At 71.8% G+C, this 57,252-nt stretch carries 45 protein-coding genes and 1 pseudogene (2 of these 46 only partly in view); 21 read left to right on the top strand and 25 right to left on the bottom strand.

From position 1 onward, the window contains the following. A protein-coding gene (locus tag CP975_RS12225) for an alpha/beta fold hydrolase (protein ID WP_055536444.1) crosses the window boundary here: on the bottom strand, nucleotides 1-22 show its beginning. Its footprint begins 2,636 nt before the window's first position; 22 of the gene's 2,658 nt are visible here — the first part of the coding sequence; it begins with the start codon at nucleotides 20-22; its stop codon lies beyond the left edge, outside the window. A 282-nt stretch (nucleotides 23-304) separates the two neighbouring features. Between CP975_RS12225 and CP975_RS12230 the strand changes: the two genes are divergently transcribed. Then, nucleotides 305-1,516 (top strand): threonine synthase, encoded by a 1,212-nt coding sequence (locus CP975_RS12230; protein ID WP_055536443.1) that lies wholly within the window; start codon nucleotides 305-307, stop codon nucleotides 1,514-1,516. Between the two features lie 5 nt (nucleotides 1,517-1,521). Here CP975_RS12230 and CP975_RS12235 read toward each other — a convergent pair whose 3' ends face one another. The 6 genes from CP975_RS12235 to iolC all read right to left on the bottom strand — a co-directional run bounded on the left by CP975_RS12235 (nucleotide 1,522) and on the right by iolC (nucleotide 9,485). Further along, a complete protein-coding gene (locus CP975_RS12235; protein ID WP_150476862.1) occupies nucleotides 1,522-2,949 on the bottom strand; it encodes an APC family permease in 1,428 nt (475 codons plus the stop codon). Nucleotides 2,950-3,344: 395 nt separating this feature from the next. Continuing rightward, complete coding sequence (gene mmsA / locus CP975_RS12240; protein WP_055535935.1) at nucleotides 3,345-4,847, bottom strand: CoA-acylating methylmalonate-semialdehyde dehydrogenase; 1,503 nt, start codon at nucleotides 4,845-4,847, stop codon at nucleotides 3,345-3,347. A gap of 17 nt (nucleotides 4,848-4,864) precedes the next feature. After that, a complete protein-coding gene (gene iolD, locus CP975_RS12245) occupies nucleotides 4,865-6,754 on the bottom strand; it encodes a 3D-(3,5/4)-trihydroxycyclohexane-1,2-dione acylhydrolase (decyclizing) (protein WP_055535930.1) in 1,890 nt (629 codons plus the stop codon). Further along, nucleotides 6,751-7,563, bottom strand: a complete 813-nt coding sequence (gene iolB, locus CP975_RS12250; RefSeq protein WP_055535934.1) for a 5-deoxy-glucuronate isomerase — start codon at nucleotides 7,561-7,563, stop codon at nucleotides 6,751-6,753. The genes iolD and iolB overlap by 4 nt, the downstream gene beginning before the upstream one ends. Nucleotides 7,564-7,590: 27 nt before the next feature. Continuing rightward, nucleotides 7,591-8,466: a Cgl0159 family (beta/alpha)8-fold protein gene (locus CP975_RS12255; protein WP_055535933.1), complete on the bottom strand. Its 876-nt coding sequence runs from the start codon at nucleotides 8,464-8,466 to the stop codon at nucleotides 7,591-7,593. A gap of 65 nt (nucleotides 8,467-8,531) precedes the next feature. Further along, nucleotides 8,532-9,485, bottom strand: coding sequence for a 5-dehydro-2-deoxygluconokinase (gene iolC / locus CP975_RS12260; RefSeq protein WP_281292882.1), 954 nt, complete (start codon nucleotides 9,483-9,485; stop codon nucleotides 8,532-8,534). A gap of 138 nt (nucleotides 9,486-9,623) precedes the next feature. On the opposite strand from iolC, the gene CP975_RS12265 reads away from it, so the two are divergent. From CP975_RS12265 to CP975_RS12280, 4 genes are all read left to right on the top strand, one after another. Then, entirely contained in the window at nucleotides 9,624-10,523 is a 900-nt protein-coding gene (locus tag CP975_RS12265; protein ID WP_055535929.1) for a sugar phosphate isomerase/epimerase family protein, read from the top strand. A gap of 252 nt (nucleotides 10,524-10,775) precedes the next feature. Further along, nucleotides 10,776-10,973, top strand: a complete 198-nt coding sequence (locus CP975_RS12270) for a MarR family transcriptional regulator (RefSeq protein WP_030790194.1) — start codon at nucleotides 10,776-10,778, stop codon at nucleotides 10,971-10,973. Nucleotides 10,974-11,110: 137 nt separating this feature from the next. After that, on the top strand, nucleotides 11,111-11,434 hold the full coding sequence (locus tag CP975_RS12275; RefSeq protein ID WP_055535931.1) for a heavy-metal-associated domain-containing protein: 324 nt from the start codon (nucleotides 11,111-11,113) through the stop codon (nucleotides 11,432-11,434). A gap of 97 nt (nucleotides 11,435-11,531) precedes the next feature. After that, the gene (locus tag CP975_RS12280) at nucleotides 11,532-13,793 is read left to right on the top strand and encodes a heavy metal translocating P-type ATPase (protein ID WP_055535928.1); all 2,262 of its coding nucleotides are present in this window, start codon (nucleotides 11,532-11,534) and stop codon (nucleotides 13,791-13,793) included. 463 nt (nucleotides 13,794-14,256) lie between these two features. Here CP975_RS12280 and CP975_RS12285 read toward each other — a convergent pair whose 3' ends face one another. Together CP975_RS12285 and recD2 are read right to left on the bottom strand one after the other, a co-directional pair. Further along, nucleotides 14,257-15,546: a citrate synthase gene (locus CP975_RS12285; RefSeq protein ID WP_030790185.1), complete on the bottom strand. Its 1,290-nt coding sequence runs from the start codon at nucleotides 15,544-15,546 to the stop codon at nucleotides 14,257-14,259. A gap of 197 nt (nucleotides 15,547-15,743) precedes the next feature. Next, entirely contained in the window at nucleotides 15,744-17,987 is a 2,244-nt protein-coding gene (gene recD2 / locus CP975_RS12290) for an SF1B family DNA helicase RecD2 (protein ID WP_055535927.1), read from the bottom strand. A 351-nt stretch (nucleotides 17,988-18,338) separates the two neighbouring features. Here recD2 and CP975_RS35025 point away from each other — a divergent pair, with 351 nt between their 5' ends. Further along, entirely contained in the window at nucleotides 18,339-18,497 is a 159-nt protein-coding gene (locus CP975_RS35025) for a hypothetical protein (protein WP_167532688.1), read from the top strand. Between the two features lie 48 nt (nucleotides 18,498-18,545). Here the strand turns inward: CP975_RS35025 and CP975_RS12295 are convergent, their stop codons facing one another. Genes CP975_RS12295 through CP975_RS12305 form a run of 3 tightly spaced genes read right to left on the bottom strand, consistent with a single transcriptional unit; the run spans nucleotide 18,546 to nucleotide 21,744 of the window. Then, nucleotides 18,546-19,421: a sugar phosphate isomerase/epimerase family protein gene (locus tag CP975_RS12295; RefSeq protein ID WP_150476863.1), complete on the bottom strand. Its 876-nt coding sequence runs from the start codon at nucleotides 19,419-19,421 to the stop codon at nucleotides 18,546-18,548. Continuing rightward, the gene (locus tag CP975_RS12300) at nucleotides 19,418-20,596 is read right to left on the bottom strand and encodes a dihydrodipicolinate synthase family protein (protein WP_246201478.1); all 1,179 of its coding nucleotides are present in this window, start codon (nucleotides 20,594-20,596) and stop codon (nucleotides 19,418-19,420) included. Before CP975_RS12300 ends, CP975_RS12295 begins: the two co-directional genes overlap by 4 nt. Then, nucleotides 20,593-21,744: a Gfo/Idh/MocA family protein gene (locus CP975_RS12305; RefSeq protein ID WP_150476864.1), complete on the bottom strand. Its 1,152-nt coding sequence runs from the start codon at nucleotides 21,742-21,744 to the stop codon at nucleotides 20,593-20,595. Before CP975_RS12305 ends, CP975_RS12300 begins: the two co-directional genes overlap by 4 nt. Before the next feature lie 153 nt (nucleotides 21,745-21,897). On the opposite strand from CP975_RS12305, the gene CP975_RS12310 reads away from it, so the two are divergent. Next, nucleotides 21,898-22,941 carry a LacI family DNA-binding transcriptional regulator gene (locus tag CP975_RS12310; protein WP_055536462.1) on the top strand — a complete coding sequence of 348 codons (1,044 nt, stop codon included), beginning with the start codon at nucleotides 21,898-21,900 and terminating at the stop codon, nucleotides 22,939-22,941. A gap of 10 nt (nucleotides 22,942-22,951) precedes the next feature. Here the strand turns inward: CP975_RS12310 and pdxR are convergent, their stop codons facing one another. Further along, on the bottom strand, nucleotides 22,952-24,475 hold the full coding sequence (gene pdxR, locus CP975_RS12315) for a MocR-like pyridoxine biosynthesis transcription factor PdxR (protein ID WP_150476865.1): 1,524 nt from the start codon (nucleotides 24,473-24,475) through the stop codon (nucleotides 22,952-22,954). Nucleotides 24,476-24,503: 28 nt separating this feature from the next. On the opposite strand from pdxR, the gene CP975_RS12320 reads away from it, so the two are divergent. Next, nucleotides 24,504-25,103 (top strand): LysE family translocator, encoded by a 600-nt coding sequence (locus tag CP975_RS12320; RefSeq protein WP_055536284.1) that lies wholly within the window; start codon nucleotides 24,504-24,506, stop codon nucleotides 25,101-25,103. Nucleotides 25,104-25,183: 80 nt separating this feature from the next. Beyond that, a pseudogene (locus tag CP975_RS35725) lies at nucleotides 25,184-25,873 on the top strand (sugar phosphate isomerase/epimerase family protein); the annotation flags it as partial. Here CP975_RS35725 and CP975_RS12330 read toward each other — a convergent pair. Beyond that, on the bottom strand, nucleotides 25,851-26,843 hold the full coding sequence (locus CP975_RS12330) for an EamA family transporter (RefSeq protein ID WP_055536419.1): 993 nt from the start codon (nucleotides 26,841-26,843) through the stop codon (nucleotides 25,851-25,853). The pseudogene CP975_RS35725 and the gene CP975_RS12330 overlap by 23 nt on opposite strands. Before the next feature lie 90 nt (nucleotides 26,844-26,933). On the opposite strand from CP975_RS12330, the gene CP975_RS12335 reads away from it, so the two are divergent. The 3 genes from CP975_RS12335 to CP975_RS12345 all read left to right on the top strand — a co-directional run bounded on the left by CP975_RS12335 (nucleotide 26,934) and on the right by CP975_RS12345 (nucleotide 30,865). After that, the gene (locus CP975_RS12335; RefSeq protein ID WP_150476867.1) at nucleotides 26,934-27,830 is read left to right on the top strand and encodes a LysR family transcriptional regulator; all 897 of its coding nucleotides are present in this window, start codon (nucleotides 26,934-26,936) and stop codon (nucleotides 27,828-27,830) included. Nucleotides 27,831-28,271: 441 nt separating this feature from the next. After that, entirely contained in the window at nucleotides 28,272-30,089 is a 1,818-nt protein-coding gene (locus tag CP975_RS12340; protein WP_150477864.1) for a glycoside hydrolase family 3 protein, read from the top strand. A 113-nt stretch (nucleotides 30,090-30,202) separates the two neighbouring features. Further along, nucleotides 30,203-30,865: a hypothetical protein gene (locus CP975_RS12345; protein ID WP_246201480.1), complete on the top strand. Its 663-nt coding sequence runs from the start codon at nucleotides 30,203-30,205 to the stop codon at nucleotides 30,863-30,865. Between the two features lie 8 nt (nucleotides 30,866-30,873). Here CP975_RS12345 and CP975_RS12350 read toward each other — a convergent pair whose 3' ends face one another. The 7 genes from CP975_RS12350 to CP975_RS12380 form a co-directional block, all read right to left on the bottom strand. Then, nucleotides 30,874-32,289, bottom strand: a complete 1,416-nt coding sequence (locus CP975_RS12350; RefSeq protein ID WP_055532053.1) for an alpha/beta hydrolase family protein — start codon at nucleotides 32,287-32,289, stop codon at nucleotides 30,874-30,876. 89 nt (nucleotides 32,290-32,378) lie between these two features. Beyond that, nucleotides 32,379-32,750, bottom strand: a complete 372-nt coding sequence (locus tag CP975_RS12355) for a hypothetical protein (RefSeq protein WP_055532051.1) — start codon at nucleotides 32,748-32,750, stop codon at nucleotides 32,379-32,381. 188 nt (nucleotides 32,751-32,938) lie between these two features. Next, entirely contained in the window at nucleotides 32,939-36,661 is a 3,723-nt protein-coding gene (locus CP975_RS12360) for an ABC transporter ATP-binding protein (RefSeq protein WP_055532048.1), read from the bottom strand. A gap of 90 nt (nucleotides 36,662-36,751) precedes the next feature. Beyond that, nucleotides 36,752-37,690 carry a serine hydrolase gene (locus CP975_RS12365; protein WP_055532046.1) on the bottom strand — a complete coding sequence of 313 codons (939 nt, stop codon included), beginning with the start codon at nucleotides 37,688-37,690 and terminating at the stop codon, nucleotides 36,752-36,754. Between the two features lie 119 nt (nucleotides 37,691-37,809). After that, nucleotides 37,810-39,498 (bottom strand): thiamine pyrophosphate-binding protein, encoded by a 1,689-nt coding sequence (locus CP975_RS12370; RefSeq protein WP_055532044.1) that lies wholly within the window; start codon nucleotides 39,496-39,498, stop codon nucleotides 37,810-37,812. Between the two features lie 104 nt (nucleotides 39,499-39,602). After that, nucleotides 39,603-40,604 carry an agmatinase gene (gene speB, locus CP975_RS12375; protein WP_055532042.1) on the bottom strand — a complete coding sequence of 334 codons (1,002 nt, stop codon included), beginning with the start codon at nucleotides 40,602-40,604 and terminating at the stop codon, nucleotides 39,603-39,605. 76 nt (nucleotides 40,605-40,680) lie between these two features. Continuing rightward, complete coding sequence (locus CP975_RS12380) at nucleotides 40,681-42,141, bottom strand: sodium:solute symporter family protein (RefSeq protein WP_055532040.1); 1,461 nt, start codon at nucleotides 42,139-42,141, stop codon at nucleotides 40,681-40,683. A 178-nt stretch (nucleotides 42,142-42,319) separates the two neighbouring features. Between CP975_RS12380 and CP975_RS12385 the strand changes: the two genes are divergently transcribed. Both CP975_RS12385 and CP975_RS12390 read left to right on the top strand, forming a co-directional pair. Beyond that, nucleotides 42,320-43,789, top strand: a complete 1,470-nt coding sequence (locus tag CP975_RS12385; RefSeq protein WP_150476868.1) for a PucR family transcriptional regulator — start codon at nucleotides 42,320-42,322, stop codon at nucleotides 43,787-43,789. 98 nt (nucleotides 43,790-43,887) lie between these two features. Then, complete coding sequence (locus tag CP975_RS12390) at nucleotides 43,888-44,676, top strand: phosphatase (RefSeq protein ID WP_055529112.1); 789 nt, start codon at nucleotides 43,888-43,890, stop codon at nucleotides 44,674-44,676. On the opposite strand, the gene CP975_RS12395 is transcribed toward CP975_RS12390, so the two are convergent. From CP975_RS12395 to CP975_RS12410, 4 genes are all read right to left on the bottom strand, one after another. Then, nucleotides 44,637-45,653, bottom strand: a complete 1,017-nt coding sequence (locus tag CP975_RS12395) for a cation diffusion facilitator family transporter (protein ID WP_055529111.1) — start codon at nucleotides 45,651-45,653, stop codon at nucleotides 44,637-44,639. The two genes, CP975_RS12390 and CP975_RS12395, sit on opposite strands and share 40 nt — an antisense overlap. Before the next feature lie 20 nt (nucleotides 45,654-45,673). Beyond that, nucleotides 45,674-46,534, bottom strand: a complete 861-nt coding sequence (locus CP975_RS12400; protein ID WP_055529109.1) for an acyl-CoA thioesterase — start codon at nucleotides 46,532-46,534, stop codon at nucleotides 45,674-45,676. Between the two features lie 36 nt (nucleotides 46,535-46,570). Further along, nucleotides 46,571-47,728 (bottom strand): acyl-CoA dehydrogenase family protein, encoded by a 1,158-nt coding sequence (locus CP975_RS12405; RefSeq protein ID WP_055529107.1) that lies wholly within the window; start codon nucleotides 47,726-47,728, stop codon nucleotides 46,571-46,573. Nucleotides 47,729-47,821: 93 nt separating this feature from the next. Next, on the bottom strand, nucleotides 47,822-48,415 hold the full coding sequence (locus CP975_RS12410; protein WP_055529105.1) for an SACE_7040 family transcriptional regulator: 594 nt from the start codon (nucleotides 48,413-48,415) through the stop codon (nucleotides 47,822-47,824). An 87-nt stretch (nucleotides 48,416-48,502) separates the two neighbouring features. On the opposite strand from CP975_RS12410, the gene CP975_RS12415 reads away from it, so the two are divergent. From CP975_RS12415 to CP975_RS12445, 7 genes are all read left to right on the top strand, one after another. After that, complete coding sequence (locus CP975_RS12415; RefSeq protein ID WP_055529104.1) at nucleotides 48,503-50,134, top strand: carboxyl transferase domain-containing protein; 1,632 nt, start codon at nucleotides 48,503-48,505, stop codon at nucleotides 50,132-50,134. 16 nt (nucleotides 50,135-50,150) lie between these two features. Beyond that, complete coding sequence (locus tag CP975_RS12420) at nucleotides 50,151-52,115, top strand: acetyl-CoA carboxylase biotin carboxylase subunit (protein ID WP_055529103.1); 1,965 nt, start codon at nucleotides 50,151-50,153, stop codon at nucleotides 52,113-52,115. Further along, complete coding sequence (locus tag CP975_RS12425) at nucleotides 52,112-53,056, top strand: hydroxymethylglutaryl-CoA lyase (protein ID WP_055529102.1); 945 nt, start codon at nucleotides 52,112-52,114, stop codon at nucleotides 53,054-53,056. The genes CP975_RS12420 and CP975_RS12425 overlap by 4 nt, the downstream gene beginning before the upstream one ends. Nucleotides 53,057-53,063: 7 nt before the next feature. Further along, complete coding sequence (locus CP975_RS12430) at nucleotides 53,064-54,218, top strand: acyl-CoA dehydrogenase family protein (protein ID WP_055529101.1); 1,155 nt, start codon at nucleotides 53,064-53,066, stop codon at nucleotides 54,216-54,218. Nucleotides 54,219-54,386: 168 nt separating this feature from the next. Then, a complete protein-coding gene (locus CP975_RS12435) occupies nucleotides 54,387-55,448 on the top strand; it encodes an ABC transporter substrate-binding protein (RefSeq protein ID WP_055529100.1) in 1,062 nt (353 codons plus the stop codon). A 188-nt stretch (nucleotides 55,449-55,636) separates the two neighbouring features. Beyond that, the gene (gene desA, locus CP975_RS12440; protein ID WP_055529098.1) at nucleotides 55,637-57,079 is read left to right on the top strand and encodes a lysine decarboxylase DesA; all 1,443 of its coding nucleotides are present in this window, start codon (nucleotides 55,637-55,639) and stop codon (nucleotides 57,077-57,079) included. Next, nucleotides 57,063-57,252: the start of a lysine N(6)-hydroxylase/L-ornithine N(5)-oxygenase family protein gene (locus CP975_RS12445; RefSeq protein ID WP_055529095.1), read on the top strand. Its footprint extends 1,118 nt past the window's final position; only the first 190 of its 1,308 coding nucleotides appear in the window; the start codon lies at nucleotides 57,063-57,065; its stop codon lies off the right edge, out of view. Before desA ends, CP975_RS12445 begins: the two co-directional genes overlap by 17 nt.

Consider the following 57,252-nt stretch of genomic DNA (forward strand, 5'->3'; position numbering starts at 1 on the left):
GCCTGGGCAGTCGTAGATCCATGCGACCACCGTACGGGCGGCGACCGACAACCGGGGCAGCCGCCGGTGTGAACTGTCCTGCCTCCCCGGGGAGTAGACTCCGCGCCCCGCGTACCGCGATCGTGGTACGCGGGGAGACCCGACCCGCCGCTTCCTCAACAGCCCCGGCCACCACCTCCTGCTCGCGTACGAGGATGACAGCGGCGCTCGCGCGGGAGAGGGGCGCTTCGCCTCGGTCGGCTGGGACTTCGGCCCGAAGAGCCGGGAGGACGCACCGCGTCAGGGGTGAATAGAGTCTGCACCTATGACATCCCGGGATTCCCTCGCCACCGGCCAGCGCTCGCTCGGTGACCCGTCCGTCCGTTTCCCGCTGTGGCCGCCGCTCACCGCGGGCTGCCCGGTGACCAGCAACGACAGCGTGTCGTACCCGGTCGAGGTCGACTACGCCTACGACAGGGTCCCCGCCGGTCTCTTCGCCACCGCGCCGGGGCAGCCGCGTGGCCACGAACGCTGGGCGCCGCTCCTGCCGCCGCTGCACGCCCCCGGCCTCGGCGAGGGCGGCACGCCGCTCGTGCCGCTCGGCGAAGGCCTGTGGATCAAGGACGAGTCCCGCAATCCGACCTGGAGCCACAAGGACCGCATCAACCGCGTCACGGTCAGCGCGGCGGTCGGGGCGGGCGCGGAGGGCATCGTCGTCGCCTCGTCCGGCAACCACGGCGCCTCCGCGGCGGCGTACGCGGCGCGGGCGGGCCTGCGGTGCGTGGTGCTCTCGTCGGCGGGGACGCCGCCCGCCGTCGACGCCTTCCTGCGGGCGTACGGGGCCGTCGTGCTGCCGGTGCCCTCCGAGGCGCGATGGCCGCTGCTGCGGCGGATCGCGCAGCGGTTCGGCTACCACCCGGTCAGCAATGTGACGCCCACGCACACCGGGCACGCGTTCGGGCCCGAGGGCTACAAGACCCTCGCCTACGAGATTTACGCCGAACTCGGCGTCCCCGCGGCGGTGTTCCTGCCCACCGGCTACGGCGAGCTGCTCTTCGGCGTGTGGAAGGGCTTCGCGGAACTGGTCGCTCTCGGCGTCACCGACCGGGTGCCGCGTCTGTTCTCCTGCGAGCCCGCCGCCGGGGGCCCGCTGGCCGCGGCGCTGCGGGACGGGCTCCCTGCGACCACGGTCCCGGTCGGCGAGACCGCGGCCTACGCGATCGGCTCCTCGGTCGGCGGCTACCGCGGGACCGTCGCCGTCCGGGAGAGCGGCGGCGCGGCGCTGCTCGTCTCCGACGCGGAGATGTCCGCGGCGCGTGCGGAGCTGGCGGGGGCCGGGCTCTGGGCGGAGTTGTCGGCCGCCGCCGGGCTCGCGGGATACCGGCAGCGGGGCGGCCCGGCGTCCGCCGAGGGACCCGTGGTGTGCGTGTCCACGTCGAGCGGCTTCAAGGACCGTGACCTGCTGGTCGGGGGCGAGTCCGCCGAGGTGGACCCGGAGGACTGGGCGGAGGTGGAGCGGCGGGTGGAGCGGGGCTGAGCAGTTCAGCCCTGCCCGTCCTCCGGAACACTCACCAGCCACCGCGTGTCCCGGCGCGGCCGCAGGTACAGCGCCCAGTACAGGGTGGCCACGAGCACGGTCCCACCGGTCCACACCAGGTACTCCGTCTCCTGCTGGCTCAGCACGTACGCGAGTACGGCGATCAGCACCACCGGCACGGCCGGCCACAGCGGCATCCGCCAGGCCGCGCCGTGCCCGTGCGAGCCCCGCCGGGCGAGCAGCGCGGCGACCGCCACCAGGAGGTACATGCCGGTGACGGAGACGCCGGTCACCCCGTACAGCGTGTCCAGGTTGACGAAGCACAGGAGTGCGCCGGGGACGCCGACCAGCAGCGTGGCCACCCAGGGGGCGCCGGACGCGCCGAGCTTGGAGAGCGCCTTGTTCACGGGCGTGGGCCAGGCCTTGTCCCGCGCGGAGGCGAACAGGACGCGGGAGTTCTGGATGACCATGACGATGCCCGCGTTGACGATCGCGAGGGCCACGCAGAGGCTGACGAACGTACCGACCGCCGAGTTGGACCAGGCGGCGACCATGGCGCCGATGTCGCCCTCGGTCAGGGCGGTGAGGCTCTCGGCGCCCATGGTGATCGCGACGACCGGCACCAGGATGATCACGGCGGAGATGCCGAGGGTGGCGAGGACCGTGCGCGCGACGTTGCGGCGCGGGTTCTCCAGCTCCTCGGAGAGGTAGACGGCCGTGGAGAAGCCCTGCGTGACGAAGAGCGCGATCGCGAGGCCCGAGACGATGAGCATGGCCGTGACGGTGTCGACCCCGCCGGGCCCGGAGCCGGACCCGGAAGCCACCGACAGATCCACCAGGCTGCCCGGTCCGCGCTCGGCGTGGGCGAAGCCGAGGACGGCCACGACGCCCGCCGCGACGACCTCCAGGACGAGGAAGATGCCGGTGATCCACGCGTTGGCGCGCAGGTCGAGCAGGCCCGCGAGGGTGGCGCAGATCATGACGCCCGCGCCCGCGTAGGACGGGTCGAGGTGGACGAGGGGCGCGAGGTAGTCGGCGGTGCCCATGGCGATGACGGGCGGCACGATCATCACGACGAGCAGGGACAGGACGAAGACCAGCCAGCCGGCGAGGCGCCCCGCCATGGTGGAGACCATCGCGTACTCGCCGCCCGCGCTGGGGATGAGGGTGCCCAGCTCCGAGTAGCAGAACGCGACGCCCACGCAGAGCAGGGAGCCGATCGCGATGGTGAGCGCGGTGGCGGTGCCGAGCGAGGAGAAGAGGTCGGGGACGACCACGAAGAGCGTGGAGGCGGGCGTCACGCAGGACAGCGTGAGGAGGGTGCCGCCGACGACGCCGATGGAACGCTTGAGCTTCTGGGGACGGCCCGGATCGGCCAGGGCCGCCGGGGGCGCGGCGGTGGGCGGGGGAAGCGGGCGGAGCGTGTCGGTCATGAAGCGCGATTCCGATCGACTGGTGCGGCAGGAGATGCGGGGGAGCCCTATCGCCTCCGAAGGCTGTCGAGCTGGGTCTTTCTGTGGCTCCCGGCGCGTCATCGAACCCCGGCGATATCCGGAACGTCAACGGTCATTTACCTACGGAATCCGCAGCGGAGCCGCGCCCCAAGTCGCCTCGCATTCCCAAGAGTTTGCCCACCCAGGCCACAATGAGCATGCCGTCACCGGATATGACCTTGATATTGCAGGCACATGAACACGGGCGCTTTAGCTGCCCGAATTGCACCCTGTGCACGGGAACCGCAAGAGCGGCGTCAAAAAAGAATCAGGGCCGTCCGGATACCGGACGGCCCTGCGCTCTGCTGCTCTACGTACCGTCACACGTCGGCGACTCAGTGGTTGCGCGGGAAGCCCAGGTCCACCCCGGCCGGCGCGTCCGACGGGTCGGGCCAGCGCGTGGTGACGACCTTGCCGCGCGTGTAGAAGTGCGTGCCGTCGTTGCCGTAGATGTGGTGGTCGCCGAAGAGCGAGTCCTTCCAGCCACCGAAGGAGTGGTAGCCCACCGGCACCGGGATCGGCACGTTCACGCCGACCATGCCCGCCTCGATCTCCAGCTGGAAGCGGCGGGCCGCACCGCCGTCCCGGGTGAAGATCGCGGTGCCGTTGCCGAACGGCGAGGCGTTCATCAGCGCCACGCCCTCCTCGTACGTGTCCACGCGCAGCACGCACAGGACCGGGCCGAAGATCTCGTCCCGGTAGGCCTTGGCGGTCGTCGGGACGCGGTCGAGCAGCGAGAGGCCGATCCAGTGGCCGTTCTCGTGGCCCTCCACGGTGTAGCCGGTGCCGTCGAGGACGACCTCGCAGCCCTCGGCCGCGGCGCCCGTGACGTAGGAGGCGACCTTGTCGCGGTGGGCGGCGGTGATGAGCGGGCCCATCTCGGACGCCGGGTCGCTGCCCGGGCCGATCTTGATCTTCTCGGCACGCTCCTTGATCTTGCCCACCAGCTCGTCGGCGATGGAGCCGACCGCGACGACGGCCGAGATCGCCATGCAGCGCTCACCCGCCGAGCCGTAGGCCGCGGACACGGCGGCGTCGGCCGCGGCGTCCAGGTCGGCGTCGGGCAGGACCAGCATGTGGTTCTTGGCGCCGCCGAGCGCCTGGACGCGCTTGCCGTGGGCGGAGGCGGTGGTGTGGATGTGGCGGGCGATGGGGGTGGAGCCCACGAAGGAGACGGCCGCCACGTCCGGGTGCTCCAGGAGGCGGTCCACGGCCACCTTGTCGCCGTGCACGACGTTGAAGACGCCGTCGGGCAGACCGGCCTCGGCGAGCAGCTCCGCGATCTTCATCGACGCGGACGGGTCCTTCTCCGACGGCTTCAGTACGAAGGTGTTGCCGCAGGCGATGGCCAGCGGGAACATCCACATCGGCACCATCGCCGGGAAGTTGAACGGCGTGATGCCCGCGACGACGCCGAGCGGCTGGCGGATGGACGACACGTCCACGCGGCTCGCGACCTCCGTCGACAGCTCGCCCTTGAGCTGCACCGTGATGCCGCAGGCCAGGTCGACGATCTCCAGGCCGCGGGCGACCTCGCCGAGCGCGTCGGAGTGCACCTTGCCGTGCTCGGCGACGATCCTCTCGGCGATCGCGTCGCGGTTGGCGTCCAGCAGCGCGCGGAACTTGAAGAGGATCGCGGTGCGCTTGGCCAGCGAGGAGGTGCCCCAGGTCGCGAAGGCCTCGCGGGCGGCGGCGACGGCGGCGTCCACCTCGTCCACGTTCGCGAAGGCGACCTGCGTCGTGACGGCTCCGGTCGCCGGGTCGGTGACCGGGCCGTAGATGCCGGACGCGCCCTCGACGGCCTTCCCGCCGATCCAGTGATGGACGGTCTTCGTCATGACAAGCATCCCTACTCTCACAGGTGGCGGCGTCGGGCAGCGACGTGCCGGTCGTACTCTTCCCTGGCCTTGACCGCGGACACCCGCTCCGCCGTCTCGGCCACGGGCACATCCCACCACGCCTGTGCCGGGGGCGGGCCCGACACTGTGTCTGCCGTTTCCGTCTCCACATAGACACATGTGGGACGGTCCGCGGCGCGCGCCTCCCGCAGCGCCCCGCGCAGGTCACGCACTGTTCTGGCGCGCAGCACCCGCATCCCGAGCGAGGCCGCGTTGGCGGCGAGATCGACCGGCAGCGGACCCTCGGTGTACGTCCCGTCCGGCGCCCGGAAGCGGTAGTCCGTGCCGAACCGCTCGCCGCCCACCGACTCCGAGAGCCCGCCGATCGACGCGTACCCGTGGTTCTGGAGGACGACGATCTTGACCGGGATGTCCTCCTGGACGGCCGTGACCAGCTCGGTGGGGTTCATCAGATACGTCCCGTCGCCGACCAGCGCCCACACCGGCCGGTCCGGTGCGGCGAGCGCGACGCCGATCGACGCCGGGATCTCGTATCCCATGCAGGAGTAGCCGTACTCGACGTGGTACTGCCGCGCCGACCGGGCCCGCCACAGCTTGTGCAGGTCGCCGGGGAGGGAGCCCGCGGCGTTGATGACGATGTCGTCGTCCGTCACCACCTCGTCGAGTACGCCGAGGACCTGGGCCTGCGTCGGGCGGATGTCCGGATCGTCCGCCTGGTACGCGGCGTCGACGCGCTGCTCCCAGCGGGCCTTGTCGCCCGTGTACTCGGCGGTGTAGCCGTCCGCGACGCGGTGGCCGCGCAGTTCTCCCGTGAGCGCGTCGAGTCCGGCGCGGGCGTCGGCGATCAGGGTGGCGCCCGCCATCTTGTGGCCGTCGAAGGGCGTGACGTTGAGGTTGAGGAAGCGCACCCCGGGCCGCTCGAAGAGGGTGCCGGAGGCCGTGGTGAAGTCGCTGTAGCGGGTGCCGACGCCGATCACCAGGTCGGCGGCGCGGGCCAGTTCGTTCGCCGTCGCCGTGCCCGTGTGGCCGATGCCGCCGACGTCCGCAGGGTGGTCGAAGCGCAGGGAGCCCTTGCCGGCCTGGGTGGAGGCGACGGGGATGCCGGTCGCGTCGGCGAACTCCCGCAGGGCGTCCTCGGCGGCGCTGTGGTGGACGCCGCCGCCCGCGACGACCAGGGGCCGCCGCGCCTCGCGCACCGCGCCCGCGGCCACGGCCAGCTCCCGCGGGTCGGGAGCCGCCCTGCGCACGGCCCACACCCGCTCGGCGAAGAACTCCGCGGGCCAGTCGAAGGCTTCCGCCTGTACGTCCTGCGGCAGGGCGAGGGTGACGGCGCCGGTCTCGGCCGGGTCGGTGAGCACCCGCATCGCGGCGAGGGCGGCGGGGATCAGCGCCTCGGGGCGGGTCACGCGGTCGAAGTACTTCGATACGGGCCGCAGACAGTCGTTGACCGACACATCGCCCGCGTACGGCACTTCGAGCTGCTGGAGCACCGGGTCGGCGGGCCGGGTCGCGAAGGTGTCGCCGGGCAGGAGCAGGACGGGCAGGCGGTTGACCGTGGCGAGGGCGGCACCGGTGACGAGGTTGGTGGCGCCCGGCCCGATGGACGTGGTGACGGCGTGGGTGGACAGGCGGCCGCGCTGCCGGGCGTACCCGACGGCGGCGTGCACCATGGCCTGTTCGTTCCGCCCCTGGTGGAAGGGCATCTCGTCGGCGTGCTCCACGAGCGCCTGCCCGATGCCGGCCACGTTGCCGTGCCCGAAGATGCCCCAGGTCGCGCCGATCAGCCGCTGCCGCTCGCCGTCCCGCTCGGTGAACTGCCGGGACAGGAAGCGCACGAGCGCCTGCGCGGTGGTGAGCCGGACGCTCTCACGCGGCCTCTGCGTCATCGGTATCCCTCCGTGTGGTCGGGGTGGAAGCAGATCCGCCACTCCCGTTCCTCGCCGGGGCCCGCCATGACGTTCAGGTAGTACATCGCGTGGCCCGGCTGGGCGACGGACGGGCCGTGCCAGCCGTCGGGCACGAGCACGGCATCACCGGAACGGACCTCGGCAAGGACGTCCGTACCACCCTCGCGGGAGGGGAAAACACGCTGGTACCCAAAGCCTTCCCGGCCCTCGGGCGCCTCGATCTCGAAGTAGTAGATCTCCTCAAGCTCGGCCTCGACGCCCGAGCGGTGCTCGTCGTGCTTGTGCGGCGGGTACGAGGACCAGTTGCCGCCGGGCGTGATCACCTCGACGGCGATGAGGCGGTCGCAGTCGAAGGCGTCCGCGGAGGCGAAATTGCGGACCTCACGGGCGCAGGTGCCGCTGCCGCGGCTCTCGACGGGTACCTCCGGCGCGGAGCCGTAGCGGGCGGGGAGTCGACGCTCGCACTTCGCTCCTGCCAGGGCGAAGCGGCCTCCCGCGCCGGAGGCGATCTGGATCCGGGCGTCGCGGGGGACGTAAGCGAAATCAGAGACTCCGCTGAACACGCTCTCCCTGCCCAGGAGTTCGATGATCCCGGCTTCCGTGTGCACCGTACAGCCGCCGGTCAGCGGGAGCACGATCCATTCACTCTCGCCGGTATCGAAGGAGTGCGTGGCACCCGCCTCGATCTCGACGACGCGCAGTGCGGAGTAGACCCAGCCTGCCTGTTTCGGATCGATGTCAACGGTGTACGGGCCATGGGCCGCACTCCCTTTCGGTACGTACGTCATGTGGGCCTCCTCCATCTGTCCACCCCGCTACAGCAGTCCTACGGCGGTGTCGACCGCCCCCGCCACGTCCCCGTCGGGCGGGTAGAGCAGCGCCCTGCCGACGACGAGCCCCTGCACGGTGGGAAGTTGCAGGGCGCCGCGCCACTTCTCGTACGCGGCGTCCTGATCGTCCCCGATGTCGCCGCCGAGCAGCACGGCGGGCAGCGTCGAGGTCTCCATGACGCGGGCCATGTCGTCGGGGTTCTCGGTGACGGGGACCTTCAGCCAGGTGTACGCGGAGGTGCCGCCGAGACCGGAGGCGATGGCGATGGACCGGGTGACGGCCTCGGCGCTCAGGTCGTTGCGGGGCACCCCCGTGCCGTCCCGGCGCGTGAGGAACGGCTCGACGAAGACCGGCAGCCTGCGCTCGGCCATGGCGTCGACGATCCGCGCCGCCGAGTGCAGCGTGGTCAGCGACCCCGGGTCGTCGTAGTCGACGCGCAGCAGCAGCTTGCCCGCGTCGAAGCCGAGCCGTTCGAGGTCCTCGGGCCGGTGCCCGGTGAACCGGTCGTCCAGCTCGAACGCGGCCCCCGCGAGGCCGCCGCGGTTCATCGACCCCATGACGACCTTGCCGTCGAGGGCGCCGAGGAGCAGCAGGTCGTCGAGCACGTCGGCGGTGGCGAGCACGCCGTCGACGCCGGGCCGCGACAGCGCGAGACAGAGCCGTTCGAGGAGGTCGCGCCGGTTGGCCATGGCGAACGGATCGCTCCCGACGCCGAGGGATCCCCGGGCGGGATGATCGGCGGCAACGATCAACAGCCGCCCACCGTCGGCGAGAAGCCTTCGCCGGGGGCGCCGGGCGGCGGCTTCGAGGACGGCTTCGGGATGGCGGGCCCGGATCCGGGTGAGGTCAGCGAATTCCAGCCCCTCCGGCGTTTGAGGAGCGGGGTCCGGGGCGGAGCCCCGTGTCCGACGCGCAGAGCCCGACCTCACAAGACAGCCCCCGCTTCAACAGCCGAGGCGACCTCGCCGGCAAACGGCATGGCGGAACTGCACTCCAGCCGCGAGGCGACGATCGCCCCCGCCGCGTTGGCGTACCGCATGATCCGCTCCAACTCCCACCCGGCGAGCAGCCCATGGCACAGGGCCCCGCCGAACGCGTCCCCCGCGCCCAGTCCGTTGAGGACCTTCACGGGCAGGGGCGGCACCCGCGCCGACTCCCCCGCCCGGTTCATCGCGAGCACTCCTTCGGGCCCCTGCTTCACGACGGCCAGTTCGACCCCCGCGTCCAGCAACGCCCGTGCCGCCGCCAGGGGTTCACGCTCTCCTGTGGCGATCTCGACCTCGTCGAGGTTGCCGACGGCGACCGTGGCGTGCGCGAGCGCGGCGGCGTAGTGAGGGCGCGCCTCGGCCGGGTCGGACCAGAACATCGGCCGCCAGTCGAGGTCGAACACCGTGACGCCCGCCGACCGCGAGGCCAACGCCGCCAGCGTCGCCGAACGACTCGGCTCCGCGCACAGCCCCGTCCCTGTCATCCAGAAGATCCGCGCCGCCGCGATCGCGCGGAGGTCCAGCTCATCCTCGGAGATCTCCAGGTCGGGCGCCTTGGGCAGCCGGTAGAAGTACAGCGGGAAGTCGTCCGGCGGGAAGACCTCGCAGAACGTCACCGGCGTCGGGAGCCCCGCGACCGCGCTCACCCAGCGGTCGTCGACGCCGAACTCCCGCAGCGCCCGGTGCAGATAGGTCCCGAAGGGGTCCTCGCCGGTGCGGGTGACGAGGGCGACGCGGCGGCCGAGCCGTGCCGCGGCGACCGCGACGTTACTGGCCGAGCCGCCGAGGAACTTCCCGAACGTGGCGACCTCGTCGAGGGGCACTCCGGCCTGGAGCGGATAGAGGTCCACCCCGATCCGGCCCATGGTGATGACGTCGTACGGATCACTCACCCTCTGCGTCCCTTCGCCGGGCCGGTCGGTCGTGTGCCCCCCAGGTCTAATCCCGCTCCGGGAGCCCTGTCAACATTTTGTCCTTACATTCGGACCACTCCTTGACACCGTTCCGAGGCGGCCTGGAGTCTTGCCGGCATGACGACGCTGTCTCGCATCCGGATCGGTTCGGCGCCCGACTCATGGGGCGTGTGGTTTCCCGAGGACCCCCAGCAGGTCCCCTGGTGCCGCTTCCTCGACGAGGTCGCCGAGTGCGGATACGAATGGATCGAGCTGGGCCCCTACGGCTATCTGCCCACCGACCCCGTCGAACTGGCGGCCGAGACGGCCCGGCGCGGCCTCAAGGTCTCCGCGGGCACGGTCTTCACGGGGCTGCACCACGGACCCGCGGTCTGGGAGAAGACCTGGGCGCACGTCGCCGACAACGCCGCGCTGGCCCAGGCGATGGGCGCCGGGCACCTCGTCGTCATCCCCTCCTTCTGGCGCGACGACAAGACCGGCGAGGTCCTGGAGGACCGCGTCCTGACGCCCGCGCAATGGCGTGAACTGACCACCCAGACCGAGCGCCTGGCCCACGAGGTGCGCGAGCGCTACGGCCTTCAGGTCGTCGTCCACCCGCACGCGGACACGCACATCGACACCGAGGAGAACGTCACCCGCTTCCTCGACGCCACCGACCCCGACCTCGTCTCGCTCTGCCTGGACACCGGCCACTACGCCTACTGCGGCGGGGACAGCGTCGAACTCATCGAGACGTACGGCGAACGCATCGGCTATCTGCACCTCAAGCAGGTCGACCCGGAGGTCCTCGCGGCGGTGCGCGCGGAGGAGGTGCCGTTCGGGCCCGCCGTGGCGCGCGGCGTGATGTGCGAGCCGCCCGCCGGGGTGCCGGCGCTGGAGCCCGTCCTCGCGGCGGCCCAGAAGCTGGGTGTCGATCTCTTCGCGATCGTCGAGCAGGACATGTACCCGTGCCCGCCGGACCAGCCCCTCCCGATCGCCCGCCGCACCCGCGCCTTCCTCCGCTCCTGCGGGGCCTAGCCCCGGCAGCATTTCAGGGGGCGGGGAGCCCGTGGAAGCGCGCCGCGACATGTCGCTTTCGTCACAAACACTCTTTTCCTGTCACACATGTCTCACGTACGCGGCCCTTACGTCACAGGCGGTCCACAGCCAGGCCCCGGCGGTCACTCTGCGTCGTTCAACGGGCACAGGCTGAGTGATCGCCACGCGTCGCGCCCAGTTCCCCCGTCGGCCTCTCCGGCCGCCCTGGGCGCGTGCAGGGAGGTGCCACCGATGACCGACCGCAGGCTCTGGTCGTACAAGGAGATCGCCGCGCACATCCGGGTGCAGCCCGACACCGTGCGCTCCTATCGCAAGCACGGGCTGCTGCCCGACCCCGACCACGTGGAGAGCGGCAAGCCCTTCTGGTACGCGGACACGATCCGCGCCTGGGTCGCGGCCCGCCCCGGCAACCGCGGACGCAGAGGCTGACGCCGCGCGGACGCACCGCGTTGCGGGATACCCCCTAGGGGTATAGTGTTGTGAGTGTCAGGGGGTCCAGGGGACTCCGGGGCCCCCTCCCGCACATTACGTCGCATATGTACACACGCCTTCCCGAGGAGAACGACATGAGCGCCCAGACCGAGCTCCCGCAGGCCGCGTCCGAGACGACCGGCTCCTGCTGCTCCCCCAGCGGTTCCTGCCACTCCGGCGGCACCGCGGAGACCTCGCAGGGCGGCGTCACCACGGTGTACGAGGTGACGGGGATGACCTGCGGCCACTGCGAGGGCGCCGTCTCCGCCGAGATCTCGGAGATCGCGGGCGTCACCTCCGTCAAGGCCGTCGCCTCCACCGGCCAGGTGACCGTGGTCTCCGAGGCCCCGCTGGACGAGGCCGCGGTGCGCGCCGCGGTCGACGAGGCGGGCTACGAACTGGCCGGCGTCAAGGCCTGACCGGCGGCCCGCCGGGTACTCCGGGCCCTGTGGTGCCGACGTGGGCGCCACAGGGCCCGCCGCCGTGTCACCGGCCCGGAAGTAGTACGAAGGAGTCATGACCGAAGTCTCCGAAGTCGAACTCGCCGTCGGCGGAATGACCTGCGCCTCCTGCTCGTCCCGCATCGAGAAGAAGCTGAACCGCGTGGAAGGGGTGACCGCCGCGTCGGTCAACCTCGCCACGGAGAAGGCGAAGGTCACCTACGCCGACGGGGTCGAGGTCGCCCAGCTGATCGCCCTCGTCGAGAAGCTGGGCTACACGGCCAAGGAGATCGTCCCGCCGCCACCGGAGCCCGAGGCGGGCCACGCGTCCGCCCCGACCACCGCGGACATCACCGAGCCCGACACCCTGCGGCAGCGGTTGACCGTCTCCGCCCTCCTGTCCCTGCCCGTCGTGCTGCTCGCGATGGCCCCCGCCCTCCAGTTCGACAACTGGCAGTGGCTCTCGCTGACCCTCGCCGCACCCGTCGTGGTCTGGGGCGGCCTGCCCTTCCACCGTGCGGCGCTCACCAATGTGCGGCACGGCTCCGCGACCATGGACACGCTGGTCTCGGTCGGCACGCTCGCCGCGTTCGGCTGGTCGCTCTGGGCGCTCTTCTTCGGGGACGCCGGAGCGCCCGGCATGCGGCACGGCTTCGACTTCACCGCGTCCCCCGGCTCCGGCGCCTCGACGATCTATCTCGAGGTCGCCTCCGGTGTCATCACGTTCATCCTGCTCGGCCGCTGGCTGGAGGCCCGCTCCAAGCGGCGGGCGGGCTCGGCCCTGCGCGCCCTGCTCGAACTGGGCGCCAAGGACGTCACCGTCCTGCGCGCGGGCACGGAGGAGCGCGTCCCGGTCGGGCGGCTGGCCGTCGGCGACCGCTTCGTCGTACGCCCCGGCGAGACCGTCGCGACCGACGGCACCGTCGTGGAGGGCGCGTCCGCGGTCGACGCCTCGATGCTGACCGGCGAGTCCGTGCCGGTCGACGTGGCCGTGGGCGACGCCGTCACCGGGGCCACCGTGAACACCTCGGGGCGGCTCGTCGTACGGGCGACCCGCGTCGGCTCCGACACCCAACTGGCGCGCATGGCACGGCTCGTCGAGGACGCCCAGACCGGCAAGGCCCAGGTGCAGCGCCTCGCCGACCGGATCGCCGCGGTGTTCGTGCCGGTGGTCCTGCTCATCGCGGCCGGCACGCTCGGCGGCTGGCTCGGCGCCACGGGCGATGTGACCGCCGCTTTCACCGCCGCCGTCGCCGTCCTGATCATCGCCTGCCCGTGCGCGCTCGGCCTGGCCACTCCCACCGCCCTGATGGTCGGCACGGGACGCGGCGCCCAGCTCGGCATCCTCATCAAGGGGCCCGAGGTCCTGGAGTCCACGCGCCGCGTCGACACCGTCGTCCTGGACAAGACGGGGACGGTGACGACGGGCCGCATGGAGATGGCGGACGCGTACGCCGCCGGGGACACGGACGAGAAGCAGCTGCTGCGCCTCGCGGGCGCCCTGGAGCACGCCTCCGAGCACCCCGTCGGCCGCGCTCTCGCGGCGGGCGCGGCCGACCGTCTCGGCGTCTCCGTCGCGGAGTTGGCGGCCCCGGAGCGGTTCGAGAACATTGCCGGGTCCGGGGTGCGCGGCGCGGTGGAGGGGCACGAGGTGCTCGTGGGGAGCGAGCGGCTCCTCGCGGACGCGGGCGTCACGGGCCTGGAGGCGCTGGCCGGAGCGAAGGAAGAGGCGCAGGCGTCGGGGCGAACGGCCGTGCTGGTCGCCTGGGACGGTGCCGCGCGCGGCGTGCTCACGGTCGCCGACGCCGTCAAGGACTCCAGCCCGCAGGCGGTGCGCGAACTGCGCGCGCTCGGCCTGACGCCGATGCTGCTCACCGGCGACAACAAGGCCGTCGCCGATACGGTGGCGCGGGCGGTGGGGATCGCCCCGGACGACGTGTACGCGGAGGTCCTCCCGCAGGACAAGGTCGACGTCGTACGGCGGCTGCGAGGCGAGGGCCGGGTCGTGGCGATGGTCGGGGACGGCGTGAACGACGCGGCGGCGCTGGCCACCGCCGATCTGGGTCTCGCGATGGGGACGGGCACGGACGCGGCGATCGAGGCGAGCGATCTGACGCTGGTGCGCGGGGACTTGCGGGTGGCGGCCGACGCCATCAGGCTCTCCCGGAAGACCCTCGCCACCATCAAGGGCAACCTCTGCTGGGCCTTCGGTTACAACGTCGCCGCACTGCCGCTCGCGGCGGCCGGCCTTCTGAACCCGATGATCGCGGGGGCCGCCATGGCGTTCTCCTCGGTCTTCGTGGTCACGAACAGCCTGCGGCTGCGGACATTCACATAACCCCTTCACATGTCCGTTTCAGCACCCTCACGCACCTCTCAGGATCCCCATATCGGGGCTCTTGCGCATGTACTGGACATATGCAAGAGACGCAGATCACAGTGATCTGAACGTAACCATCTAGGGGGGTCGCGAGTCTAATGGGACGATGCCGGTAGACGTCTTGGGGGACGTCGTCCGACATCAGGGGACATCTTGGGGGATGCTCCCTGGAATTGCGTTGCCGGGGCACGTACACCGGGGAGCTTTGAGCGGCCCTCCCGTACGCGTCCCGGCAGACCGCAGGGCAACCACAGACGCCCGGCCGGATCCCGTGGGGGGAATCCGCACCGGGAAAAAGGGAAGCGCCCCGACCGTCGACCCGTGGGGGGATCGGCGGCGGGGCGCTTCTCGCTTTGGCCCCGTAAGGGGCGCGGGAAACCGCACGACCAGCCCTATGCGGCCCGCAGTTCCCGAAAAAAGATCAGCGACCCTCAACCGGGACGAAGTCCCGAAGGACCTCACCGGTGTAGATCTGCCGAGGCCGACCGATACGCGAACCCGGCTCCTTGATCATCTCGTGCCACTGGGCGATCCACCCCGGAAGACGTCCCAGCGCGAAGAGCACGGTGAACATCTCGGTCGGGAAGCCCATGGCCCGGTAGATCAGACCGGTGTAGAAGTCCACGTTCGGGTAGAGCTTCCGCTCGACGAAGTAGTCGTCGGCCAGCGCGTGCTCTTCCAGCTTCAGCGCGATGTCGAGCAGCTCGTCGGACTTGCCGAGGGCCGAGAGGACGTCGTGCGCCGCCGCCTTGATGATCTTCGCCCGGGGGTCGAAGTTCTTGTAGACGCGGTGCCCGAAGCCCATGAGCTTCACGCCGTCTTCCTTGTTCTTCACCTTGCGGATGAAGGTGTCGACGTCGCCGCCGGAGGCCTGGATGCCTTCCAGCATCTCCAGGACCGACTGGTTGGCGCCGCCGTGCAGCGGGCCCCACAGGGCCGAGATGCCGGCCGAGATCGAGGCGAACATGTTCGCCTGCGAGGAGCCGACCAGACGCACGGTGGAGGTAGAGCAGTTCTGCTCGTGGTCCGCGTGCAGGATCAGGAGCTTGTCGAGCGCGGCGACGACGACCGGGTCCAGCTCGTACTCGGCGGCGGGCACCGAGAAGGTCATGCGCAGGAAGTTCTCGACGTAGCCGAGGTCGTTGCGCGGGTAGACGACCGGGTGGCCCTGCGACTTCTTGTACGCGTACGCCGCGATCGTCGGAAGCTTGGCGAGAAGGCGGATCGTCGAGAGGTGACGCTGCTTCTCGTCGAAGGGGTTGTGGCTGTCCTGGTAGAACGTCGACAGCGCGCTCACCACGGACGACAGCATGGCCATCGGGTGGGCGTCGCGCGGGAAGCCGTCGTAGAACCGCTTGACGTCCTCGTGCAGCAGGGTGTGCTGCGTGATCTCGTTCTTGAAGCTCGCCAGCTCGTCGACCTTCGGCAGCTCGCCGTTGATCAGCAGGTACGCCACCTCGGTGAAGGTGGAGCGCTCGGCCAGCTGCTCGATCGGGTAGCCGCGGTACCGGAGGATGCCCTGCTCGCCGTCGAGATAGGTGATGGCGGATTTATAGGCGGCGGTGTTGCCATAGCCGCTGTCCAGGGTCACCAGACCGGTCTGGGCGCGGAGCTTCCCGATGTCGAAGCCCTTGTCGCCGACGGTCGAATCGATCACCGGGTAGGTGTACTCGCCATCGCCGTACCGCAGTACTACAGAGTTGTCGCTCACGTCATCCCTCACCGACGTTGTGCCTCTTCTTCGAGGTGCCCTGACTGTCTCTACCATCCCCCATTTGGCCCTGGAGAGTGCACTCGGGGTCGACCATTGGGCCTATTGGCGGCACTCAGTGCCGCCAACCTGCTCATCCTGCCCCCTTCGCCCCGGTTCCGGAAGTGCTGTGTGACGTTTCCGACTCGTTTGATCGATCAAAACGTCGCCGGGCCTTCTCCGCGGCGCCCCGAGAGCCTGAAATCCAGGGCTGTACAGCGCTTACCCGCGGAGACCGTGCGTACAGCCTGACCCAGAGCCTTGCGCGAACCGACCAGGACGACCAGCTTCTTGGCGCGTGTCACGGCGGTGTAGAGCAGATTGCGTTGCAGCATCATCCACGCGCCGGTGGTGACCGGGATCACCACGGCCGGGTATTCACTGCCCTGGGAGCGGTGGATCGTCACCGCGTACGCGTGCGCCAGCTCGTCCAGTTCGTCGAAGTCGTACGGGACTTCCTCGTCCTCGTCGGTCAGGACGGTGAGCCGCTGCTCGTCGGCGTCGAGGGCGGTGACGACGCCGACCGTGCCGTTGAAGACGCCGTTCTGCCCCTTCTCGTAGTTGTTGCGGATCTGGGTGACCTTGTCGCCCACGCGGAAGACGCGTCCGCCGAACCGCTTCTCGGGCAGGTCGGGCCGGGCGGGGGTGATGGCCTGCTGGAGGAGGCCGTTGAGGTTCCCTGCGCCCGCGGGGCCGCGGTGCATGGGGGCGAGGACCTGGACGTCGCGGCGCGGGTCGAGCCCGAACTTGCGGGGGATGCGGTGGGCGGCGACGTCCACCGTGACGCGGCCGGCGTCCTCGGTCTCCTCCTCGACGAAGAGGAAGAAGTCCTTCATGCCCTGGGTGAGGGGCGGGACGCCGGAGTTGATGCGGTGGGCGTTGGTGACGACGCCCGACTCCTGGGCCTGCCGGAAGATGCGGGTGAGGCGGACGGCCGGGATGGGGCTGTCCTCGCTGAGCATGTCCCGCAGCACCTCACCCGCGCCGACGCTGGGCAGCTGGTCGACATCGCCCACGAAGAGCAGGTGGGCGCCGGGCGGGACGGCCTTGACCAGCTTGTTGGCGAGGAGCAGGTCGAGCATCGAGGCCTCGTCGACCACGACCAGGTCGGCGTCGAGCGGCCGCTCCCTGTCGTACGCGGCGTCGCCTCCCGGTTTCAGTTCGAGCAGGCGGTGGACGGTGGAGGCATCGGCGCCGGTCAGTTCGGCGAGGCGCTTGGCGGCGCGGCCGGTGGGGGCGGCGAGGACGACCTTGGCCTTCTTGGCGCGGGCCAGCTCGACGATGGAGCGGACCGTGAAGGACTTGCCGCAGCCGGGGCCGCCGGTCAGGACGGCGACCTTGCGGGTCAGCGCGAGCCGCACGGCCGCTTCCTGCTCGGGCGCGAGCTTGGCGCCCGTGCGGTCCGCGAGCCAGGCGAGCGCCTTGTCCCAGGCGACGTCCCGGAAGGCGGGCATGCGGTCGTCGGGGGCCTTCAGGAGGCGCGACAGCTGCGCGGCCAGGGAGAGTTCGGCGCGGTGGAAGGGGACCAGATAGACGGCGGTGATGTCCTCGCCGCCCTCCGGGCTCGGCACGGCTTCGCGGACGACCCCCTCCTCTTCTCCCGCCAGCTCGGCGAGGCAGTCGATGACGAGGCCCGTGTCGACCTGGAGCAGCTTCACCGCGTCGGCGATGAGGCGCTCCTCGGGGAGGTAGCAGTTGCCCTGGTCGGTGGATTGCGAAAGGGCGTACTGGAGACCGGCCTTGACGCGCTCGGGGCTGTCGTGCGGGATGCCGACGGACTGGGCGATGCGGTCGGCGGTGAGGAAGCCGATGCCCCAGACGTCGGCGGCCAGGCGGTACGGCTCGTTCCTCACGACGGAGATGGAGGCGTCGGCGTACTTCTTGTAGATGCGCACGGCGATGGAGGTGGAGACGCCGACTCCCTGGAGGAAGACCATGACTTCCTTGATGGCCTTCTGCTCCTCCCAGGCGGCGGCGATCATCTTGGTCCGCTTGGGGCCGAGGCCGGGGACCTCCACCAGGCGCTTCGGCTCGGTCTCGATGACGTCGAGGGTGTCGACGCCGAAGTGGGTGGTGATGCGGTCGGCCATCACGGGGCCGATGCCCTTGATGAGGCCGGAGCCGAGATAGCGGCGGATGCCCTGGATGGTGGCGGGCAGCACCGTCGTGTAGTTCTCCACGGTGAACTGCTTGCCGTACTGCGGGTGGGAGCCCCAGCGGCCCTGCATGCGCAGGCTCTCGCCGACCTGGGCGCCGAGCAGGGAGCCGACGACCGTGAGCAGGTCGCCGGCGCCGCGGCCGGTGTCGACGCGCGCGACCGTGTAACCGGTCTCCTCATTGGCGTACGTGATGCGCTCGAGGACCCCCTCGACCACCGCCGCCGCCACAGCTGGACTCGACATGATCCGACGCTACCGCCCGGCACCGACAACCTGGACGGCCTGTGGACAACTTCCGGCTACGGCGAAGGGACCTGGTCTGTCGACCAGGTCCCTTCGATCCCTCCCCTATGCCAGAAACCCCGCGATTCCCCCCGGAATCCCCCCAGATCCCCTCGGGAACCAGTTCCCCCCTCACGGGAAGTCCCTGACGCCAAGTACGACACGCCTGGTGCACAAAGGGTTGCACGGCGTTGCCCACTAATTTTTCGCGGACTTCTTCCGGGTGCCGACGCCACCGGGCGGACGTACCGTTTGACCCATGAGTGCTGTTCTCCGGTCGGGCTCTCCCCGGCCCTTCGAGCGGGAAGGGGAATGATGTTCGGCGTCGCGAAGCTGGCCGGGCCGGTGGCCAAGGCGATCTCCAAGAAGACCGGCATCCCCGTGACGACCGTCACCCGCGTGATCGAGGTGGGTCTGCCCGTCGTGGTGGCGATGGTCTCCAAACGGGCGCGCCGCGGGAATACGAAGTAGGCCCGGTCAGGCCGAACAGGCGCGGCTCGGGCGCGGTGCGGGCGGGCGTCACGCGTGCGTGCGGAAGCGTCGGGCCGTCTCCCTCAGCACCTGCGCTCCCTCCCTCGCCCACAGCGCCTCGTTGAAGATCTCGACCTCGATCGGGCCGTCGTACCCTGCCGCCTCGACCATCGCGCGCAGCGCCTTGAAGTCGATGCTCCCGTCGCCCAGTTGTCCGCGTCCGAGCAGTACGCCCGCGGGCAGCGGCGTGATCCAGTCGGCCAGCTGGAAGGCGTGCAGCCGGCCGCCCCGTCCCGCCCGCGCGATCTGCGCGGGTGCCTGGTCGTCCCACCAGACGTGGTACGTGTCCACGACGACGCCCACTTGGTGGGCGGGGAAGCGTTCCGCGAGGTCGAGCGCCTGGCCCAGGGTGGAGACCACGCAGCGGTCCGCGGCGAACATCGGGTGCAGCGGCTCGACCGCCAGGCGTACGCCCCGCTCCTCGGCGTAGGGCCCGAGGAGCGCGAGGGCGTCCGCGACGCGTTCCCGGGCCCCGGCGAGGTCGCGGCTGCCGGGCGGCAGGCCGCCGGAGACCAGCACCAGCGTGTCGGTGCCGAGCGCCGCTGCCTCGTCGATGGCCGCGCGGTTGTCGTCCAGGGCACGCGCGCGTGGCGCCTCTTCGATACCGGTGAGGAAGCCGCCCCGGCACAGGCTGGTGACCGCGAGGCCGGTCTCGCGCATGAGGCGGGCGGTGCGCTCGACCCCGTACTCCTGGACGGGCGCGCGCCACAGGCCGACCGCTGTGACGCCTTCCTTCACGCACCCTTCGGCGAGTTCGGGGAGCGAGAGCTGCTTGACGGTCTCCTGGTTGATGCTCAGACGCGACAGCGACAGCGACAGCGGCGGTGTCGATGACGACGGCGGTGACGGCGGCGGGGTGTTCATTGCGGGACTCCATGGACGGTCAGCAGCGCGCGCATCCGGGCCGCCGCCAGGGGCGGGTCGGGGAACAGGCCTAGCCCGTCGGCCAGTTCGTAGGCGCGGGCCAGGTGCGGGAGCGAGCGGGCCGACTGGAGACCGCCCACCATCGTGAAGTGTGTCTGGTGTCCTGCCAGCCAGGCGAGGAGGACCACGCCGGTCTTGTAGTAGCGCGTAGGGCTTTGGAAGAGGTGGCGGGACAGCTCGACGGTCGGGTCGAGGAGGGCCCGGAAGGCCTTCACGTCGCCGGTGTCCAGGACGCGCACCGCCTCGGCGGCGAGCGGTCCGAGCGGGTCGAAGACGCCGAGCAGGGCGTGGCTGAAGCCGTGGTCGTCGCCGGCGATCAGCTCGGGGTAGTGGAAGTCGTCGCCGGTGTAGCAGCGCACGCCGTGCGGGAGTCGGCGGCGCAGGGCGATCTCGCGGTCGGCGTCCAGGAGCGAGACCTTGATGCCGTCGACCTTGTCGGGGTGGGCGGCGATGACCTCCAGGAGGGTGTCGGTCGCCGCGTCCAGGTCGGCCGAGCCCCAGTAGCCCTCCAGGGCCGGGTCGAACATGGGGCCGAGCCAGTGCAGGATCACCGGCTCGCTCGCCTGGCGCAGGAGGTGGCCGTACGTCTCCAGGTAGTCGTCCGGCGAGGTGGCGGTGGCGGCGAGGGCCCGCGACGCCATGAGGATCGCCTGGGCGCCGGCCGCTTCGACGAGGGCGAGCTGTTCCTCGTAGGCCGCCCTGACCTGCGGAAGGCCTGCGGGCAGGGTCAGTTGGTCGGTGCCCGCGCCGCACGCGATCCGGCCGCCTGCCGCCTTCGCCTCGGCGGCCGAGCGGCGGATGAGTTCGGCGGCGCCCGCCCAGTCCAGGCCCGTGCCGCGCTGGGCGGTGTCCATGGCCTCGGCGACGCCCAGGCCGTGCGACCACAGGTGGCGGCGGAAGGCGAGCGTGGCGTCCCAGTCGATGGTGGCGGGGCCGTCCGGGGAGACGTCCGCACGGGGGTCGGCGACGACGTGGGCGGCGGAGAGGACGGCGCGGGAGGCGGGCGGGGGGCCGCCTGTTCTCGTGCTCGGGGGCTCGCTTCGCGGGGTGTACGCGCGCGTGCCGCCTCCTTCGGCGGGGAGCAGGAGGGCGCCCGCGGCCCGGGGTGTGCTCACAGCGCGATCTCCGGTACGTCGATGCGGCGGCCCTCGGCGGAGGACCTCAGACCCAGTTCGGCGAGTTGCACGCCGCGGGCGCCCGCGAGGAGGTCCCAGCGGTAGGGCGCGTCGGCGTACACGTGTTTGAGGAAGAGTTCCCACTGCGCCTTGAAGCCGTTGTCGAACTCGGTGTTGTCGGGCACCTCCTGCCACTGGTCGCGGAAGGAGTGGGTGGCCGGCAGGTCGGGGTTCCACACCGGTTTGGGCGTCGTGCCGCGGTGCTGTACGCGGCAGTCGCGCAGGCCCGCGACCGCCGAGCCCTCCGTGCCGTCGACCTGGAACTCCACGAGTTCGTCGCGGTGGACGCGCACCGCCCAGGAGCAGTTGATCTGCGCGATCACGCCGCCGTCCAGCTCGAAGACTCCGTAGGCGGCGTCGTCGGCGGTCGCGTCGTAGGGCTTGCCGTCCTCGTCCGTGCGCCGCGGGAGGTGCGTGGTGGCGAGGGCCTGGACGGTGCGTACGCGGCCGAACAGTTCGTGGAGGACGTACTCCCAGTGCGGGAACATGTCGACGACGATGCCGCCGCCGTCCTCGGCGCGGTAGTTCCAGGAGGGGCGCTGGGCCGGCTGCCAGTCGCCCTCGAAGACCCAGTAGCCGAACTCGCCGCGGACCGACAGGACGCGCCCGAAGAAGCCGCCGTCGATGAGCCGTTTCAGCTTGAGCAGGCCCGGCAGGAAGAGCTTGTCCTGGACGACGCCGTGCCTGACGCCCGCGTCCCTGGCCAGACGGGCGAGGCCGAGGGCGGCGTCCAGGCCGGTGGCGGTCGGCTTCTCGGTGTAGATGTGCTTGCCCGCCGCGATGGCCTTCTTGAGGGCGGCCTCGCGGGCGGAGGTGGCCTGCGCGTCGAAGTAGATGTCGACGGCCGGGTCGGCGAGGACCGCGTCGAGGTCGGTGGAGAAGTGTTCGAGACCGTGCTGCTCCGCGAGCGCGCGCAGCGCGGGCTCCCTGCGGCCCACCAGGACGGGCTCGGGCCACAGCACGGTGCCGTCGCCGAGGGCGAGGCCGCCCTGCGCGCGGAGGGCGAGGATCGAGCGGACGAGGTGCTGGCGGTGGCCCATGCGTCCGGTGACGCCGTTCATGGCGATGCGCACCGTCTTGCGTGTCACGAAGGTCCCTCCGTAATGCGTAGCAAGCGTCTCGAAGTACGTAGGAAGCGTCTCGAAGTGCATAGCAAGCGCTTTCCGTCCGCAGAGAAGCTAGCCTGCCGCACAGGTTCGGACAAGGGCTCCGGATCAGGGCGTGACCGGGAGGACGACGAGATGACCGTGACCCTGGCGGACGTGGCGGCACGCGCGCAGGTCTCCCCCGCGACCGTCTCCCGCGTGCTGAACGGCAACTACCCGGTGGCGGCCGCCACCCGCGAGCGCGTTCTGCGGGCCGTGGACGACCTCGACTACGTCCTGAACGGTCCCGCGAGCGCGCTCGCCGCGGCCACCTCCGACCTGGTCGGCATCCTCGTCAACGACATCGCCGACCCCTTTTTCGGGATCATCGCGAGCGCCGTGCAGTCCGAGATCGGCGGGCCCGGGGGGCGCGCGGGCGGGGAGCGGATGGCCGTGGTCTGCAACACCGGCGGCTCCCCGGAGCGCGAGCTGACCTACCTCACGCTCCTTCAGCGCCAACGCGCCGCCGCGGTGGTCCTCACCGGCGGTGCGAGCGAGGACGCCGGGCACGCCGAGGCGATGACCCGGAAGCTGCGGCGGCTCACGGAGGCGGGCACGCGCGTGGTGCTCTGCGGGCGGCCGCCGTCGCCGGACACCGGCGCGGTGGCGCTCGCCTTCGACAACCGCGGCGGCGGGCGGCGGCTCACCGAGCATCTGCTGGGCCTCGGCCACCGGCGCATCGGTTACATCGCGGGCCCGCGGGAGCGGACGACCACGCGGCACCGCCTGGAGGGCCACCGTGCGGCGCTGGCCGCCCACGGCGTCGAGGACGACCCGGCGCTCACCGTGCACAGCCCGTACGACCGGCGTTCCGGGTACGACACCACGGGCGAACTCCTGCGCCGTGCCCCGGACTTGACGGCCATCGCGGCCTCCAACGACACGGTCGCGCTCGGCGCCTGTGCGGCGCTGCGGGACAAGGGCCTGCGGATCCCGGCGGACGTGTCGGTGGCGGGCTTCGACGATCTGCCGTTCAGCATCGACGCGGCCCCGGCGCTCACGACGGTGCGGCTTCCGCTGCACGAGGCGGGGGCGCGGGCGGGCCGCATCGCGATGGGCAAGGAGGAGCCGCCGCCGGGGGGTGTGGCGACGGTGCACGGGGAGTTGATGGTGCGGGGGTCCACGGGCGGCCCGCGGTGAGCCGTACGGCTCACGCTCTCCGGGCCAGTCGGCCCAGTACCGCCACCCCCTCGGCGATCCGCGTCGGGTGGTTGGCCGCGTAGCCGAGGACGAGGCCCGGTGCGTGCGGGAGTTGGGTGTGCCACGACAGGGGGTGCGTCTTGACGCCGTGGGCGAGGGCGGCGGTGGCGAGGGCGGTGTCCGGGCCGTCGTAGGCGTCGCCGTCGAGGGTGATCGTCAGGTGCAGCCCGGCCGCCGCGCCGTGGACGACCGCTCCCGGCAGGTGCGTGCGGATCGCCTCGATCATCGCGTCCCTGCGCCTGCGGTGGTGCTTGCGGATGAGCCGCAGGTGGCGTTCCAGGTCGCCGGATTCCATGAGGTGGGCGAGGACGAGCTGGGGCAGCGCCGCGTTGCCGAGGTCGGTCAGCCGCTTGGCGTCCACCAGCGCCGCCCGGTACGCGGCAGGTGCGAGCAGCCAGCCGAGGCGCAGGGCGGGCGCGAGGAGCTTGGAGACGCTGCCCGCGTAGCAGACGTGTTCGGGGAGTAGCGCGCGCAGGGCGGGGACGGCGGGCCGGTCGTAACGGTGCTCGGCGTCGTAGTCGTCCTCGATGACGAGGCCGCCGCCGCGGGCCCAGTCCATCAGCTCGCGGCGCCGCTCGCCCCCGAGGACCACCCCGGTGGGGAACTGGTGTGCGGGTGTGAGCAGTACGGCGGGGGCCCCGGTGGCGCGCAGCGCGTCGACGCGTACGCCGTGGGCGTCGACCGGGACGGGCGGGGTGCCGAGCGGGCGCAGGTGCTGGCGCACGCCGAGTGACCCCGGTTCCTCGACGGCGATCTCGGAGATCCCTTCGGCGTGCAGGACGTCGACGAGCAGCCGCAGGGCCTGGGCGGTGCCGTTGACGATCAGTACGTCGTCCGGGTCGGCCACGATGCCGCGGTTGAGGGAGAGCCAGCGAGCGACGGCGGTGCGCAGGGCCGGGGTGCCGCGCGGATCCCCGTAGCCGAAGTCCGAGGGTGTCAGCGCGGCGAGGACGGAACGCTCGGCGCGCAGCCAGGCCGCGCGCGGGAAGGCGGAGAGGTCCGGCAGGCCCGGCGAGAGGTCGATGCGGGCGGGCGTGGTGCGGATGGCGTCGAAGATGCCGAGGTCGGGAGGGGTGGTGAAGAGGTCGGCGCGGGGGGCGGGGGCCCCGGGCGGGCCGTCCCGCCTGCCGGCCGGCCGGGGTGGCGGCGCGGCGACGACGACGGTGCCGCCACGGCCCCGCCCCGCGACGTGCCCGTCTTCCGTGAGCCGGCGGTAGGCCTCGGTGACGACGCCGCGGGAGACGCCGAGTTCGTCGGCGAGGGCGCGGGTGGCGGGAAGCTTGCTGCCGGTCGTGAGGCGGCCGTCCGCGATGGCGCCCCTGATCTCCCGCGCCAGCCACTCCCCGAGTCCGCCCCGGGGGGCGTCGCGGGGGTCCAGCTGGAGGAAGTCGGAGGTGGCGGGCGCCCCGGCCGTCCGTACGCCGTCGTCCCGAGTTATGGACCTGCTGGAAGGTGATCCATTGGACCTGTTCATGGTGCCATTGTGGCGACAGGGTCAAGGCATGGAATTTCTGCTCACCTCACTCGTCGTCTGTGTGACGCCGGGCACCGGAGTCCTGTTCACGATCGCGGCGGGCCTCTCCCGCGGCACCCGGGCCGCGCTGATCGCGGCCGTCGGCTGCACGCTGGGCGTCGTGCCGCACATGGTGGCCGCGATCACCGGCCTCGCGGCGCTCCTGAACGCCAGCGCGGTCGCCTTCCAGACCATCAAGTACCTGGGCGTGGCCTACCTGCTGTACATGGCGTGGAGCACGCTGCGCGACAAGAGCGACCTCACCGCGGAAGAGGAGAGCGAGCCGCGTTCGGCGGGCCGCACGATCCTGACGGGCGTGCTGATCAACATCCTCAACCCGAAGCTGACGCTGTTCTTCCTCGCGTTCCTGCCGCAGTTCGTCAGCACCGACGAGCCTTACGTCTTCCTGCGCATGACGGAGCTGAGCGCGTACTTCATGCTGATCACGTTCCTGGTCTTCGCGGCGTACGGCCGCTTCGCGGCGGCGATGCGCAGCCACGTCATCTCCCGCCCGCACGTGGTCAACTGGATGCGCCGCACCTTCGCGGTGGCGTTCGCGGCGCTGGGGGCGCGGCTGGCGTTCCTGTAAGGAGGCTCGGCCGAGGGGGCTCGGCCGGGGAGTGGGGGGGCGGGGTTGACCGTGGCTGCACGGCGCCTAGGGTCGGGGCCATGAAATTCGCCTTCTCCACCCTTGGGGTGCCCGGTCTGGCCGTCGCCGATGTGGTGCGGCTCGCCGCCGGGCACGGTTATCACGGTGTCGAGCTTCGGGCGCATCCCGAGGAACCGGTGCATCCCGGGCTCGGTCTTGTCGAGCGGGCCGACGTCGTCGCCGAGTTCAAGGCGGCCGGCGTCGAGATCCTCGGTATCGCGGGGTACGCGCGCGTGGCCGAGCCCGGGGAGGACGGGCCCGTCCTCGAAGAACTGAACTCCCTCGTCGCCCTCGCCCGCGACCTCGGCGCCCCCTTCGTCCGCGTCTTCCCCGGCGGCGGTACGGAGCAGAGCGCCGACGAGGCCGACGCGACGGCCGCGCGACGGCTCGGCACCGCGGCGCGGTACGCCGCCGACGCCGGCGTACGCATCCTCCTGGAGACCCACGACTCGCACCGCACGGGCGCCGACCTCACACGCGTGCTCGGCACGGTCGGGCACCGCCAGGTCGGCGCGCTGTGGGACGTGATGCACACCTGGCTCGGCGGCGAGTCCCCCACCGACACCTTCGCCGCGCTCTCCCCCTACCTCGGCTACGTCCAGGTGAAGGACATCGCCTCCGCGGACGACAAGACGCCCCTGGCTCTCGGGACCGGCACCCTGCCGCTCGCCGAGTGCCTGGAGGTGCTCAGCGCGGAGAGCTGGGACGGCTGGCTGTGCTGGGAGTACGAGAAGCGGTGGTACGAGGACGCGGCGCCGCTGGCTCAGCTGCTGGGCCCGGGGCGGGACTTCCTGTCGCGACTCGTGTCCCGCTCCGGCTGACGCCGCCCCCCTTCGAGAACGAGGTCAGTGCGACGCCGCCCACCAGCAGGGCGGCGGCGCACCACCTCGTACCGCTCACCGACTCGTCGAGCACCAGGGCCGCGCCGGACATCCCGAAGACCGGCACCAGCAGGGAGAAGGGGGCGACCGTCGACGCGGGGTGGCGGCGCAGCAGATAGCCCCAGGCGCCGAAGCCGAAGACCGTCGTGATCCAGGCGACGTAGACGATGATGCCCGCGCCCGACCAGTCGAGGGAGCGCAGGGCCTCCAGGTCCCTGGAGGGCCCCTCCCACAGGAGCGAGAGGCCGAGCAGCGGCAGCACCGGGACGGTGCTCACCCACACCATGAAGTTCAGGGCGTCGGGCGGGGACGCCTTGCGGGTGAGGACGTTGGAGACGCCCCAGCAGGCCGCGGCGCCGATCAGCAGCGCGAAGGCCGTCAGCGGCCCGGTCTCCCCCTCGTCGACGGCGGCGACCGCGATCCCGGCGAGGGCGATCAGCATGCCGAGCGCCCTGATGCGGCCCGGCCGTTCGCCCAGCGCCACGAAGGCGAAGAGCGCGGTGAAGACGGCCTGGATCTGGAGCACCAGGGACGACAGGCCCGCGGGCATCCCCGCGTCCATCCCGATGAACAGCAGCCCGAACTTGGCGACCCCGAGGACGAGTCCGACCCCCACCACCCACTTCCACGCCACCTTCGGCCGCCCCACGAAGAAGACCGCGGGCAGCGCCGCCACCAGGAAGCGCAGGGCGGAGAAGAGCAGCGGCGGGAAGTGGTCCAACCCCACCTCGATCACCACGAAGTTGGCGCCCCAGACGGCGGCGACAAGGACGGCGAGACAGACATGTGCGGGTCGCATGCGTCGAGGATCACCCGGCGTCACCATGTAGGACCAGCGCGGATCTCTGCATGATGGGATGAAGCAACGCTGAATTGATGGGGAGGCCCCGTGCTCGATCTCGCCCGGCTCCGCGCCCTGCACGCCGTCTCCGTGCACGGCACCGTGGGCGCCGCCGCCACAGCGCTCGGCTACACCCCATCGGCGGTCTCCCAGCAGATCGCCAAGCTGGAGCGGGAGACGCGCACCACCCTCCTGGAACGGCGCGGCCGGGGTGTCGCGCTCACCGAGGCCGCGCTCCATCTCGCCGCAACCGCGCAGCAGTTGATGGCCATCGTGGAACGCGCCGAGACCGAGCTGGAGGAGCGGCGAGGGGTGCCGGCGGGGCGGCTCACCATCGCCGCGTTCGCCTCGGCGGCGCGGGGGCTGCTGCCGGGGGTGCTCGCGGACCTCGCCGTTCGCCATCCCGCGCTGGACGCCCGTATGTCGGAGATCGATCCGCACCTCTCCATCGATCTGGTCGCCAAGGGCGCGGTCGACGTGGCCGTCGTGCACGACTGGGACATCGCGCCGCTTCCGACGCCGCCGGGCGTCGAGCAGGCCGTCATCGGCGACGACCTCTGCGACCTCGTCGTCCCTGCCGGCCACCGCCTCGCGGGGCGTACGTCCGTACGGCGCGAGGAGCTGAAGGACGAGCGCTGGATCACCCAGCCGCCGGGGCTCGTCTGCCACGAGTGGCTGGTGCGGACCCTGCGGGAGGCCGGCTGCGAGCCGGACATCGCCCATCAGGCCGAGGAGAATCCCACGCTCGTCGCGCTGGTCGCGGCGGGGCTGGGGGTGGCGCTTGTTCCTCGCCTAGGGCGTGGGGCCATTCCCGGCGGGGCTGTCACGGTCCGGCTCGATCCGGTGCCGGTCCGTCGGCTGTACGCCCTGTGGCGGGCGGGGGCCTCTCGGCGGCCCGCGATTACGGAGACGGTGCGGGCGTTGCAGGCGCGGTGGCCCCTCTGATCGTGCGGGGGGGGCCGTCTGACGGTGCGGGGCTTCTCTGCATGTGCGGGGTGCCTTCGGCGGGGCAGGAACCTTTCCCACCCGCCCGGCACCCCGCATCCCCCCGCCACGACCAACAAACCGACCGTCCGAACCGGGAACCCTTCCAAGAACAACCCCGTCCAACCGGCACGCTGCCGCTGAGTCCCCGCATGGCGGTGTCGGCATCGCCGCTGGCTGCGAGCGCTGACCACCCTCTCCGCCGCCTGCGGCCCGGCAGCTCGCCGTCACCGGCGCGCGCCCCCCTTCACACAGCGCCGGTGACGGCCCCCGCCTCCCCCTCCTTGACCGGCAGAAAGCTTCGGGATATCCGTGAGGGCCTGAAAGTTTCCGCCACCGGCCAGGAGAACGCCCGTGCCCCAGTCCGACGACGACCGCAGGCTCCGCGGCCTCATCTCCGCCATGTCCCTGGAGGAGAAGGTCGGCCAGCTCTTCGTGATGCACGTGTACGGGCACTCGGCCACCGACCTCGACCCCTCCGACGTCGACACCAACCTCAGGGAACTCGGCGTGCGCGACGCCGCCGAGCTGATCGCCCGCTACCGCCTCGGCGGCGTCATCTACTTCGGCTGGGCCCACAACACCCGCGACCCGCACCAGATCGCCGCCCTCTCCCACGGCATCCAGCAGGCGGCGGCCGCGACGCGGCACCTCCCCGTCCTCATCTCCGTCGACCAGGAGCACGGCATCGTCGCCCGCGTCGGCGCCCCCGCGACCCTCCTCCCCGGCGCGATGGCCCTCGGCGCCTCCGGTTCGCACGCGCACGCCCGCGAGGCGGCCCGCATCTCGGGCACCGAGCTGCGCGCCCTCGGCATCCGGCAGGACTACGCCCCGGACGCCGACGTGAACATCGACCCCGCCAACCCCGTCATCGGCGTACGCTCCTTCGGCGCCGACCCCGAGGCGGTCGCGGGTTTCGTGGCCGCGCAGGTCGAGGGCTACCGGGCCGCGGGCATCGCCTCCGCCGCCAAGCACTTCCCCGGGCACGGCGACACGACGGACGACAGCCACACCGAGCTGCCGCACATCCACCACACCCGCGAGGAGTGGGACCGCTTCGACGCGCCGCCCTTCCGCGCGGCGATCGCCGCCGGGGTGGACTGCGTGATGACAGCGCACATCGTGGTGCCCGCGCTGGACCCGTCGGGCGACCCCGCGACGCTCTCCCGCCCGATCGTGACGGGCGTCCTGCGCGAGGAACTCGGCTTCGACGGCGTGATCGCCACGGACTCGCTGGCGATGCGCGGCGTCCGTACGAAGTACGGCGACGACCGCGTGGCCGTCCTCGCCCTCCGGGCGGGCGTGGACCAGCTGCTCAACCCGCCGCAGCCGGGGGTCGCGTGGGAGGCAGTCCTCCAGGCCGTCAGGGACGGCGAGCTGACGGAGGACCGCATCGACGAGTCGGTCCTGCGCGTGCTGCGCATGAAGGCCAAGGTGGGCCTCCTGGAAGGCCACTGGGACGGCCACTTGAGCCGTGAGGGGGACCCGTACGGCTTCCCGGCGACCGCAGGCACGGCCGACGCGGTGGCCGCCGCCGTCGGCATCCCCGCCCACCTCGACACCGCCGACCGCATCGCCGAGGCCACGACCACCCTGCTGCACAACGACAACGCCCTGCTGCCCCTCTCCCCCCACACGCACCGCGAGGTCCTCGTGGTCGGCGCGGACCCCCGCTCGCCGTCCGGCACGACGGGCCCGCCGACCTCGGTCCTCGCGGACGCCCTGTCCGCCCTCGGCTTCACCGCCACGGCGCTGCCGACCGGAACGGCCCCTGACGGCACGGCCGTCGAGAAGGCGGTGGCGGTGGCCCGGGGCATGGACGCGGTACTCGTGGCGACGTACAACGTCTCGACGCACACCGTCACGGCGAGGGACAACACACAGGCGGCCAACGCCACCCTGGACAGGGCCCCCGCCCACATCGCGGAGCCCCGCGCCGCGGAGACCGGTGAGGGCGGGCAGAGCGCCTTGGTGGCCGCTCTCAAGGCCACCGGCGTCCCCGTCGTCGCCCTCGCGATCCGCAACCCGTACGACGTGGCCCACCTGCCCCGTGTCGACGCCGCACTCGCCTCGTACTCCTGGACGGATGTCGAACTGCGCGCCGCCGCACGGGTGATCGCGGGCCGCGCCGCACCCCAGGGGCGGCTGCCGGTGCCGGTGCGGCGGGCGGACGACCCGGCGCAGGTGCTGTACCCGATCGGCCACGGGCTGACGTACTGAGGCGTACGACGCGCCCCCGGCGCACCACCGCCGACTTGGCCCGACGCTCCCCGCGCGGCTGGCGTGGCCCGTTCCGTGGGGCCACGCTGGGGGCACAGGTCGGGGGGACGTTCATGCTTGTCTGCACTACAGCGCGGCCGTACGCGGTCATCGGGCTGGCCGCCACACTGCTGCTCGCCGTCGCCGCGCTCCTGACGGGGTGCCAGAAGACCGGCGCATCCGGCGGTTCCGGCGGCGCGCACTCGGGCCGGCTCGACGACCGGACCCCCGTGGCCTCGCGCCCCACCGTGTCGGGCGCGGTGTTCCTCGCCGAGGGCGAGTGCAGTTCGCGCGGGCGCGGGACGATCACGGAGGTGCCGTGCACCAGCGAGCGCGCGGCCGCCCGCGTCACCGCCCGCCACGACAGCGGGGCCGGGCGGGGCCCGTTGTGCCCGGCCCGCACGGACTTCGTGCTGCACCTGAGCGAGAGCAGGCCCGCGGTCGACGAGGACGGCGACGGAGCGGTCCCGCGGGGCCGCGCCTGCATGCGGAATCTGGAGCCCCCGCACCCCGGCGACCCCGGCGGCGGTGGCGGGCCCCGGACCATCGTCGGGGACTGCGTGTACGGCGCGGGGCGCGGCGAGGTGCGGGAGACGGCCTGCGACGGCTCCGGGAAGCGGAAGCCGGAATACCGCGTGGCCTCGGCGGAGCGGAGCCGTGTTGCCTGCGGGGCTTCGACCGCCCTGTACGTGACGCTGGGCGGGGCCCGTTCCATCGGATGCGCCGTGCGGGTGTGACGCCGGAGTTAGGGCCTCAGCGTCTGCTCCTTCTTCACGTCCCGCCGGTCGAGCTTCGCGTCGTACGCGGCCAGCGGCTTGCCCGAGGCGGACGGTACGCCGGCCCACGCCTGGATCCGCTGCGTGGCCCTCGCCTTCTCGGCCGGGGTGAGCTGCGAGACGGTCGCCCCGTGGTGGGCGCCGGGTGCCGTGAGGACGTGGTTGTCGTGCTCGGCGCCCCGCGCGGGCCGGAACTTCTCGGCGCCGTACGGGTCGTACTCGCCGTAGACGTACATCATCCGGTGCGCGTTGTGCCGCACCCACCGGTCCACGTCCCGCATCGCGCGCGGATCGAACGTCATCGGGATCTCGCGCGGCACGAAGTTCCGGGGCGGCTGGTAGCCGTAACGGCTCAGGTCACCCAGCCAGGGCTGCTTGATGGTGGGCGCGCCGAGTTCGGTGCCCGCCTGGTAGTAGTACGGCGTGTACCCGGCGAGGCCCTGGTCGCTGTAGGAGGACCAGCCGCCCACCGAGTCGACGTAGTCGAAGAGCGTCTGGTCGCTCGCGGTGGCGGCGTCGGGGATGGTGCCGCAGGCGGTGGCGGCGGGCTGGTACTGCCAGAAGCCCCACACGAGGTCCATCACGACGGCCTCGAAGGCCTTGTCCAGCGTGCCGACGGTCTTGAAGGTGTGGCCCTCGGCCGCGGCGCGGGCGGCGAGCTTCTCCGACAGCTGCTCCCTGCGCACCATGGCCTCGCGCTGCACGGCCTGGATCCGGGCGCGGCACTCCTTGGTGCCGACGCGTGCGAGGAACCTGTCGTACGCGGAGTCCTCCTTGTCGACCACGTCGTTGGGCGCGACGTAGGAGACGATGCCGGCCATGTCGCGCGGGTAGAAGCGCTCGTAGTAGGTGGCGGTCATGCCACCCTTCGAGATGCCGGTGGCCAGCCACTTCTTGCCGTAGATCGGCTTGAGCGCCTGGTGGATGCGGTGCTGGTCGGTGGCGGCCTGCCAGATGTCGAGCTTGGACCAGTCGGCGGGCTCGGGGCGCGAGGGGCTGAAGAAGCGGTACTCCATGGAGACCTGGTTGCCGTCGACGATCTGCGTCGGCTCACGGCGGCTGGGGTTCGTGGAGACGGCGTAGCCGCTGGTGTAGTAGACCGTGGGGCGGTCGGTGTCCTTGTGCAGGACCGTCAGGCGCTGTTTGAACGTGCCTTTCGACGGATGCCTGTGGTCGACCGGCTGTTTGTAGTTGAGGACGAAGAAGCGGTAGCCGGGGTACGGCTTCTCCTCGATGAGGCTCATGCCGGGTATGGCGAGCAGCTTTTCCTTGATGTCCGGGGTATCCGAGATGTTCGGTTCCGCGGCGGTGGCCGTCGCCCCGGCCGCGCTCGCCGTGCCTATCAGCACCACGAGTGACAACAGCCATCTGAGCACCTTGCGCATGCACTCTCCCCAGTCGACACAGCAGTGCCCCGGAACCTAACGGAGCAACTGGGTCCACACCAGAGAAAGTTGACGGCTATCCGCGGACGTCAGCAGAGGATCCAGCCCGAACTGGCCCCGCGCCCGCTGACTTTCCCCGTCACCCGCACGCACCGGTTGCCCGCGTGGACCACGACCGGGCCCGCCCGGTGGGTGTAACGCCCCTGGTCACGCGCGGGGCGGCTGCCGCGCGCCTGGACGCTGACGGACATGGCCTTGCGGGCGCCGGGGCGCTTGGCGATGGTGACGGCGCAGACGAAGCCGCGGGTCTTGAAGACCTCGATCCTGCCGGTGCTGAACGGCAGCGTGCGCACCTTGTGACCGGCGCACGGCCCGGCGAGGGCGGCGGCGTGTGCCGTGCCGGCGCCGGGGCCGGCGAGGGCGAGCAGAAGGGCGGCGGCGAGTCCGGCGGTGCCGAACATCAGCCGCCGTCGTATGCGACCCCGGCCGCGACCACTGCTCACGGATTCCCCTCCCGCCCCTATGGCATAAGCGTACTGGTGTACGGACGCAGCCCACCGCCCGCACGGTTGCGGGACGCCCCGGATTTTCCGCGTCAGGTGCGAAAGGCGCGGAAGGTGCGGAGGGTGGTGCGGAAGGTGCGGAAGGTTCAGACGGTCTCCACCGGCTCCCCCACGAAGGTCCGCCACAGCCGCGCGTAACGCCCCTCCCGCGCGAGCAGCTCCTCGTGCGTGCCGTCCTCGGCGACGCGCCCGTCGTCCATCACGACGACGCGGTCCGCGCGGGCGGCCGTGGTGAGGCGGTGGGCGACGACCAGCGTGGTGCGCTTGCCCGCGATGCGGTCGGTGGCCTGGTTGACCTGCGCCTCCGTGGCGAGGTCGAGCGCGGCGGTCGCCTCGTCGAGGAGCAGGATGTCGGGGTCGACCAGCTCGGCGCGGGCCAGCGCGATGAGCTGGCGCTGCCCGGCGGAGAGGTTGCGGCCGCGCTCGGTGACCTCGTGGAGGTAGCCGCCGTCGAGGGTGGCGATCATGTCGTGCGCGCCGACCGCGCGGGCGGCCGCCTCGACCTGGGCGTCGGTGGCGTCGGGCCGCCCGTAGGCGATGGCGTCCCTGACCGTGCCCGCGAAGAGGTAGGCCTCCTGCGGCACGACACCGAGGCGGTGGCGGTACGCGGTGATGTCCAGGGCGCGCAGATCGGTGCCGTCGACGGTCACGCGCCCGCTCGTGGGGTCGTAGAAACGGGCGACGAGCTTCACCAGCGTCGACTTGCCCGCGCCGGTCTCACCGACGAAGGCGACGGTCTGCCCGGCGGGAATCCGCAGGCTGACGTCGGTGAGGGCCGCCTCCTCGCCGGTGTAGGCGAACCGCACGTCCTCGAAGGCGATCTCGCCGCGCAGCGAGGGGACGACCAGGGGGTCGTCCGCGGTCTCGGTCGACGTCGGCTCCTGGAGCAGCTCCTGGATGCGGCCGAGCGAGACGGTGGCCTGCTGGTAGCCGTCGAAGACCTGGGAGAGCTGCTGCACGGGCGCGAAGAACAGGTCGATGTAGAGCAGATAGGCGACGAGCGCACCGGTGGTCAGCGTGCCCGCCTGGATCCGGCCCGCGCCCACGATCAGGACGGCGACGACGGCGACGGACGACAGGAACTGCACGAACGGGAAGTACACGGAGATCAGCCACTGGCCGCGCACGCGGGCCTCGCGGTAGCTCGCACTGTTGCGGGCGAACCGCTCGGCGCCCGAGCGCTCGCGCCGGAAGGCCTGCACGATGCGCAGGCCGGCGACGGACTCCTGGAGGTCGGCGTTGACGGCGGACACCCGCTCGCGCGCCAGTTCGTACGCCTGCACGCTGGCCTTGCGGAAGAAGTACGTGCCGACGACCAGCAGCGGCAGGGTCGCGAAGACGACCAGGGCCAGCTCCACGTCGATGACGAGCAGGGCGGCCATGATGCCGAAGAAGGTGACGACGGAGACGAAGGCGGTGACGAGACCGGTCTGGAGGAACGTGGACAGCGCGTCCACGTCCGTGGTCATCCGGGTCATGATGCGCCCGGTCAGCTCCCGCTCGTAGTAGTCGAGTCCGAGCCGCTGCAACTGCGCGAAGATCTTCAGCCGCAGCGAGTACAGGACCCGCTCGCCGGTGCGTCCCGTCATCCGCAGCTCGCCGGTCTGCGCCGCCCACTGCACGGCGACGGCGGCGAGGGCGAGCCCGGAGGCGGCCCAGACGGCGCCCAGCGCGAGCTGGTTGACGCCCTCGTCGATGCCGTGCCGGATCAGGACGGGCAGCAGCAGCCCCATGCCCGCGTCGACGGCGACGAGCAGCAGGCTCAGCAGCAGCGGCAGCCCGAACCCGCCGAGCAGCCTGCGCAGGTTGTACGACTCCTCGGGGCGCACGGCCCGCGCCTCGTCGATGCCGGGCTTGTCGTCCGCCGGGGGCAGCGCCTCGACCTGGGCGAGCAGTTCGGGCGTGGACGGCATCCCGGACAGAGCCGGGTCCTTGGCGGAGGTGGACTCGCGGTCACCGGTCCACAGGGCTGGCGTGATGCCGCGCTCGGCGTCGAACTCCGCGTCCAGCTCGTCGCGGATCGAGGTGTCCTCGGGCAGGTCGGCGGGGAGCGCGTGGCCGGGCGAGACGCCGCCCAGCTCGTCGGGGTCGGTGAGCAGGCGCCGGTAGAGGGCGGAGCGCTCCTGTAGCTCCTCGTGGGTGCCGAGGTCGGCGAGGCGCCCGTCGTCGAGGACGGCGATGCGGTCGGCGAGGCCGAGGGTGGAGCGGCGGTGGGCGATGAGCAGCGTCGTGCGCCCCGCCATGACGTCCCGCAGCGCCTCGTGGATCTCGTGCTCCACGCGCGCGTCCACCGCCGATGTCGCGTCGTCCAGGACGAGCAGGCGGGGGTCGGTGAGGATGGCGCGGGCCAGCGCGATGCGCTGGCGCTGGCCGCCGGAGAGGGTGAGGCCGTGCTCGCCGACCTTGGTGTCGTATCCGTCGGGCAGTTCGGCGATGAACCGGTCGGCCTGGGCGGCGCGCGCGGCGGCCTCGATCTGCTCCCGGGTGGCGTCGGGATGCCCGTACGCGATGTTGGCGCCCACGCTGTCGGAGAAGAGGAAGGAGTCCTCGGGGACGAGTCCGATGGCGGACCGCAGCGAGTCGAGGGTCAGCTCGCGCACGTCGTGTCCGCCGATGAGGACGGCGCCGTGCGTCACGTCGTAGAAGCGGGGCAGCAGCAGCGAGACGGTCGACTTGCCGCTGCCGGACGAGCCCACGACGGCGAGGGTCTCGCCGGGGGCTATCTGGAAGGAGAGCCCGTCGAGCACCGGCCGGTCGTCCTCGTACGCGAACCCCACCTCGTCGAACTCGACGGTCGCGGGGGCGTCCGCGGGCAGCTCCTTGGTGCCGTCGCTCATGCTCGGCTCGGTGTCGATGAGTTCGAGCACGCGCTCCACGCCCGCGCGGGCCTGCTGGCCGACGGTGAGGACCATCGCGAGCATCCGCACGGGTCCGACGAGCTGTGCGAGATAGGTGGAGAAGGCGACGAACGTGCCGAGCGTGATCTCGCCGCGCACGGCGAGCCAGCCGCCGAGGGCCAGCATGGCGACCTGGCCGAGCATGGGGACGGCCTGGAGGGCGGGCGTGTAGCGGGAGTTGAGCCTGATGGTCCGCAGCCGCCCCGCGAAGAGCTTGCGCCCGACCTCGCGGAGCTTCCCGGTCTCCTGGTCCTCCTGCCCGAACCCCTTCACCACGCGTACGCCGCTGACGGCGCCGTCGACCACTCCCGCGACGGCGGCGGCCTGGGCCTGCGCGTACCAGGTGGCGGGGTGCAGGCGGGAGCGGGAGCGGCGGGCGATGAACCACAGGGCGGGGGCGACGGCGAGGGCGACGAGGGTGAGCGGCAGCGAGAGCCAGGCCATGATCACGAGGGAGATCACGAAGAGCAGGATGTTGCCGATGGTCATCGGCAGCATGAAGAGCAGGCCCTGGATGAGCTGGAGGTCGCTGGTGGCGCGGCCGACGACCTGCCCGGTGGACAGCTCGTCCTGGCGCCGCCCGTCGAGGCGGGTGATCGTGCCGTACATCTCGGTGCGCAGGTCGTGCTGGACGTCGAGGGCGAGACGGCCGCCGTAGTAGCGGCGTACGTAGGTGAAGACGTAGACGAGGACGGCGGCCCCGATCAGCGCGCCCGCCCAGGGGGCCATGGAGCGTCCGCCGCCCTGGCCGTCCTCGCCGATGACGTCGTCGATGATCACCTTGGTGATCAGGGGCACGAGGGCCATGACGGCCATACCGGCGAGCGAGGATCCGAGCGCGAGCACGACGTCCTTCGGATAACGCCAGGCATACCCGGTGAGCCGTTTCGCCCATCCCCGTTGCTCTGCCACTGGGTGCCTCCCGGTCGTCTGCTCTGCCGGAAGGCACCAACACCGTGACGTGCGTATTTCATCCCGCCGCAACAAACGGCCCGTAAGGGCTCAGGCGCCGGGCACCGCCACGAACGCCTCGCGCGGCGTCTCTGTCGGGGCGTAGCGCCCGGCGGCGGGGGCCTGGGGCGTCAGGTCCTTGTGGATGGCCTTGGCGACGCCCTGGATCGTGGCGACGCCGTAGTTCATGGTGCTGTTGCCGTGGGTGAGCACGGAGATCGTGTAGTCGTGGCCGCCGCCCTTGAACGCGCCGATGCTGTGCACCCGCCAGCCGTGGGTCGACCGCTGGAGCCAGCCGTTCTTGACGTGGATGGCGACGCCGGACGGAGCGCCCGCCGGGGTGCCCCAGCGCTGCGAGGAGACGACCTTGCCCATGAGCTTCAGCATGTAGGCGCGCGCGTTGTCGCTCAGGACGGCGTTCTTGGCGGTGATCAGTGCGAGGAGCTTCTGCTCGTCGGCCGTGTTGATCCGGGTCAGGCCCCAGTAGCCGCCCGATCCCGGCACGGTCTTCGTCATGTCGGCGGCCTTGAGGAACGCCTTGATCTTGGTCGGGCCGAGCTGGCGCCAGAGAGTGCTGGTCGCCGCGTTGTCCGACTGGGTGATCATGGCGTACGCGAGGTCCGACTCACGCTCGGTCAGCTTGCGCTCGGTCTTCTTCGCGTCCCACAGCAGCGCCGCGAGGACGGTCGCCTTGACGACGCTGGCCGAGTCGAACGAGGTCCCGGAGCGCAGGGTGCAGGTGGTCTTCGTGGTGCGGTCGTGGAGACCGACCGCGATGGTGCCCTTGCGGTTCTTCAGCGCCGCGGTGATGTCCTTGGTGAGCTTGGCGGCCAGGCCGGCCTGGGCCGAGGTGCAGGTGACCGTCGGTGCGGGCGCGGCGACGGCCGGCGCGGCGGTCGCGACCGCGCCGAGCGGCACGAGAACACCGGCGGCGAGCCCTACAGAGAGCAGACGGGCACGCCGGGATATCCCGGATACCGGGCGAGTCATGGATTCTTCCCATCCCCTTGGGCAGTACAAGACCCTCGGGGTCCGTACCAGCGCGCCCCCTGCGCGCTTGACCCGTATGACTCACCGGTACCGGTGGAGGTTGTACGAAAATCCGCTGATCAGCCGAGATGTGTCGGAGCGAACATCCGCAGCAGTGCCGGAAGCACCACCACCGAGGGCCCCGGCTCCGCCAGCGCCTTCGCGAGGTCGTCCCGGAGCGACTCCGGGGTGGTACGCACGCCCGGCACCCCGAAGGACTCCGCGAGCTTGACGAAGTCGGGCCGCGTCAGCTCCGTGCCGGTCGCCTCGCCGAAGGCGTCGGACATGTACTCGCGCAGGATGCCGTAGCCCCCGTCGTCGACGATGAGCCAGGTCACCGGCAGGTCGTACTGCTTGGCCGTCGCCAGCTCGGCGATCGAGTACATCGCGCCGCCGTCGCCGGAGACCGCGAGGACCGGCTGGGACGGGTCGGCGACCGCCGCGCCCAGCGCCGCCGGGAAGCCGTAGCCGAGGCCGCCCGCGCCCTGCGCCGAGTGCATGGTGTTGGGGCGCCGCGCGTCGAAGGCCGACCACGCCCAGTAGGCGAGGATCGTCATGTCCCAGAAGGACGGGGACGCGTCCGGCAGCGCCTCGCGCACGGAGGCGAGGATCCGCTGCTCCAGGGTGAGGTCCTGGGCCGCGATCCGCTCGCGGACCTTCTCCAGGAGCGCCGCCACCCGCTCGGGCGCCGACGGGTCCTCGCGGGGCGCGTCGATCGTCTCCAGGAGCGCCGAGAGCGCGAGGCGCGCGTCCGCGTGGATGCCGAGCCCGGGGTGGTTGGACTCCAGCTTCCCGGCGTCCGCCTCGATCTGGATGACCCGGCCGCGCGGCTTGAACGTGTGGTAGTTCGACGACAGCTCGCCGAGCCCCGAGCCGACCACCAGCAGGACGTCGGCGTCCTCCAGGAAGTCGGTGGTGTGCCGGTCCTCCAGCCACGACTGGAGCGAGAGCGAGTGCTCCCAGGGGAAGGCGCCCTTGCCGCCGAAGGTCGTGACGACCGGGGCGCTCACCAGCTCGGCGAGGGCCAGGAGCTTCCCGGAGGCGTCCGAGCGGACCACACCGCCGCCCGCGATGATCGCCGGGCGCTCGGCGCGGACGAGCAGGTCGGCGGCGACCGCGGTCAGCTCGGGGCGCGGCACGACCTCGTCCGGGGTCGCGTCCATCGCCGTGACGACCGGCAGCGTCGTCTCGGTGAGGAGCACGTCCTGCGGGATCTCCACCCAGACCGGGCCGTGCGGCGCGGTCAGCGCGGACTCCCAGGCCGCGGCGATCGCGGAGGGGATCTGGGAGGCCGTGCGGACCGTGTGGACGGACTTCACGATGTCGCGGAAGGACGCCTGCTGGTCGCGCAGCTCGTGCAGATAGCCGTGGCGTCCGCCGCCGAGCCCGGCCACCGGCACCTGGCTGCCGATCGCGAGGACCGGCGAGGAGCCCGCTGCCGCCTCCTGGAGCGCGGCGAGCGAGGTCAGCGCGCCCGGCCCGGTGGAGAGCAGCAGCGGGGCCACCTCGCCGGTGATCCTGCCGTACGCGTCCGCCGCGAACCCGGTGTTGTTCTCGACGCGCAGACCCACGTACGACAGGGAGGAGCGGCGCAGCGCGTCGAACATGCCGAGCGCGTGCTGGCCCGGCAGGCCGAAGACGGTGGTCGCGCCGAGGCCGGCGAGGGTCTCGACGACGAGGTCGCCGCCGTTGCGCCCGGCGGGCGGGTTCAGGGCGGCCTCGGTCTGGCGCGGCGTGGGGCGCAGCACCAGGTCGTGGTCGTGGGTCATGCGGCGTCTTCTCCTTCTCGCCGGGCTCCGGCCCGGCGTGCGCTCCGGCCGCCGGGCCGCGTACGGCCCGGCGTGCTGTGGTGCCCGACAGCCTTACGGCGTGGTCACTTCGCGTTCTGCTCCGTACCGGCGGCGCGGCCGGCGGCGATCTGCCTGCTCATGATCGTCGTCAGTTCGTACGCCGTGTGGGAGGCCGCCACCGCGGTGATCTCCGCGTGGTCGTAGGCCGGGGCGACCTCGACGACGTCCGCCGAGACGAGGTTGCAGGAGGACAGGCCGCGCAGGATCTCAAGCAGCTCGCGGGAGGTCATGCCGCCCGCCTCGGGGGTGCCGGTGCCGGGCGCGTGGGCCGGGTCGAGGCAGTCGATGTCGATGGAGATGTACAGCGGGCGGTCGCCGATGCGCTGGCGCAGCTGGTCGGCGACCTCGTCGGCGCCGCGGCGGTAGATGTCCGCCGAGGTGACGATGCCGAAGCCCATCTTCTCGTCGTCGGTGAGGTCCTTCTTGCCGTACAGCGGGCCGCGCGTGCCGACGTGGGAGAGCGCCTCGGTGTCGAGGATGCCCTCCTCGACGGCCCGGCGGAACGGCGTGCCGTGGGTGTACTCGGCGCCGAAGTACGTGTCCCAGGTGTCCAGGTGGGCGTCGAAGTGGAGCAGCGCGACCGGGCCGTGCTTCTTGGCGACGGAGCGGAGCAGCGGCAGCGCGATGGTGTGGTCGCCGCCGAGGGTCATCATGCGGGCGCCCGAGCCGAGGAGGTCGTCGGCTGCGGCCTCGATGGTCTCCACCGCCTCGTTGATGTTGAACGGGTTCGCGGAGATGTCACCGGCGTCGGCGACCTGCGCGAGCGCGAAGGGCGAGGCGTCCTGCGCCGGGTTGTAGGGGCGCAGGAGGCGGGAGGCCTCACGGATCGCGTTGCCGCCGAAGCGGGCGCCCGGGCGGTAGGAGACACCGCTGTCGAAGGGCACGCCGACCACCGCGACGTCGGTCTTGCCGCCGACCTCGTCGAGGCGGGGCAGTCGCGCGTACGTCGCCGGACCCGCGTACCGGGGGATGCGGGAGGAGTCGACGGGGCCGCGGGGGGTCGTCGGGGTCTCGGCGCTGCTCATGGTCTGTTTCCTTCTGTTGGTGCGGGGACTGCGTTTCCAGTGTCGCGCGGACCTCTGACAGGGGCCGCGCGGAGATCTAGGCGGCCGCCGGGGCCGGGGACTCCTCGGCGCCCCGCCCGGCCAGGCGCTCGCGCCAGGCGGCGAGCACGGCCGCGTCGGTGGGCTTCGTGGCGAGGGAGACGGCGACGTACACGGCCAGCGAGGTCAGCAGGCCGTAGTAGACGGGCTGGTTGGCGAGGATGCCGTAGCCCCACATGAGCCCGATGACGGACAGACCGCCGGCCGCGACGGCGGCGAGCGCGCCGGGCGCGGTGCCGCGGCGCCACAGCAGGCCGCCGAGGATCGGCACGAGCAGACCGCCGACGAGCAGGTTGTAGGCGACGGTCAGCGCCTCGACGACGTCGTTGAGCGCGATGGCGATGAGGATCACGCCGACGCCCATGATGAGGATGAAGGCGCGGTTGCCCTTGACCTCGTCGTGCGGCCCGTCGCCGCCGTCGCTCCGCACGGCGCCGCGCAGGCGCGACCAGATGTCGTTGTTGGCGACGGTCGCGCAGGCGATGAGCGCTCCGGAGGACGTCGACATGACGGCGGCGAGCGCGGCGGCGAGGACGAGGCCCCGTACGCCCATGGGCAGTTCGTCCTTGACGATGGTCGCGAAGGCCGCGTCGGCGCTCGGCAGCTTCGGGTACATCACCTTGGCGGCGGTGCCGATCACGGCGCCCGCGATCGCGTAGACGAGGCAGTAGGTACCGGCGACGGTGCCGCCGTAGCGGGCGACCTTGTCGCTGCGCGCGGTGAAGACGCGCTGCCAGATGTCCTGCCCGATGAGCATGCCGAACGTGTAGATCAGCACGTAAGTGAAGATCGTCTCGCCGCCGATGCCCAGCGGGTCGAAGTACTCGGTCGGCAGCTTCGCCCTCATCTCGCCGAACCCGCCGGCCTTGACGACGGCGATGGGCAGGAGCAGCAGGAGCACGCCGACGGTCTTCACCACGAACTGCACCATGTCGGTGAGGGTGATGGACCACATGCCGCCGAGCGTGGAGTAGGCGACGACGATCGAGCCGCCCAGGATGATCGCCAGCGTGCGGTTCATGTCGAACAGGACGTCGAAGATGGTGGCGTACGCGATGGTCGAGGTGACCGCGAGCATCAGCGTGTACGCCCACATGACCACTCCGGAGATGACGCCCGCGCGCCCTCCGTAGCGCAGGTCGAGCATCTCGGAGACGGTGTAGACCTTCAGGCGGGCGATGCGGGCCGAGAAGAACACGCTCAGGGCGAGCAGCCCGAGCCCGATGGTGAAGACCATCCAGGCGCCGGAGAGCCCGTACTGGTAGCCGAGGCCCACGCCGCCGATGGTGGAGGCGCCCCCGAGGACGATCGCGGCCATGGTCCCGGAGTACATCCACGGCCCGAGGCGGCGGCCCGCGACCAGGAACTCGGACTTGGACTTGGCGCGGCGCATGCCCCACCAGCCCATGGCCAGCATCCCGGCGAGATAGACGACGATCACTGTGTAGTCGACGGCCATAGGGGGCCTCCTTCGCGCACCTCGGTGGCGTGTCGTGCAGATGGGAGTGATGACCGGCCGCGGGGACATCCGCCCGTACCCGCGACCTGCGGTCGGCACGACCTTAGGTGGCCGGAAAGCAGCGCTGAAGTGTACGTTTCTTCCACTCCGAACGACCGATACGGATGGAACATCCACCATGGCCGACCCCACCGGCCCCCTGGGCCCCACCGCACCCCCCACCCCGCCGGTCCCGCTCGCCGCGCTGCTGGGCCGCGAGGACCTCGGCCTGCGGCAGATCGCGGGCCCGGACGCGGCGCACACCGCCGTGCAGTGGGTGCACACCTCCGAGATGCGGGACCCCTATCCGTACCTCCTCGGGGGCGAGCTGCTCCTCACGGCGGGCGTGCACATCACCGACCCGGCGGACGCGGACGGCGGCCTCGACGCCTACGTGACCCGCATCGTCGCGGCCGGCGGCGCGGCCCTCGGCTTCGGCGTCGCCCCCGTGCACGACACCGTGCCGCGCGCCCTGGTGGAGGCCTGCGACCGGCACGGCCTGCCGCTCCTTGAGGTCCCGCAGCGCACCACGTTCAGCGGGGTCGCCCGCGCGGTGTGGCGGCTGATGGCCGAGGCCCGGCACGCCGAGCTGCGGCGGGTGGCGCAGGCGCAGCAGAGCCTCGCGACGGCCGCGGCACGGCCCGACCCCGTCCCGGCGGTCCTGCGCCAGCTGGCGGCGCGGCTCGGCGGGCTCGCGGTGCTGTACGGGCCCGACGGGGCTCAGTTGCAGGCGGCCGGGCAGGCGCCGGACGCCGTGCGGGAGGCGCTGCGGGACCTCACCGGCGTGGTGCGGCGCGCCGTGCCCGCCGCCCCCGCCTCCGCCGCCGACACGGCCGGGGCCACCCACCTCGCCGCCTACGCGCTCGGCGGTGGGCGCGGCTTCGCGCTCGGGACCGCCACGGAGCACCGCGAGCCGGGCGACCACACCATCGCCGGGGCCGCGGTCGTGCTGCTCTCCCTGCTCACCGGGGAACACCAGGGCGACTCCGAGGCGGCCCGCTCGGCGGCCCTCGTACGGCTGCTCCTCGGGGCCGCCCCTGAGGACGTCGGGCCTCTTCTGGGGAGCGGCCCGTGGACCGTGGTGCACGCGCGCGGGGAGCGCACCCCGCTGGCCGCGTCCGCCCTCGCCGCGGCCCTCGGCAGCGGTCTCGTCGACCCGGGCGAAGACGTCGTACGCCTGCTCGTCCCCGCCGGCCGCGAGGTCGCCCCGGCGGACGGCTGGACCCTGGGCGTCTCCGCCCACGCCGCCCCGGACGCCCTCGCGGCGGCCGACGCCCAGGCGGCCCGCGCCCTGCGCCGCGCGGAGGCCACCCGACGGCCCCTCGTGCGCCATCACGCCAACGGCATCGCCGCGCTGGTCGTGCCCGGGGAGGCCGACGCCCACGCGCGCGTGCTGCTCGCCCCGCTCGCCAGGAACGAGACGCTCCTGGAGACCTTGCGGACGTGGCTCTCCCTGCACGGCAGCTGGGACCGCACGGCGGTCGCGCTCTCCGTCCACCGCAACACGGTCCGCCAGCGGATCACGCGGTGTGCGGCACTGCTCGGGGCGGACCTCGACGATCCGGACGTACGGATGGAGCTGTGGTTCGCGCTGAGCAGGTCCCGATAGGGCTGAGCAGGTCATGTCAGGGATGAGCAGGTCCTGTCAGGGGGTACGAAAGGCCTACTCCGCCCTGTGCCGAGCATTCGTCCCGCAGAATGGGAGCCATGCCGATACCCAGCCGTCCCGCGCTAGTCGACCACCTCGTCCGCACCCGCATCGCGGGCGATGTCGCCACTCCCCGTGAGAACAACCTCAGCCACTACAGGAAGCTCGCGAACGGCGACCGTCACTACTGGCTCGGCCTGGAGCTCGGCGACCGCTGGACCGACGAACAGGACGTCCTCGCGGTGATGGCCGAGCGCTGCGGCGTCATCGACGACCCCGGGCACCGGCAGGGCCAGGACACCATCGACCCGGAGCTGACGGTCGACGCCCTGGAGCGCATGGCGGCCCGTCTGCGCAAGGCGGCCGCCGGCAAGGAGAGCGTCCTTTTCGCCACCGGCCACCCCGGGGGGCTGCTCGACGTGCACCGCGCGACGGCCGCCGCCCTGCGTGCGGAGGGCTGCGAGATCGTGGTGATCCCCGAGGGTCTGATGGCCGACGAGGGCATGGTCTTCCAGTTCGCCGACGTGGCGGTCCTGGAGCGCGGCGCGACGCTGTGGCACACGCACTCCCCCGAGCCGATGAACGCGATCCTGGACGGCCTGGAGCGCGAGGGCCGCCCGCAGCCCGACCTGGTCATCGCCGACCACGGCTGGGCGGGCCGCGCGGGCCAGCGCGGCCTGGACTCGATCGGTTACGCGGACTGCAACGACCCGGCACTGTTCATCGGCGAGGCCGAGGGCACGGTGCAGGTGACGGTCCCCCTGGACGACCACGTGACGAGCCCGCGCCACTACGACCCGATGACGGCCTACCTGCTGGGCGCGGCGGGACTGGCCTCCGGGTCCTGACCGGGGCCCGGCGCCGGGCCCTGACCCAGCCCGGGTGTCGGGTCCAGGTACACCCGCCTGATCGCGGGAAAGCGCTCCTGGACGCGCTGCGCCATACGGTCGCAGGCCCGCTCGATGTCCGCCGCGCTCGACACGTCCCGGAAGTCGACCTTCGCGGCGACCAGGGCCTCCTGGGGGCCCTGGAGCAGCGTGGTCAGCTCCAGGACGTCCACGACGTGCGGGTCGGCGAGCAGTTCGGCCCGCACCACGGCCCGCATCTGCGCGGGCAGCGGACGGCCGATCAGCAGCTCGGAGTTGGCGTGCCCGAGGACCCACGCGACGTACACGAGCAGCACGCCGATGCAGAGCGAGGCGACGCCGTCCCACACCCCGGAGCCGGTGAGCTGCCCGCCGAGCAGCCCCGCGGCGGCGAGCACCAGGCCCGCGAGCGCCGCCGAGTCCTCCATGACGACGGCCTTGACCGCCGTGTCGGGGGTGTGGCGCAGATAGCGCTTGAGGCGCACTCCGTAGCGGTCGGCCTCGCCGCGCGCCTGCTTGAGGCCGGTCCGCAGCGAGTAGCCCTCCAGGAGGAAGGCGACGCCGAGGACGAGGTACGAGATGAGCGGGTCCCCCGGCTCCTGGCCGTGCGTGAGGGTGTGGATGCCGTCGTAGACGGCGAAGACGCCGCCGCCGACGAAGGTGGCGACGGAGGCGAGCAGCGCCCAGATGTAGCGGGCCCCTCCGTAGCCGAGCGGGTGCTCCTCGTCGGCGGGCCGCTCGCCCGCCTTGAGGGAGACGAGCAGCATCAGCTCCGTGACGGTGTCCGCCACGGAGTGCGCCGCTTCGGAGAGCATCGCGCTGGATCCGCTGATGACGCCGGCGACGGCCTTGGCCACGGCGATCCCGAGGTTGGCGACGGCGGCGACGATCACCGTGAAGGTGCTCTCGCCGTGCTCCTGCCGTTCCGCTTGCCCTGCTTGCTCCGCTTGCTCCGACATGTATCGGACGGTATGTCCGATCAACGCGGTACGCGAACCACGCCCTCCTGGATGACCGTCACCGCCAGCCGCCCGTCCTGCGTCCAGATCCGCGCCTGGCCGAGGCCGCGCCCTCCGGAGGCCGTCGGCGACTCCTGGTCGTAGAGCAGCCATTCGTCCGCGCGGAAGGGCCGGTGGAACCACATGGCGTGGTCGAGCGAGGCGCCCACGACGTCCCCGACCGCCCAGCCGCCCCGCCCGTGCGCGAGCAGCACCGAGTCGAGGAGCGTCATGTCCGAGACGTACGTGGCGAGGCAGACGTGCAGCAGCGGGTCGTCCGCGAGCTTGCCGTGGGTGCGGAACCACACCTGGGAGCGCGGCTCGCGCGGCCGCCCGACCGTGCCCCAGGGCGGTACGTCGGCGTAGCGCAGGTCGACGGCGGCCCGCGCCTCGAGCAGCCGTTCGGCGACCGGCCCCGGCAGATGGCGGGGCAGCATCTCGGCGGCGGTGGGCAGCGTCTCGGGGTCGGGCGCGTCCGGCACCGCGGCCTGGTGCTCCATACCCTCCTCGTACGTCTGGAACGACGCGGAGAGGTGGAAGACCGGGTGCCCGTGCTGGACGGCGACGACGCGGCGCGTGGTGAAGGAGCGCCCGTCGCGGATCCGGTCGACGGTGTACACGATCGGCGCGCCCGGGTCCCCGGCGCGCAGGAAGTACGCGTGCAGGGAGTGGGCCGGCCTGTCGGACGGGACGGTGCGGCCCGCGGCGACCAGGGCCTGCGCGGCGACCTGGCCTCCGAAGACGCGGGGCACGAGAACCGAGCGGCTCACGCCCCGGAAGATGTCCTCCTCGATCTGCTCCAGGTCGAGCAGATCGAGGAGGGATTCAAGTGCCTGGTTCATGGAGGTGGTTCCGCGGAACTGTCTTTGCGCGCCGGACTACAGGCCCATGTCCTTCGCGATGATCATCTTCATGACCTCGCTGGTGCCGCCGTAGATGCGGTTGACGCGGTTGTCCGCGTACAGGCGGGCGATGGGGTACTCGTTCATGAAGCCGTAGCCGCCGTGCAGCTGGAGGCACTTGTCGATGACGCGGTGCGCGACCTCGGTGCAGAACAGCTTCGTGGAGGCGGCCTCCGCCGCCGTCAGCTCGCCCGCGTCCAGGGCCTCCAGGGCGCGGTCGGCGACGGCCTGGGCGGCGTCCACCTCGGCCTGGCAGGCGGCCAGTTCGAACTTGGTGTTCTGGAAGGAGGCGACGGGCTTCCCGAAGACCGTGCGGTCCTGGACGTACTCCTTGGCGAACCGGACGGCGGCCTTGGCCTGCGCGTAGGCGCCGAAGGCGATGCCCCAGCGCTCGGAGGGGAGGTTGCTGCCGAGGTAGGAGAAGCCCTTGTTCTCCTCGCCGAGCAGGTCCTCGACGGGCACCTTGACGTCGACGAACGCCAGCTCGGCGGTGTCGGAGGTCTTCAGGCCGAGCTTGTCGAGCTTGCGGCCGATGGAGTAGCCCTCGGACTTGGTGTCCACGGCGAAGAGGGAGATGCCGAAGCGGCGGTCCTCGGCGGTGGGCGCGGCGGTGCGGGCGCAGACGATCACGCGGTCGGCGTGCACGCCGCCGGTGATGAAGGTCTTGGAGCCGTTGAGGACGTAGTGGGTGCCGTCCTCGGAGAGCCTGGCGGTGGTCTTCATGCCCGCGACGTCGGAGCCGGTGCCCGGCTCGGTCATCGCGAGGGCCCACATCTCCTCGGCGGAGACGAACTTCTCCAGGTAGCGCTTCTTCTGCTCGTCGTTGGCGAGCATCTTGATGTAGGGCAGGGCGAGCAGGACGTGCACGCCGGAGCCGCCGAAGGTGACGCCCGCGCGGGCCGTCTCCTCGTACTGGACGGCCTCGAACTTGTGCGTGTCCAGACCGGCGCCGCCGAACTCCTCGGGGACGTTGATCCCGAAGAGGCCCAGCTCGGCGAGCTTGTAGTAGAACTCGCGCGGCACCTGACCGGCGGCGAACCACTCGTCGTGGACGGGGACGACCTCGGCCTCGATGAAGGCGCGCAGGGTCTCCCGGAACGCCTCGTGGTCCTCGTTGAAAACGGTACGGCGCACGGAGAACTCCCTCTGCCTGCATCTGCCTACACGACTAAGCGCTTGCTCAGGCTAGGTTACCCGGGAGTCACCAGAGGCGTCCAGAGATGCGCGTCACTCGGCGGCGGCCGCCGCGAACGCCCCGCGCGCGAGGCGGTGCAGCAGGTCCGCCATGGCCGCGCGGCTGGGCAGCGCGTCGCGGCGGCTCAGGTGCGGCGTGGAGTTCAGCAGCCCGAAGACCGCGTGCACGGACACCCGGGCGGCGTTCTCGGCGAGGTCCGGATAGACCTCGCGCACCACCTCGACCCAGATCTCCACGTACTGCCGCTGGAGCTGGCGGACGAGCTTGCGGTCACTGTCCCGCAGGCGGTCCAGCTCGCGGTCGTGCAGGGTGATCAGGGAGCGGTCGTCGAGGGCGAAGTCGATGTGCCCCTCGATGAGCGCGTCGAGGACCCGCGACGGCGACCCGTCCGCGCCGGCCACACAGCGCTTGCCGCCCGTCAGGAGCTGGCCGCTGATGCCGACGAGCAGCTCGGCGAGCATCGCGTCCTTGCCCGCGAAGTGCCGGTAGAGGCCGGGTCCGCTGATGCCGACGGCGGCGCCTATCTCGTCCACGCCGACCCCGTGGAAGCCGCGCTCGGCGAAGAGCCGGGCAGCCTCCCTGAGGATCTGCTCGCGGCGGGTGGGGGCGTCGGTTCTGGTGGCCATGGAATTAATTCTAGACAGGCCGGTTAGCGCTCGTTAACCTGATGGAAACGCGTTAACGCTCACTAACTGGGCAAGGGGGCTCGACTGATGCGGCAGGCACCAGTGCTGACGAGCGCGGCTGATCCCGCGTCCGAGGCATGGCGGGCGAACGAGACGGGGCACACCGCCCTCGTCGAAGAGCTGCGGGCCAAGCTCGCGGCGGCCGCGCTCGGCGGCGGGGAGCGGGCGCGGGCCCGCCATGTGGCGCGCGGCAAGCTGCTGCCCCGGGACCGCGTGGACACGCTCCTCGACCCCGGCTCGCCCTTCCTGGAGCTGGCCCCCCTCGCGGCCGACGGGCTGTACGGCGGGGACGCCCCGGCGGCGGGTGTCATCGCCGGGATCGGCCGGGTCTCGGGCCGCGAGTGCGTGATCGTGGCCAACGACGCCACCGTCAAGGGCGGCACGTACTACCCCATGACGGTGAAGAAGCACCTGCGCGCCCAGGAGGTGGCCCTGGAGAACCGCCTCCCGTGCCTCTACCTCGTCGACTCGGGCGGCGCCTTCCTGCCGATGCAGGACGACGTCTTCCCCGACCGCGAGCACTTCGGGCGGATCTTCTACAACCAGGCGCGGATGTCGGGCGCCGGCATCCCGCAGATCGCGGCGGTCCTCGGCTCCTGCACGGCGGGCGGGGCGTACGTCCCCGCGATGAGCGACGAGGCGGTGATCGTGCGCGAGCAGGGCACCATTTTCCTCGGCGGCCCGCCCCTGGTGAAGGCGGCGACCGGCGAGGTCGTGACGGCCGAGGAACTGGGCGGCGGCGCGGTGCACTCGCGTACGTCCGGGGTCACCGACCACTTGGCGGAGGACGACGCGCACGCCCTGCGGATCGTGCGGACCATCGTCTCCACGCTCCCCGCGCGCGGCGAACTGCCCTGGCCGGTCCAGCCGGTGGAGGAGCCGAAGGTCGACCCCCTGGGGTTGTACGGCGCGGTGCCGACGGACTCCCGTACCCCCTATGACGTACGCGAAGTCATCGCGCGCGTGGTCGACGGTTCCCGCTTCGCCGAGTTCAAGGCGGAGTACGGCACGACGCTGGTGACCGGCTTCGCCCACATCCACGGCCACCCGGTCGGGATCGTCGCGAACAACGGCATCCTGTTCTCCGAGTCCGCCCAGAAGGGCGCCCACTTCATCGAGCTGTGCGACCAGCGCGGCATCCCCCTGGTCTTCCTCCAGAACATCTCGGGCTTCATGGTCGGGCGGGACTACGAGGCGGGTGGCATCGCCAAGCACGGCGCGAAGATGGTCACGGCCGTGGCCTGCACCCGCGTGCCGAAGCTGACGGTCGTCGTCGGCGGTTCGTACGGCGCGGGCAACTACTCGATGTGCGGCCGGGCCTACAGCCCCCGCTTCCTGTGGATGTGGCCGAACGCCAAGATCTCCGTGATGGGCGGCGAGCAGGCCGCCTCCGTCCTCGCCACGGTCAAGCGCGACCAGTTGGAGGCGCGCGGCGAGCAGTGGGCCACCGAGGACGAGGAGGCCTTCAAGGCCCCGATCCGCGCGCAGTACGAGGAGCAGGGCAACGCCTACTACGCCACGGCCCGCCTCTGGGACGACGGTGTGATCGACCCCCTGGAGACCCGGCAGGTGCTGGGTCTGGCCCTGACCGCCTGCGCGGGCGCGCCCCTTCCCCAGAGGGACCCCGCAGCGCCCGGCTTCGGCGTCTTCCGGATGTGACGTGAGGAACCCACTGATGTTCAGCACTGTTCTGGTCGCCAACCGCGGCGAGATCGCGGTCCGCGTCATCCGCACCCTGCGGGCGCTCGGCATCCGCTCGGTGGCCGTGTTCAGCGACGCGGACGCGGACGCCCGCCACGTGCGCGAGGCGGACACGGCGGTACGGCTCGGTCCGGCGCCGGCCGCCGAGAGCTATCTGTCCGTGGAGCGCATCCTTGAGGCGGCGGCCACGTCCGGCGCCCAGGCCATCCACCCCGGCTACGGATTCCTCGCGGAGAACGCCGGCTTCGCGCAGGCCTGCGCCGATGCCGGCCTCACCTTCATCGGCCCGCCCGCCGGGGCCATCTCCCTCATGGGCGACAAGATCCGCGCCAAGGAGACGGTGAAGGCGGCCGGCGTCCCGGTCGTCCCCGGCTCCTCCGGAAGCGGCCTGACCGATGCCGAACTGGCCGCCGCGGCCCGGGAGATCGGCACCCCGGTGCTGCTCAAGCCGAGCGCGGGCGGCGGCGGCAAGGGCATGCGCCTGGTGCGGGACGAGGCCGTGCTCGCCGAGGAGATCGCGGCGGCCCGGCGCGAGGCCCGCGCCTCCTTCGGTGACGACACGCTGCTCGTGGAGCGGTGGATCGACCGCCCCCGGCACATCGAGATCCAGGTCCTCGCGGACGGCCACGGCCAGGTGATCCACCTCGGCGAGCGCGAGTGCTCCCTCCAGCGCCGCCACCAGAAGATCATCGAGGAGGCGCCCAGCGTCCTCCTGGACGAGGCCACGCGCGCGTCGATGGGCGAGGCGGCGGTCCAGGCGGCCCGCTCCTGCGGGTACACCGGAGCGGGCACGGTGGAGTTCATCGTCCCCGGCAAGGACCCCTCCTCGTACTACTTCATGGAGATGAACACCCGCCTCCAGGTGGAGCACCCGGTCACCGAGCTGATCACGGGGCTCGACCTGGTGGAGTGGCAGCTGCGGGTCGCGGCGGGCGAGCGCCTGCCGTTCACGCAGGAGGACATCACCCTCACCGGGCACGCGGTGGAGGCCCGGATCTGCGCCGAGGACCCCGCGCGCGGTTTCCTGCCCTCGGGCGGCACGGTCCTCTCCCTGCGCGAGCCGCAGGGCGACGGCGTGCGCACCGACTCCGGCCTGAGCGAGGGCACGGAGGTCGGCAGCCTCTACGACCCGATGCTCTCCAAGGTCATCGCGTACGGCCCCGACCGCGCCACGGCCCTGCGCAAGCTGCGCGCGGCCCTCGCCGGCACGGTCACGCTCGGCGTGCCGACGAACGCCGGGTTCCTGCGCGAGCTGCTCGCCCACCCGGCCGTGGTGGCGGGCGATTTGGACACCGGCCTCGTGGAGCGGGAGGCGGACGGCCTCGTCGCCGACGGCGTGCCGGACGAGGTGTACGAGGCGGCGGCAGCGGTGCGCGAGGCCGCGCTCGCGCCCGCGGCGGGCGGCTGGACGGACCCCTTCTCGGTGCCGAGCGGCTGGCGGCTCGGCGGGACCCCGGCGCCTCTGACGCACTGGCTGCGCGTGCCGGGGCGTGAACCGGTCGCCCACCGCCTGCGTGACACCGCCCCCGCCGTCACCCCCGACCGCGTCTCGGTCACCGTCGACGGCACCCGGCACACCTTCCACCGCGCGGGCGACTGGCTGGGCCGCGACGGCGACGCCTGGCAGGTGCGGGACCACGACCCCGTCGAGGCGAGCCTCACGGGCGCCGCGCACGCCGGGGCCGACGCGCTCACCGCCCCTATGCCGGGCACCGTCACGGTCGTGAAGGTCTCCCCGGGCGACCGGGTGAGCGCCGGTCAGAGCCTGCTGGTGGTCGAGGCGATGAAGATGGAGCACGTCATCTCCGCCCCGCACGCCGGCACCGTCACCGAGCTGGACGTCACCGCGGGGTCGACGGTCGCCATGGACCAGGTCCTCGCGGTGGTCCTCCCGGACGACGGGGCGGGCGACGAGGCCCGCGAGGAGGCAGGGCGATGACCCCCACCGGACTCCCCATGACCGTCCCGGACCCGGCGCTGCCGACCCGCGTCCGCGTCCACGAGGTCGGCGCGCGCGACGGCTTGCAGAACGAGCAGTCGGTCGTCCCCACGGAGATCAAGGCGGAGTTCATCCACCGCCTCGCCGACGCGGGCCTGACCACCGTCGAGGCGACCAGCTTCGTGCACCCCAAATGGGTGCCCCAACTGGCCGACGCCGAGCGGCTCTTCCCGCTCCTCGGCGACCTCCAGGGCGTGCGCCTGCCGGTCCTCGTGCCGAACGAACGCGGCCTGGAGCGGGCGCTGGCGCTCGGCGCCCACCGCGTCGCCGTCTTCGCCAGCGCCACCGAGTCCTTCGCCAAGGCCAACCTCAACCGCACGGTCGACGAGGCCCTCGCCATGTTCGAGCCGGTGGTCTCCCGCGCGCGGGAGCAGGACATGCACGTCCGCGGCTATCTCTCGATGTGCTTCGGCGACCCCTGGGAGGGCCCGGTCCCCCTCGGCCAGGTCGTCCGCGTCTGCCGCGCCCTGCTCGACATGGGGTGCGACGAGCTGAGCCTCGGCGACACCATCGGGGTGGCCACCCCGGGCCATGTCAGCGCCCTGCTCACCGCGTTGACCGAGGCGGAGGTCCCGGTCGACCGCGTCGGCGTCCACTTCCACGACACGTACGGCCAGGCGCTCGCCAACACCCTGGCCGCCCTCCGGCACGGCGTGACCACGGTCGACGCCTCCGCGGGCGGCCTCGGCGGCTGCCCTTACGCCAAGAGCGCCACCGGGAACCTCGCCACCGAAGACCTCGTGTGGATGCTGCACGGCCTCGGCATCGACACCGGGGTCGACCTCGGCCGCCTCAGCGCCACCAGCGCCTGGATGGCCGGCCACCTGGGCCGACCCAGCCCGTCCCGCACCGTCCGCGCCCTGACCCACCAGGAGCAGTGAAGAGAAGATGGACCACCGCCTGAGCCCCGAGCACGAGGAACTCCGCCGCACGGTGGAGGCGTTCGCGCACGACGTCGTCGCCCCGAAGATCGGCGACTTCTACGAGCGCCACGAGTTCCCCTACGAGATCGTCCGCGAGATGGGCCGCATGGGCCTGTTCGGTCTGCCCTTCCCCGAGGAGTACGGCGGGATGGGCGGTGACTACTTCGCGCTCGGCATCGCCCTCGAAGAGCTGGCCCGGGTCGACTCGTCCGTGGCGATCACCCTGGAGGCGGGCGTCTCGCTCGGCGCGATGCCGCTGCACCTGTTCGGCACCGAGGAGCAGAAGCGACAGTGGCTGCCGAAGCTGTGCTCCGGTGAGGTGCTCGGCGCCTTCGGCCTGACCGAGCCGGACGGCGGCTCGGACGCGGGCGGCACCCGCACCACGGCGGTGCGGGACGGCGACGAGTGGGTCATCAACGGCTCGAAGTGCTTCATCACCAACTCCGGTACGGACATCACAGGACTGGTCACGGTCACCGCCGTCACCGGCCGCAAGCCGGACGGCCGCCCGCTGATCTCCTCGATCATCGTGCCGTCGGGGACACCGGGCTTCACGGTCGCGGCGCCGTACTCGAAGGTGGGCTGGAACGCCTCGGACACCCGCGAGTTGTCGTTCTCCGACGTCCGCGTCCCCGCGGCGAACCTGCTGGGCGAGGAGGGCCGCGGGTACGCCCAGTTCCTGCGGATCCTGGACGAGGGCCGCGTCGCCATCTCCGCGCTCGCCACCGGGCTCGCGCAGGGCTGTGTGGACGAGTCGGTGAAGTACGCCAAGGAGCGGCACGCCTTCGGGAAGCCGATCGGGGCGAACCAGGCCATCCAGTTCAAGCTCGCCGACATGGAGACGCGGGCCCACATGGCACGCATCGGCTGGCGGGACGCGGCGTCGCGGCTGGTCGCCGGGGAGCCGTTCAAGAAGGAGGCGGCGATCGCCAAGCTCTACTCCTCGACGGTGGCCGTGGACAACGCCCGCGAGGCCACGCAGATCCACGGCGGCTACGGCTTCATGAACGAGTACCCCGTGGCCCGGATGTGGCGGGACTCCAAGATCCTGGAGATCGGCGAGGGCACCAGCGAGGTGCAGCGGATGCTCATCGCGAGGGAGCTGGGTTTCGCGGGCTGAACTCCGGCAAGGCGTGTGACCGGGGCGGCGGGTGATGAACCGGTGAGCCCCGGAGCGTGGCGAGCGTGACACGAGGGGCCCCTGGACACCCGGTGAGCTTAGGCTAGCCTAAGCTCTACTTCCGGCCAGTGGCCCCGCCACCGCACCGTCACGAAAGCAGAGACCCCTATGTCCCACGCCCGCCTTTCCCAGCCCTCCCGCCGCGGCATACTCGCCGCCGGTGGCGCCCTCGGCCTCACCGCCGCCCTGGCAGCCTGCGGCAACGACAAAAAGGACGGGGACAGCAAGGGCAAGGGCGGCGCGGCCAAGTCCGGCCCCTGGAGCTTCAAGGACGACCGCGGCGAGACCGCCAAGCGTGACGCGACGCCGAAGAACATCGTCGCCTTCACCGGCGTCGCCGCCGCCCTGTTCGACTACGGCATCGAATGCAAGGGTGTTTTCGGCCCGACGAAGACCAAGGACGGCAAGCCCGACGTCCAGGCCGGCGACATGGACATCAGCAAGCTGACGATCATCGGCAACGAATGGGGTCAGTTCAAGATCGAGAAGTACGCGAGCCTCGCGCCCGACCTCCTGATCTCCACGATGTTCGACGACCAGGGCACCCTCTGGTACGTCCCGGAGGAGAGCAAGAAGAAGGTCCTCAAGCTCGGGGCCCCGAGCGTCGGCATCAGCGTCTACGACCGCCAGATGAACCAGCCGCTCCAGCGCATCCTCGCCCTCGCCGAGTCGCTCGGCGCGGACGTGAAGGCGGACAAGGTCGTCAAGGCGAAGAAGCGCTTCGAGGAGGCCTCCGAGCGGCTGCGCAAGGTCGCCAAGGCGAACAAGGACATCAAGGTCCTCGTCGGCTCCGCGAGCCAGGAGCTGCTCTACGTCTCCGGCACGAACCTCTCGGCCGACCTGGAGTACTTCAAGGCGCTCGGCGTGAACTTCGTCGAGCCGCCGGAGAAGGCCAAGAAGGAGTCCGGCGGCTGGTTCGAGAACCTCAGCTGGGAGAACGTGGACCAGTACCACGCGGACCTCATCATGATGGACAACCGCACCTCCGCCATCCAGCCGGCCGACCTCGACAAGTCCAAGCCCACCTGGAAGAAGCTGCCCGCGGTCAAGGCCGGACAGGTCATCCCGCGCGTCACCGAGCCCATCTTCTCGTACGCCAAGTGCGCGCCGATCCTGGAGGACCTGGCGGACGCGATCGAGAAGGCGAAGAAGCTCAAGAAGGGCGCCTGACCCCCCAGTTCGACGGCCGCCCCTTCCACTCACGGAGGGGGCGGCTCCGTTTTTGTCACTCTGTGAGACCCCGGGGTTCAATGGGGCAGGGACTTAGGTTAGGCTTACCTTAGTTCGACCCCGCGTCTCGCTCCCCACACTCCTGTCCCCGTAGGCGCGGCCAAGTCCCCTCACCTGGAGGACAGTTCATGCGCTCGCACCTGCTCAATGACACCACCGCGGAGCGGTACCGCAGCTCCGTGACCGAAGGAGTCGAGCGGGTGGCGGCCCAACTCGCCACCACCTCCCGTCCGTTCACCGGCATCTCCGTCGACGAGCTCGCGCCCCGCATCGAGGCCGTCGACCTGGAGAAGCCCCTGCACGACACCATCGCCGCGCTCGACGAACTCGAAGAGCTGTATCTGCGCGACGCGGTGTACTTCCACCACCCCCGCTACCTCGCCCACCTCAACTGCCCGGTCGTCATACCGGCGGTACTGGGCGAAGCGGTGATCTCCGCGATCAACTCCTCGCTCGACACCTGGGACCAGTCCGCGGGCGGCACGCTCATCGAGCGCCGCCTGATCGACTGGACCTGTGAGCGCATCGGGCTCGGCCCGGCCGCCGACGGCGTGTTCACCAGCGGCGGCACCCAGTCCAACCTCCAGGCGCTGCTGCTCGCCCGCGAGGAGGCCAAGGAGCAGGACCCCACCCGGATGCGCATCTTCGCCTCCGAGGTCGGCCACTTCAGCGTCCAGAAGGCGGCCCGGCTGCTCGGCCTCGGTGAGGACGCCGTCGTGGTGATCCCCACCGACCACGACAAGCGTATGCAGACCGTGGCCCTCGCCCACGAGCTGGAGCGCTGCCGGCGCGACGACCTCTCCCCCATGGCTGTCGTCGCCACCGCGGGCACCACCGACTTCGGCTCCATCGACCCGCTCCCCGAGATCGCCGAACTGTGCGCGCAGTACGGCACCTGGATGCACGTGGACGCGGCGTACGGCTGCGGGCTGCTCGCCTCCCGCAAGAACCGGCACCTCCTGGACGGCATCGAGCGCGCCGACTCCGTCACCGTGGACTACCACAAGTCCTTCTTCCAGCCGGTGAGTTCCTCGGCCGTCCTCGTGCGCGACGGAGCGACCCTGTCCCACGCCACGTACCACGCCGAGTACCTCAACCCGCGCCGGATGGTGCAGGAGCGCATCCCCAACCAGGTCGACAAGTCCCTCCAGACGACCCGGCGCTTCGACGCCCTCAAGCTGTGGATGACGCTGCGCGTGATGGGCGCCGACGGCATCGGCGGCCTCTTCGACGAGGTGTGCGACCTGGCCGCGGAGGGCTGGAAGCTGCTCGCCGCCGACCCCCGCTTCGACGTCGTGGTGGAGCCGCAGCTCTCCACGCTCGTCTTCCGCTACATCCCCGCCGCGATCTGCGACCCCTCCGCGATCGACCGCGCCAACCTCTACGCCCGCAAGGCCCTGTTCGCCTCCGGTGACGCGGTCGTGGCGGGCACCAAGGTGGGCGACCGCCAGTTCCTGAAGTTCACCCTGCTCAACCCCGAGACCACCACCGCCGACATCACGGCTGTCCTCGATCTGATCGCCGGCCACGCCGAGCAGTACCTGGGAGAGAACCTTGACCGCGCCTGCTGACCCCCACCAGCCGCCCGCGCCGTACGACTTCATCGGCATCGGCCTCGGCCCGTTCAACCTCGGCCTCGCCTGCCTGACCGAGCCGCTGGACGAGCTGAACGGCCTCTTCCTGGAGTCCAAGCCCGACTTCGAGTGGCACTCGGGGATGTTCCTGGAGGGCGCCCACCTCCAGA

It is taken from the genome of Streptomyces alboniger (assembly GCF_008704395.1).
In the GTDB taxonomy this organism is placed as follows: domain Bacteria; phylum Actinomycetota; class Actinomycetes; order Streptomycetales; family Streptomycetaceae; genus Streptomyces; species Streptomyces alboniger.

What these genes read in the sequence shown, in the direction of transcription:
- CP975_RS12230 (WP_055536443.1), top strand. Translation starts at nt 305, where the DNA reads ATGACATCCCGGGATTCCCTCGCCACCGGCCAGCGCTCGCTCGGTGAC.
- CP975_RS12235 (WP_150476862.1), bottom strand. Translation starts at nt 2,949, where the DNA reads ATGACCGACACGCTCCGCCCGCTTCCCCCGCCCACCGCCGCGCCCCCG.
- mmsA (WP_055535935.1), bottom strand. Translation starts at nt 4,847, where the DNA reads ATGACGAAGACCGTCCATCACTGGATCGGCGGGAAGGCCGTCGAGGGC.
- iolD (WP_055535930.1), bottom strand. Translation starts at nt 6,754, where the DNA reads ATGACGCAGAGGCCGCGTGAGAGCGTCCGGCTCACCACCGCGCAGGCG.
- iolB (WP_055535934.1), bottom strand. Translation starts at nt 7,563, where the DNA reads ATGACGTACGTACCGAAAGGGAGTGCGGCCCATGGCCCGTACACCGTT.
- CP975_RS12265 (WP_055535929.1), top strand. Translation starts at nt 9,624, where the DNA reads ATGACGACGCTGTCTCGCATCCGGATCGGTTCGGCGCCCGACTCATGG.
- CP975_RS12270 (WP_030790194.1), top strand. Translation starts at nt 10,776, where the DNA reads ATGACCGACCGCAGGCTCTGGTCGTACAAGGAGATCGCCGCGCACATC.
- CP975_RS12275 (WP_055535931.1), top strand. Translation starts at nt 11,111, where the DNA reads ATGAGCGCCCAGACCGAGCTCCCGCAGGCCGCGTCCGAGACGACCGGC.
- CP975_RS12280 (WP_055535928.1), top strand. Translation starts at nt 11,532, where the DNA reads ATGACCGAAGTCTCCGAAGTCGAACTCGCCGTCGGCGGAATGACCTGC.
- recD2 (WP_055535927.1), bottom strand. Translation starts at nt 17,987, where the DNA reads ATGTCGAGTCCAGCTGTGGCGGCGGCGGTGGTCGAGGGGGTCCTCGAG.
- CP975_RS35025 (WP_167532688.1), top strand. Translation starts at nt 18,339, where the DNA reads ATGATGTTCGGCGTCGCGAAGCTGGCCGGGCCGGTGGCCAAGGCGATC.
- CP975_RS12295 (WP_150476863.1), bottom strand. Translation starts at nt 19,421, where the DNA reads ATGAACACCCCGCCGCCGTCACCGCCGTCGTCATCGACACCGCCGCTG.
- CP975_RS12310 (WP_055536462.1), top strand. Translation starts at nt 21,898, where the DNA reads ATGACCGTGACCCTGGCGGACGTGGCGGCACGCGCGCAGGTCTCCCCC.
- pdxR (WP_150476865.1), bottom strand. Translation starts at nt 24,475, where the DNA reads ATGAACAGGTCCAATGGATCACCTTCCAGCAGGTCCATAACTCGGGAC.
- CP975_RS12320 (WP_055536284.1), top strand. Translation starts at nt 24,504, where the DNA reads ATGGAATTTCTGCTCACCTCACTCGTCGTCTGTGTGACGCCGGGCACC.
- CP975_RS12330 (WP_055536419.1), bottom strand. Translation starts at nt 26,843, where the DNA reads ATGCGACCCGCACATGTCTGTCTCGCCGTCCTTGTCGCCGCCGTCTGG.
- CP975_RS12340 (WP_150477864.1), top strand. Translation starts at nt 28,272, where the DNA reads ATGTCCCTGGAGGAGAAGGTCGGCCAGCTCTTCGTGATGCACGTGTAC.
- CP975_RS12345 (WP_246201480.1), top strand. Translation starts at nt 30,203, where the DNA reads ATGCTTGTCTGCACTACAGCGCGGCCGTACGCGGTCATCGGGCTGGCC.
- CP975_RS12350 (WP_055532053.1), bottom strand. Translation starts at nt 32,289, where the DNA reads ATGCGCAAGGTGCTCAGATGGCTGTTGTCACTCGTGGTGCTGATAGGC.
- CP975_RS12355 (WP_055532051.1), bottom strand. Translation starts at nt 32,750, where the DNA reads ATGTTCGGCACCGCCGGACTCGCCGCCGCCCTTCTGCTCGCCCTCGCC.
- CP975_RS12365 (WP_055532046.1), bottom strand. Translation starts at nt 37,690, where the DNA reads ATGACTCGCCCGGTATCCGGGATATCCCGGCGTGCCCGTCTGCTCTCT.
- CP975_RS12370 (WP_055532044.1), bottom strand. Translation starts at nt 39,498, where the DNA reads ATGACCCACGACCACGACCTGGTGCTGCGCCCCACGCCGCGCCAGACC.
- speB (WP_055532042.1), bottom strand. Translation starts at nt 40,604, where the DNA reads ATGAGCAGCGCCGAGACCCCGACGACCCCCCGCGGCCCCGTCGACTCC.
- CP975_RS12380 (WP_055532040.1), bottom strand. Translation starts at nt 42,141, where the DNA reads ATGGCCGTCGACTACACAGTGATCGTCGTCTATCTCGCCGGGATGCTG.
- CP975_RS12385 (WP_150476868.1), top strand. Translation starts at nt 42,320, where the DNA reads ATGGCCGACCCCACCGGCCCCCTGGGCCCCACCGCACCCCCCACCCCG.
- CP975_RS12390 (WP_055529112.1), top strand. Translation starts at nt 43,888, where the DNA reads ATGCCGATACCCAGCCGTCCCGCGCTAGTCGACCACCTCGTCCGCACC.
- CP975_RS12395 (WP_055529111.1), bottom strand. Translation starts at nt 45,653, where the DNA reads ATGTCGGAGCAAGCGGAGCAAGCAGGGCAAGCGGAACGGCAGGAGCAC.
- CP975_RS12400 (WP_055529109.1), bottom strand. Translation starts at nt 46,534, where the DNA reads ATGAACCAGGCACTTGAATCCCTCCTCGATCTGCTCGACCTGGAGCAG.
- CP975_RS12410 (WP_055529105.1), bottom strand. Translation starts at nt 48,415, where the DNA reads ATGGCCACCAGAACCGACGCCCCCACCCGCCGCGAGCAGATCCTCAGG.
- CP975_RS12415 (WP_055529104.1), top strand. Translation starts at nt 48,503, where the DNA reads ATGCGGCAGGCACCAGTGCTGACGAGCGCGGCTGATCCCGCGTCCGAG.
- CP975_RS12420 (WP_055529103.1), top strand. Translation starts at nt 50,151, where the DNA reads ATGTTCAGCACTGTTCTGGTCGCCAACCGCGGCGAGATCGCGGTCCGC.
- CP975_RS12425 (WP_055529102.1), top strand. Translation starts at nt 52,112, where the DNA reads ATGACCCCCACCGGACTCCCCATGACCGTCCCGGACCCGGCGCTGCCG.
- CP975_RS12430 (WP_055529101.1), top strand. Translation starts at nt 53,064, where the DNA reads ATGGACCACCGCCTGAGCCCCGAGCACGAGGAACTCCGCCGCACGGTG.
- CP975_RS12435 (WP_055529100.1), top strand. Translation starts at nt 54,387, where the DNA reads ATGTCCCACGCCCGCCTTTCCCAGCCCTCCCGCCGCGGCATACTCGCC.
- desA (WP_055529098.1), top strand. Translation starts at nt 55,637, where the DNA reads ATGCGCTCGCACCTGCTCAATGACACCACCGCGGAGCGGTACCGCAGC.